This window comes from Nocardia anaemiae NBRC 100462, from assembly GCF_001612725.1.
GTDB lineage: Bacteria > Actinomycetota > Actinomycetes > Mycobacteriales > Mycobacteriaceae > Nocardia > Nocardia anaemiae.
This window is the reverse complement of record NZ_BDAZ01000030.1, coordinates 1-57,671: the sequence shown is the minus strand read 5'-3', so window position 1 is coordinate 57,671 and position 57,671 is coordinate 1. Positions and strand designations below refer to the sequence as shown.

At 66.0% G+C, this 57,671-nt stretch carries 32 protein-coding genes and 1 pseudogene (1 of these 33 running past the window's edge); 14 read left to right on the top strand and 19 right to left on the bottom strand.

The window, feature by feature from the left end; all coding sequences use genetic code 11:
• Together NA5_RS19430 and NA5_RS19425 are read right to left on the bottom strand one after the other, a co-directional pair.
• On the bottom strand, positions 1-2,812 hold the 5' portion of the coding sequence (locus NA5_RS19430; protein WP_084484256.1) for a helix-turn-helix transcriptional regulator. 119 nt of this gene lie to the left of the window's left edge; only the first 2,812 of its 2,931 coding nucleotides appear in the window; it begins with the start codon at positions 2,810-2,812; the stop codon falls past the left edge of the window.
• Between the two features lie 254 nt (positions 2,813-3,066).
• The gene (locus NA5_RS19425) at positions 3,067-4,083 is read right to left on the bottom strand and encodes a LacI family DNA-binding transcriptional regulator (RefSeq protein ID WP_157110521.1); all 1,017 of its coding nucleotides are present in this window, start codon (positions 4,081-4,083) and stop codon (positions 3,067-3,069) included.
• A 179-nt stretch (positions 4,084-4,262) separates the two neighbouring features.
• On the opposite strand from NA5_RS19425, the gene NA5_RS19420 reads away from it, so the two are divergent.
• The 4 genes from NA5_RS19420 (at position 4,263) to NA5_RS19405 (ending at position 8,210) form a co-directional block, all read left to right on the top strand.
• Positions 4,263-5,288, top strand: a complete 1,026-nt coding sequence (locus NA5_RS19420; protein ID WP_062988053.1) for a sugar ABC transporter substrate-binding protein — start codon at positions 4,263-4,265, stop codon at positions 5,286-5,288.
• Positions 5,289-5,429: 141 nt separating this feature from the next.
• On the top strand, positions 5,430-6,428 hold the full coding sequence (locus NA5_RS19415; RefSeq protein ID WP_062988051.1) for an ABC transporter permease: 999 nt from the start codon (positions 5,430-5,432) through the stop codon (positions 6,426-6,428).
• Entirely contained in the window at positions 6,425-7,249 is an 825-nt protein-coding gene (locus NA5_RS19410) for an ATP-binding cassette domain-containing protein (protein ID WP_062988049.1), read from the top strand. The genes NA5_RS19415 and NA5_RS19410 overlap by 4 nt, the downstream gene beginning before the upstream one ends.
• Positions 7,236-8,210, top strand: coding sequence for a carbohydrate kinase family protein (locus NA5_RS19405; protein ID WP_218020125.1), 975 nt, complete (start codon positions 7,236-7,238; stop codon positions 8,208-8,210). Before NA5_RS19410 ends, NA5_RS19405 begins: the two co-directional genes overlap by 14 nt.
• Before the next feature lie 264 nt (positions 8,211-8,474).
• Here the strand turns inward: NA5_RS19405 and NA5_RS19395 are convergent, their stop codons facing one another.
• The 4 genes from NA5_RS19395 to NA5_RS19380 form a co-directional block, all read right to left on the bottom strand.
• Entirely contained in the window at positions 8,475-9,338 is an 864-nt protein-coding gene (locus tag NA5_RS19395; RefSeq protein ID WP_062988045.1) for an alpha/beta fold hydrolase, read from the bottom strand.
• A gap of 77 nt (positions 9,339-9,415) precedes the next feature.
• Positions 9,416-9,703: a hypothetical protein gene (locus NA5_RS19390; RefSeq protein ID WP_062988043.1), complete on the bottom strand. Its 288-nt coding sequence runs from the start codon at positions 9,701-9,703 to the stop codon at positions 9,416-9,418.
• A gap of 236 nt (positions 9,704-9,939) precedes the next feature.
• Positions 9,940-10,890: a TIGR03564 family F420-dependent LLM class oxidoreductase gene (locus NA5_RS19385; RefSeq protein WP_062988041.1), complete on the bottom strand. Its 951-nt coding sequence runs from the start codon at positions 10,888-10,890 to the stop codon at positions 9,940-9,942.
• Between the two features lie 378 nt (positions 10,891-11,268).
• Complete coding sequence (locus tag NA5_RS19380) at positions 11,269-12,027, bottom strand: IclR family transcriptional regulator (RefSeq protein WP_062988039.1); 759 nt, start codon at positions 12,025-12,027, stop codon at positions 11,269-11,271.
• A 283-nt stretch (positions 12,028-12,310) separates the two neighbouring features.
• Here NA5_RS19380 and NA5_RS19375 point away from each other — a divergent pair, with 283 nt between their 5' ends.
• The 8 genes and pseudogenes from NA5_RS19375 (at position 12,311) to NA5_RS19340 (ending at position 20,060) form a co-directional block, all read left to right on the top strand.
• The gene (locus NA5_RS19375; RefSeq protein ID WP_062988037.1) at positions 12,311-13,354 is read left to right on the top strand and encodes an NrtA/SsuA/CpmA family ABC transporter substrate-binding protein; all 1,044 of its coding nucleotides are present in this window, start codon (positions 12,311-12,313) and stop codon (positions 13,352-13,354) included.
• Between the two features lies 1 nt (position 13,355).
• Complete coding sequence (locus NA5_RS19370) at positions 13,356-14,201, top strand: ABC transporter permease (RefSeq protein WP_062988035.1); 846 nt, start codon at positions 13,356-13,358, stop codon at positions 14,199-14,201.
• Positions 14,198-14,953, top strand: a complete 756-nt coding sequence (locus NA5_RS19365; RefSeq protein WP_062988085.1) for an ABC transporter ATP-binding protein — start codon at positions 14,198-14,200, stop codon at positions 14,951-14,953. The genes NA5_RS19370 and NA5_RS19365 overlap by 4 nt, the downstream gene beginning before the upstream one ends.
• On the top strand, positions 14,954-16,003 hold the full coding sequence (locus NA5_RS19360) for an ABC transporter substrate-binding protein (RefSeq protein ID WP_062988033.1): 1,050 nt from the start codon (positions 14,954-14,956) through the stop codon (positions 16,001-16,003).
• Between the two features lie 73 nt (positions 16,004-16,076).
• Positions 16,077-17,207: an LLM class flavin-dependent oxidoreductase gene (locus NA5_RS19355; RefSeq protein ID WP_062988031.1), complete on the top strand. Its 1,131-nt coding sequence runs from the start codon at positions 16,077-16,079 to the stop codon at positions 17,205-17,207.
• A 116-nt stretch (positions 17,208-17,323) separates the two neighbouring features.
• Positions 17,324-18,359: pseudogene (locus tag NA5_RS19350) on the top strand (LLM class flavin-dependent oxidoreductase).
• A gap of 12 nt (positions 18,360-18,371) precedes the next feature.
• Positions 18,372-19,079 carry a class II aldolase/adducin family protein gene (locus NA5_RS19345; RefSeq protein WP_062988029.1) on the top strand — a complete coding sequence of 236 codons (708 nt, stop codon included), beginning with the start codon at positions 18,372-18,374 and terminating at the stop codon, positions 19,077-19,079.
• Positions 19,080-19,109: 30 nt separating this feature from the next.
• Positions 19,110-20,060, top strand: coding sequence for an ABC transporter substrate-binding protein (locus NA5_RS19340; protein WP_062988027.1), 951 nt, complete (start codon positions 19,110-19,112; stop codon positions 20,058-20,060).
• A 92-nt stretch (positions 20,061-20,152) separates the two neighbouring features.
• On the opposite strand, the gene pdxR (NA5_RS19335) is transcribed toward NA5_RS19340, so the two are convergent.
• Positions 20,153-21,568 (bottom strand): MocR-like pyridoxine biosynthesis transcription factor PdxR, encoded by a 1,416-nt coding sequence (gene pdxR / locus NA5_RS19335; RefSeq protein ID WP_062988026.1) that lies wholly within the window; start codon positions 21,566-21,568, stop codon positions 20,153-20,155.
• Between the two features lie 72 nt (positions 21,569-21,640).
• Between pdxR (NA5_RS19335) and NA5_RS19330 the strand changes: the two genes are divergently transcribed.
• Together NA5_RS19330 and NA5_RS19325 are read left to right on the top strand one after the other, a co-directional pair.
• Entirely contained in the window at positions 21,641-22,930 is a 1,290-nt protein-coding gene (locus tag NA5_RS19330; RefSeq protein WP_062988024.1) for an FAD-binding oxidoreductase, read from the top strand.
• 184 nt (positions 22,931-23,114) lie between these two features.
• Positions 23,115-23,945 (top strand): alpha/beta fold hydrolase, encoded by an 831-nt coding sequence (locus tag NA5_RS19325; RefSeq protein ID WP_062988022.1) that lies wholly within the window; start codon positions 23,115-23,117, stop codon positions 23,943-23,945.
• 241 nt (positions 23,946-24,186) lie between these two features.
• Here NA5_RS19325 and pdxR (NA5_RS19320) read toward each other — a convergent pair whose 3' ends face one another.
• The 12 genes from pdxR (NA5_RS19320) to ribA all read right to left on the bottom strand — a co-directional run bounded on the left by pdxR (NA5_RS19320) (position 24,187) and on the right by ribA (position 52,002).
• Entirely contained in the window at positions 24,187-25,617 is a 1,431-nt protein-coding gene (gene pdxR, locus NA5_RS19320) for a MocR-like pyridoxine biosynthesis transcription factor PdxR (RefSeq protein ID WP_062988083.1), read from the bottom strand.
• Positions 25,618-25,840: 223 nt separating this feature from the next.
• On the bottom strand, positions 25,841-27,109 hold the full coding sequence (locus tag NA5_RS19315) for a salicylate synthase (RefSeq protein WP_062988081.1): 1,269 nt from the start codon (positions 27,107-27,109) through the stop codon (positions 25,841-25,843).
• Positions 27,110-27,159: 50 nt separating this feature from the next.
• A complete protein-coding gene (locus NA5_RS19310; RefSeq protein WP_062988020.1) occupies positions 27,160-27,462 on the bottom strand; it encodes an acyl carrier protein in 303 nt (100 codons plus the stop codon).
• 2 nt (positions 27,463-27,464) lie between these two features.
• Positions 27,465-28,424, bottom strand: coding sequence for a beta-ketoacyl synthase N-terminal-like domain-containing protein (locus NA5_RS19305; protein WP_062988018.1), 960 nt, complete (start codon positions 28,422-28,424; stop codon positions 27,465-27,467).
• The gene (locus NA5_RS19300; protein WP_062988016.1) at positions 28,421-29,569 is read right to left on the bottom strand and encodes a beta-ketoacyl-[acyl-carrier-protein] synthase family protein; all 1,149 of its coding nucleotides are present in this window, start codon (positions 29,567-29,569) and stop codon (positions 28,421-28,423) included. Before NA5_RS19300 ends, NA5_RS19305 begins: the two co-directional genes overlap by 4 nt.
• The gene (locus tag NA5_RS19295) at positions 29,569-31,083 is read right to left on the bottom strand and encodes an AMP-binding protein (RefSeq protein ID WP_062988014.1); all 1,515 of its coding nucleotides are present in this window, start codon (positions 31,081-31,083) and stop codon (positions 29,569-29,571) included. The genes NA5_RS19300 and NA5_RS19295 overlap by 1 nt, the downstream gene beginning before the upstream one ends.
• Complete coding sequence (locus NA5_RS41845) at positions 31,080-31,349, bottom strand: acyl carrier protein (RefSeq protein WP_062988012.1); 270 nt, start codon at positions 31,347-31,349, stop codon at positions 31,080-31,082. The genes NA5_RS19295 and NA5_RS41845 overlap by 4 nt, the downstream gene beginning before the upstream one ends.
• Positions 31,350-31,762: 413 nt before the next feature.
• A complete protein-coding gene (locus NA5_RS19285) occupies positions 31,763-32,206 on the bottom strand; it encodes a hypothetical protein (protein ID WP_245672301.1) in 444 nt (147 codons plus the stop codon).
• Positions 32,203-33,381: an aminotransferase-like domain-containing protein gene (locus tag NA5_RS19280; RefSeq protein WP_062988008.1), complete on the bottom strand. Its 1,179-nt coding sequence runs from the start codon at positions 33,379-33,381 to the stop codon at positions 32,203-32,205. Before NA5_RS19280 ends, NA5_RS19285 begins: the two co-directional genes overlap by 4 nt.
• A complete protein-coding gene (locus NA5_RS19275) occupies positions 33,378-33,839 on the bottom strand; it encodes a cupin domain-containing protein (RefSeq protein ID WP_169811330.1) in 462 nt (153 codons plus the stop codon). Before NA5_RS19275 ends, NA5_RS19280 begins: the two co-directional genes overlap by 4 nt.
• A 173-nt stretch (positions 33,840-34,012) precedes the next feature.
• Positions 34,013-34,210, bottom strand: a complete 198-nt coding sequence (locus tag NA5_RS19270) for a hypothetical protein (RefSeq protein ID WP_062988004.1) — start codon at positions 34,208-34,210, stop codon at positions 34,013-34,015.
• Positions 34,211-34,413: 203 nt separating this feature from the next.
• Positions 34,414-52,002 carry a GTP cyclohydrolase II RibA gene (ribA, locus tag NA5_RS42320; RefSeq protein ID WP_157110513.1) on the bottom strand — a complete coding sequence of 5,863 codons (17,589 nt, stop codon included), beginning with the start codon at positions 52,000-52,002 and terminating at the stop codon, positions 34,414-34,416.
• Positions 52,003-57,671 lie beyond the last annotated feature (5,669 nt).

The window sequence follows — 57,671 nt, the reverse complement described above, 5'->3', positions numbered from 1 at the left end:
CTTCGGAGATCTGGCGGTTGGTTCTGCCCAGGACAATGCGGTTGACGATCTCGGTCTGCCGCTCGGTGAGATCGCCGAATCCAACGTTGGTCGCACGGGATCGGCTGCGGCGGCCGGATACGTGTCGCTCACCCACTCGGCGCAGCGCCAGGCGCGCTTGTTCGGCCAGACGTGCGGCGTTCTGGCTCTCGAAGATCACTAGCGCGCTGTCGAATTCACCTCTGGCGGCCGATTTCATACCCAGTTCGGCGAGGGCATGACCGAGCAACAGACGCGCCCGTGCGACTTCGAGCGAGCATCCGCCACGTTGGTACTCTGCGACCGCTTGCTCCGCATGGTCAGCGGCAGCACGAATCTCGCCTCGTGCGAGCAATACCCGGGCGCGGGTACTGCGGGTGTGGCCGATTCGCATAGGTAGAAACGGCGACGCATCGGCGATGGACTCGATCTGACGAGTCGCGTGCTCCGCGGCGTCGATCCGTCCGAGTGCCAGTTCGGCCTCGACGAGATACGGATGGAATTGCGGGATCAATGACGGGTAGATCTCGAATTGGCCCCCGGCGCCCAGGATCAGCCGACGGCCACGTCGATACCGACCCGCCTGGATCAGGACCATGCCGTATATCAGCGGTGGGTAGTAGGAGTATCGGCCCCTGGGCAGTTGTTCGGTGATACGGACCGCGCCCGCACCGGCAGTGAACGCTTGATCAGTGTGGCCGAGCAGGGACAAGATCCAGCAGCGTGTCGATTCGGCCATCGCCACCATCGGCGGGTTATCCAGCATCAGCGCTACCTCAACGGCCTCGTCGGCCACCGCGAGCCCGCGCTCGAGCTGCCCCTGCATCAGCAGAGCCAATCCCTGCAAATGCAGGAAGTCGACCAGACGTCTGCCATGTCCGGTTCTGCGGCAGAGCCGGATTCCTCGAGTCGTGTACTCGACGGTCATCGTGAACCGCTCCAGGGAAATCGCGGCGATCACCACATCGGCAAGTCCATCGATCAACGCGAGCGGTATTTCGGCGTCGGTGAGGGTGTCGAGGGTGCGCACGGCTTCGTCGAGGTCGGAGCCCGCTTCCCGCAGCGTGTCGCCGAGCTGCGTCGTCTTCAGGAACGCGCTTGCCGCGGTACCCAGGAAGTCCAGGTGCCGGTCGCCTCGCTCGCGCGCTGATCGCCGCACCTTCGCCGAGACGGCCACGGCCTCGGCCCAGTCCCGCAGCAGCAGATCGGTTTTGGCGAGTTGCAGTTCGAGCGCGGCCGCCGCCACACTGTCGGGTGGGACGAGGGCGAGCGCTGTCGCCAACAGATGTCGACCCTCGACTGCGTTGCCGAGCCCCTGTTCGATCACCGCGAGCATGGCCATCATGCGGGCGCGTTCACCGGGTTCGACGGGCGCGGTCAGTTCCAGAGTCCGACTCAGCACGTCTCGGCTCTCCCGAAGCCGACCGCAGGCATTCAAGACCTCGGCCAGCGATATCGACAGGGCGAGTCGGCGATCGACGGATTCCTCGTTCGGCAGCAGACGCAAGGCGGCCCGGAACCACCGGGCCGCGGCGACGGGAGCGCGCTGCGAGGCAGCTTTCCCAGCGTCGACGAGTACCGCGATGGCCTCTTCGTCTCCTGCCTCGCCGCAGTGTTCGAGGTGGTGCGCTCGGATCGACAGGGTGGTGCTGCGGTTCGCGAGCGCCTTCGCTGCCCGCTTGTGCGCATTTCTGCGCCAGCCATATCCGCTTCGTTCGTATACCGCACGTCGAATCAAGGGGTGGCGGAAGGCGAGCCGTCCAGGGGTTTCCGTTTCATAGATCAACCCACTCGCGACCAGTTCGTCCGTTGTCTGGAACATTTCGGTTTCGACCAGTTCGGCGATATCGCTCGCCAGCTCCAGATCGAATGGCTCGCCTGCTACCGCAGCGGCCTGCAGCAGGTTGCGTGCATGTGGGGACAGTGCCTGTATTTCCTGTTCCAGGACATCATGAACGATCGTGGGAATACTGTACGAATCGCCGATGCCGGTCCGATGCCCGCCGAGAAGGCCGTCGAGGCGAATTCGCGCACGCGAAACTTCCTGTAAATAGAATGGATTGCCACCACATTCGCGATAAAAGTCGGATAGATCGGCCGTTTCGATACTGTCCGACAGCAGTTCGGCGGCTTCGGCAATCGACAACGGCCCGAGTTCGAGTGATGACATGGTGTTGTCGTACACGGCTCGAGCCAGCGCGGTCGCGTGTGCGGTGGGAAGTTGCCGGGAGCGGTGTGCCAGCACCAAGGCACATCGCGGCACGGGGTTTCGCAGCAGGTGTGCGATCACCTCGAGCGAGGCGTGGTCGACCCAGTGGATGTCGTCGAGCACCAACAACAGTGGGCGCTGAGCCGCCAGCCATTGCAGCGCCATCCGTACACTGCGGTGACAGCGGTGCCGGTCTATTTGGGTGGATCGTGTCGGTGACCCGCTCCATCGGTGCAGGGCTGGGAGAATTCGACCCAGTTCCGACAGGCATTCCTCGCCGAGCGCCTTCAGGCTCGTTCGGGACAGTGAGCCGAGCGGTTCGTCGAATGCATCGATCACGACGGCGTAGGGGAATTCTCGCTCCAGTTCGGTGCCTCGGCCCTCCAGCACCTGGAAACCCTGGGCGATTGCTTCTCGGCGGATCTCTTGGAGGAGGCGGGTTTTGCCGATACCCGGCTCTCCGGTCACGGCGATCGCGGAGGTTCGGCTTTTCCGCGCGGCAGTGAGGACTCGGGTCAGCTTGCGCATCTCCTCGACCCGACCGACCAGTGGCCGGGCCACTCCACCCGCCGAGACCCCTGACATGTCACCTCCAGGCCCTGACAGTCGGGTTTCGCGGGGTATTTGCGAAATCTCCGGGCTGCATCCTAGCCAGCGTCAGTATCGGTGTCATGTCGATTGCCGGGCCCGATCGCGCTGCCATCCCCGTTGGAAAGTGCCGCCTCGGGACTCCTGCACGATTGGGTGACAGGTTGTCACCTATCCGTGCAGCAGTCCCGGAATCGCATATTTGTCGGTTATAAACACCTGCTGTGCAATGAATATGGAGCGTGTCCTGGCTATTGACGGTGAGGCGACCGAAGGTCTGCAGAGATCTCGCCGGAACCGCGGACCAGCAGGCGAGTGGGTATCACCTCGTGGCGGGGGAGGCCCTCGTCACCATCCAGGCGGGCGAAAAGGATTTCGGCGGCGACGCGGCCGATCGTCGCCGGGTCCTGGGTGATGGCGGTGAGCGCTGGCTGCAGCAGTTCGGCCAGCGGCAGGTCATCGAAACCGACTACGGCAATCCGGTTTTGCAAGCCACGCTTCCGGATCGCTTGCAGCACACCGACGGTCACCAGGTTCTGGGCGCCGAACAGGGCGGTAGGGCGGTCCGGGCGGTCGAGCAGCGCCCCGGCGGCGGCCTCGGCGGCCGCCGAGGAGTGCAAGTCGGCGCAGATCAGATCCGGATCGAGGGGGATGCCGGTGTGGGCGAGGCCCTCGATGTAGCCGGCGTAACGCTCGGCAGCGGTCCAGATCGTATGCAGGTCACCGAGATAGGCGATACGGCGGTGGCCCGCGGCGGCCAGGTGTTCGACGGCAAGGCGGGAGCCGGTGCGGTTGTCGACGGTGACACTGTCGATTTCGGTGGTGGCCGGCATGCGGTCCACGAATACGACCGGGGTACCGCGGCGTTGCTCGTGCAGCAGAGGGCCGTGATCGGTGCCTACCGGCATGACGATCAGTCCGTCCACCCGTCTGGACAGCAGGGCGTCCAGCACCTCGCGCTGACGGGCTGGGTTCTCGTCGCTGCTCACCGCGAAGACGAGGGTGCCCCGGCTGTGCGCGAAATCCTCGACCGCCCGGTGCAGCGCCGAGGCGTACGGGTTCGCGACATCCATCAGTACCAGACCGATCGCGGCGGTCTTCTGGCCGTGCCCGCGCAACGTGCTGGCCGCCAGGTTGTGCCGATAGTCGAGCATGGTTGCCGCATCGGTGACCCGCGCGGCCAGCTCCGGGGAAACGCCGCCCTCGCCGCGGACCACACGCGACACCGTTTTGATACTCACCCTCGCCAGCGCCGCCACATCGCGCATAGTGGCGCCCCGGCGCGGTGCCCGGGATTCTGACAACGCTGACATCGCAACCCTTTCCGTTCGCTTATGTTCGATCCGAGGACCGCCAAATATCCTAGAAGAAGCTTCTGGACGTGGCGTGGATCACGTTATATGGTCTTTGACAACGTTGTCTACGTAGTACCTGCAGGAGAACACCGATGTCCTCTCGTGTCGTCCGCATCGCCGCCGTCTGTTTCGCGGTCACCTCCCTGGCCTTCTCCGCCGTCGCGTGCGGCAAGGGGTCGAGCAACAACAACGGCCAGGTCGTCGTCGGGCTCATCACCAAGACCGACACCAACCCCTTCTTCGTGAAGATGAAGGAGGGTGCCCAGAAACAGGCCGATGCCGCTGGCGTCAAATTGCTCACGGCCGCAGGCAAGTTCGATGGTGACAACGCCAGCCAGGTGACGGCGATCGAGAACATGGTCAATGCGGGAGCCAAGGGCATCCTGCTCACCGCCAGCGATACCAAGGCGATCGTCCCCGCGGTCGAGAAGGCTCGTGCCAAGGGAGTCGAAGTGATCGCCCTCGACACCCCGACCGATCCGCAGAGTGCGGTCGACGCGCTGTTCGCCACCAATAACTTCACCGCCGGTCAGTTGATCGGCAACTATGCCAAGGCTGTCCAGGGTGACAAGCCGGTGAAGATCGCGATGATCGACCTCAACCCCGGCGTCACCGTCGGCGTATTGCGGCACAACGGATTCCTGTCCGGTTACGGCGCCGCGCAGGCCACTGCGGACATGACGCAGTACGTCACCGCACCGAACGTGGTATGTGCGCAGCCCGCTCAGGGTGACCAGGCGAAGTCGCAGACGGCGATGGAAACCTGCCTGCAGAAGGATCCGGACATCAACCTGGTCTACACCATCAACGAGCCGTCCGCGCTGGGTGCCTACACCGCGCTGAAGACCGCCGGCAAGGAGAACCAGGCGCTGATCGTCTCCGTCGACGGTGGGTGCACCGGCGTGCAGGCGGTCCGCGACGGCAAGATCGCCGCGACCTCGCAGCAGTACCCGCTGAAGATGGCCAGTGCGGGCGTGCAGGCGATCGTCGATTACGCCAAGAACGGCAACAAGACCAGCGGGTACACCGACACCGGCGTCACGCTGATCACCGCCAAGCCACAGCCCGGCGTCGACTCCAAGGACGTGCAGTACGGCCTGGACAACTGCTGGGGCTGAGAACCGCCGGGCCCCAGCGGGGGAAGAGCACACCGGGACGGCGAATCACGCTGCGACGTATGCCGGGACGGTGACCGCCCTCGTCGTCGCGGTGTGCGCTCGGCCCGGTCCACCTGATTTCGTCGATGAGCGAGGATTCGCATGACCGCAACCGCAACATCTCCCGCGCCACCGGAGCCGAAACAGTCGGCGCTGAACCGGATTCTATCGGTGCCGAACATCGGACCGGTGATCGCGATCCTGATCGCGGTGGTGTATTTCACCGCCCAGTCCGACCGGTTCCTGGCGGGTGACAACTTCTCGCTGATCGTGCAGCAGGTGATGGTGGTCGGCACGCTGGCGATCGGCCAGACGCTGATCATCCTCACCGCCGGTATCGATCTGTCCAATGGTGCGGTGATGGCGCTGGGCAACATCGCGATCACCAAGCTGGCCGTCGACACGGGTTTGCCTGTGCCGCTGGCGATTCTGCTCGGGCTTGTGCTGACTGCCGCGTTCGGATTGCTCAACGGCACACTGGTGAGCTTGATCAAATTGCCACCGTTCATCGTCACTCTCGGCACGTACGGCATCGCGTTCGCGCTCACCCACATCTACTCGCAGGAGCAGACGATTTCGGGTCTGCCGGACGCACTCACGTTCTTCGACAAGACATTTCCGCTGGGCGATACCGACATCACCTACGGGTCGGTGGCCATGCTGGTGTTGTTCGCGATCACCTGGTACGTGCTGCGGCTGACCGCGGCAGGGCGGCACGTCTACGCCGTCGGTAACAACCCGGAGGCGGCGCGGCTCAGCGGCATCGACACCCGCCGTGTGCTTCTCGCCGTCTACACAGTCGCGGGCCTGTTCTATGGCTTGGCGGCGCTGCTGCTGGTAGCCCGTACCGGCGTCGGCGACCCCAATGCCGGCCAGACCGACAATCTGGACTCGATCACCGCCGTGGTGCTCGGCGGCACCAGCCTGTTCGGCGGCCGTGGCAGCGTGATCGGCACCCTGCTCGGCGCGCTCATTGTCGGCATCATCCGTAACGGCCTGCAGTTGACGGGGGTGCCGTCGATCTATCAGACGCTGATCACCGGCATCCTTGTGATCGCTGCGGTGGCCGTGGATCAGTTCAACCGCAGGAGGCAGAAATGAGTGAGACAGCCACCGCAGACGACGGAGCTCAGGCCGCGATACAGCCGGTTCTGCAGGCAAAGGGCCTGGTAAAACGCTACGGTCAGGTTATCGCGCTCGACGGTGCGGATTTCGATCTGCTGCCGAACGAGATCCTCGCGGTCATCGGCGACAACGGCGCTGGGAAATCCTCGCTGATCAAGGCACTGTCCGGGGCACTGATCCCGGACGAGGGTGAGATCCTGCTCGATGGCAGACGGGTGCGCTTCCGGCGCCCGACCGACGCCCGCCGGGCCGGTATCGAGACCGTCTATCAGGATCTGGCGGTGGCACCAGCCCTGGATATCGCAGACAACCTGTTCCTGGGCCGGGAACTGCGCCGCCGTGGCATCCTCGGCTCGGTGCTCCGGATGATCGACAAGGATCACATGGTGCGAGAATCGCAGCAGCACATGTCGAATCTGAAGATCGGGATCCGATCTATGAAGCAAGCGGTGGAGACACTGTCCGGCGGTCAGCGCCAGGGGGTCGCGGTCGCGCGCAGCGCGGCCTTCGCGCGGCATGTGGTGATTATGGACGAGCCCACGGCGGCGCTGGGTGTCAAGGAGACGGGTATGGTGCTCGATCTGATCCGCGAGGTCCGCGACCGCGGTTTGGCGGTCATCGTGATCAGCCACAATATGCCGAACGTGTTCGAGATCGCCGACCGGGTGCACATCCAGCGGCTCGGCCGCCGGGTCGCGGTGATTCGCCCGCACGAGTTCTCCATGTCCGATGCGGTGGCGATCATGACCGGTGCGATGGCCGGTGCGGAGGTCGACAACAACCGTGTCCACCACTGAGGCCATGGCCGGGCATGGCCTGATCGCGGTCGCGGGGGAGGCACTGGTGGATCTGGTGCCCGCCGACGCCCCCGATCGCTTCCAGGCGGTGCCCGGCGGCAGCCCCGCGAATGTGGCCGTCGGCTTGGCCCGGCTCGGCGTGCCGGTGCGGATGCTGGCCCGCTTGGGTGGCGACCCGCTGGGCCATCGCATCCGAAAACACCTGCGGGACAACGCGGTCGCCCTCGACTATATTGTGAATGCCACCGAGCCGACCTCACTGGCGATTGTCGATGTCGACCCAGATGGCATGGCGCACTATGACTTTCGCGTCGATGGTACGGCCGACTGGCAGTGGACCGACTCCGAACTGTCCACCGCTCTCGACGGCAACGTGCTGGCCTTGCACACCGGCTCACTGGCGCTGACCGTGCCCCCTGGCGCCGACGCCTTGACCCGCCTGGTGGACCGTGCCCGGTCGACCGCCACCATCAGCTACGACCCGAATTTCCGCCCGCAGTTGATGATTCGAGACAACACCCTGGACCGAGTACACGCCATGCTCGCCCGCGCCGACATTGTGAAGGCCAGCGGCGAGGATCTGTCCTGGCTGTACCCTGGCCGTCGCCCCGAGGAGGTGGTCGCCGACTGGTCCGCCCGCGGCCCTGCTCTCGTGATCGTGACACTTGGCCCCGACGGCGCACTCGCCGCCACCGCCGCAGACGCCACCCCCATCCATCGCCCCGGCCACCCTGTCGAGGTGATCGACACGGTCGGCGCCGGAGACGCTTTCACGGCAGGCATCCTCGCCGGTCTGCGCACTCGCCATCTGCTCGGCGCCGCATATCGAGAAGCCTTGCGTGCCATCCCGAAACACGACCTCACCGCCATTCTCGACGAGGCCACCCTGGTCGCAGCGCTGACCTGCGGCCGCCGCGGAGCGGATCCGCCGGCGGCCGCCGAGCTGGTCAAAGGTCGGTGACGGATCGGGTGCTTCGGTGGCGGGCGACGGCCATAAGTCGAACTGGCCGAACCGAGGTCCCTCCGCGGATGTGATCGTCACCATCGACCCTGACTACCACCATCCCCTCAGCGGTCGAGTATGCGATCCAGATGTGGTGAGCCTCGAGCCCATTGAGGGCAACGATCTCCTCGACTCCGAGATCGACATGGATGACAGGATCGGGGTGGGGGACGAGAACCGACTCGTCGTTCCGTCGGCTCACGATGCTTGCCAGTCGGGCGGTTATAGGGCCAGCATGGCGGCGGCGACCTGGTCGGCCGCGGCGGGGCGCAGAGCGGTACCCATGTTGTCGAGGACGAGCAGTCGCGCCCCAGGGATTTCGGCGGCGAGGACCTCGCCGTTGCCGACCGGGAAGAACGGGTCGGCGCGACCGTGCACCACGAGGGTGGGCACGTCGAGCTCACCGAGCCGCTCCCGCCAGCGCGGGGCGCAGTCGATCCGGGAGAAGACCATCCCGAGCTGGTTCGCCTGGTGTACCGCGGGATTGCTCGACGGCGTCCGGTCCCAGATCCGGGCCGCGCTCGCCCGTGCCTGCTGCGGATCGTTGCCCAACGGCTCGGCCGCCGAGGCGGCGAACGCCGCGACGGCGTCCCGGTCGGTCCAGTCCGGCAGCGGGTGGGAGAACAGCGCGCCCATGACCGCGGGGTCGTGATCGGGCAGGTCCTCGTCGACCGGGCCCGGCGCCACCGGCCGAGTGCCGACGAGGGTCAGTGCGCAGAACACCTCCGGGTAGTCCAGCGCGGCGACCTGAGCGACCATCCCACCGACGCCGACTCCACCGAGATGGGCGGTCCCGGCACCGAGCACCTCGACCAGCGCGGCCGCGTCGGCGGAGAGATCTCGCAGGTCGTAGGCCGGATTCTCCGGGTCGAGGGTCGTCGACGCGCCGGAGTCTCGCAGGTCGTAGCGGACCACGCGCCGCCCGCCCGACGCGAGCCGCTCGCACAGCCCATCGGGCCAGGACAACATCGTTGTGCCGCCGACCAATAGGACCAGCGGATCGTCCTCGCGGCCGAAGCTCTCGATGCCGAGATCCACACCGTTGGCCCGCACCGAGGTCACGCCCAATCGAAACGGTCTCGTCATGCCTGGACTCCTGTCTGTCGGTATACCCAGAGGTATCGACGACAGATTCACCCGAAAGTAATCGGTGTAGCCGAGATCTAGCCGAACAATGTGACCGACGCAGACGCCGATAACGTCTTGGCGGGGTAGCTGATGCGTTTGGTTTGATACAGCTGTTCTGCTTGTTGTTGCCACCATTGCCCGCGCTGTGGCTGGCCGCACTCGGTCAACACGCCGCCCAGCATCGACATCGCGTCCGCGTCCGCTTCATATGCGCCGATCTCCAGCCACATGAGGGCCTCATCGACGCGATCGCGCGGCAGCAGTAACGCTGTCATTCCGGTGACGGCGTTGTAGTGCCCGGCGTTGATCGCTTTCGGAACCACTCCTCGGACTCCGAGCGTTTCGACAATAGTTGCCCGAGGCAGTCCATGGCATGGACCTGCCCGGCTTCGGCGGCCACCCGCACGAAGTGCTCCGACTTGGCGAGATCGCCGCGGTGCATGGCAACGACGCCATATCCGTAGTGCAAGCCGAACTGATTCGTCGAGCCTTGGGTGGCCAGGCTCTGACGATCGAGGATGTCGGCAGAGCCGGGGCTGAGCTCGCCGATCGCGCGACGCTACACCGCTGGCAGGGCTGCGTCCGCCGGGGAACCGGCCCGGTCGGCCGTGAGTGCGCCGGCCAGCGCCCAGGTGCGGTGCTGATCGTGCGGACCGGCCAAATCCGTGGTGGTCAGCACGACTTCGGTGGCGCCCGCGTCGTAGTAGCGCTGGATTCCGGCGGCGATGGTGTCCTCGTCGCCGATGAGCGCCAGTTCCGCCGCCCGCGAGGCACCTTCGAGTTCGATGACCCTGCGATAGGAAGGCACCTGCTCATAGAACGCGAGCTGTTGCACTGCCGTGGCACGGGTGCCCTCGACATCGGAGGTGACGACTGCCGGGACGAAGGCGATGATGCGCGGTGCGGTTTCCGATGTCTGCGTGATCACCGGCACGATGTGCTCGCTCAGGGTCTTCGGGCCCGCCAGATACGGCAGGATGCCGTCGGCGAGTTCGCCGGTGACGCGTAGTGCTTGCGGCCCCATCGCGGCCACCAGCACCGGTACGCGTGGTTGTGCCCCGGGCACCGCGGTCGGTAGCGGCGGTGTGACCGTCAGCAGTTCACCGTGGAAGTCGGCGGTGCCGGTGTCGAGCAATTCTCGTAGCGCGGTGAGGAACTCGCGTAAGCGGGTAATGGGCCGATCGAAGGAGGTGCCGAACGCACCGGCGGCCAGCGTCGAGCCGACGGCCAGACCCAGGTGATAGCGTCCGTGCGTCGCGGCTTGCGCGGTCTGTGCCTGTGAGGACACCAGCAGCGGGTGGCGGCCGACCACGGGGATGGCCGAGGTGCCGACCTGTAGGCCCGGCACCTCCCGGCCCACGATGGCGGCCAGGGCGGGGGAGTCGTAGTCCATCCGCTGTCCGAACCACACTGACCCGATACCCAGCTCGGCGACCGAGCGGGCCTGCGCCACGATCTGGTCGACGTAGTTGCCCGAATTCGAGGCAGCGAGCGCAATTCCGAGAGTCATGCCGGGGGCAACCTGGACGCGTGCGCGCCTGTTCCCGAACGGCGAGATGAAATCAGCTTGATCACAAGGGTTTTCGTCGCCACACGAGTCTGCGGGCCGATCGTCTGGGGAGGGTCGCGTCGATGCGGTGGTGGCGACCGGGCACGCTGTCATGAGGAGAACCTGTGCGCCACGAGTCCAGCAGGTGGACCCACCATCGCGGGTGATCGACTCCATCCGGGAACGGTCGCGGTGCCATAGGCGAGCGCCCTCGCGGCCTCGTCGCCTAACACGGCGGCCGGGTACCCGATCGCCGTGTCATGCGGCTCCGCGCAGCCTGGCCGCCGTCCACGTCGACCGTGATGGTTTCGAGGTGTTCCCCGAGCCCGCGCCCGGGTGTCATTCGCCGGTCTGATCGGCGGCGAAGCGGGCGGCGATCTCGGCGGCGGTCACCTTGGTCAGCTCGACGAGGAACGGGAGGCGCTCGGGGATCATTAGGGTGGTGGGGCCGCGCAGGCCGAGGGCGAAGCGGGCGTCGCCGGTGGGGGTGAGGATGGGCACGCCGATGGTGCGGAAGTCGGGATCGAGTTCTTCGTCGTTGTAGGCGTAGCCGCGGGATCGGGTGCGGGTGAGTTCTTCTCGCAGTTCGGTGGGGGTGGAGACCGAGCGGGCGGTGCCTTCGTCGTAGGGCAGGGTGGCCAGGAAGTCGTCGGGGGTGTCGGACCAGGCGAGCAAGGCTTTGCCCAGGGCGCTGGCGTGCAAGGGAAGTCGAACGCCCATGAGGCGGTGGCCGTCGCTGTCGCGCCAGCGGCTGGTGCCGAGCAGCACGGCGTGGATGCTGTGGCGGATGGCGACAGAGGCGCTGGCGCCGGTGGTGGCGGCGAGCTGTTCGAGGCTGGGTTCGGCGAGGTAGATGCGGTGCTGGCGGTAGGCGATCTGACCGTATTCGGCCAGGGCGCCGCCCATGCGGTAGCGGCTCGAGGTTTCGTTCTTGTCCAGGAATCCGGCCTGCACGAGGGCGCTCAATAGCCGGTGCGTGGTGCTGACCGCCAGGCCCTGCTGGCGGGCGATCTCGGATACGCCGCGTTCCTCGCCGCCGCGGAAGCAGTCCAGCACAGACAGGGCACGGGCGACGGTCTGCACTCCGGAAGCTTCCACGCCGGGACGGTAACACGGCGCGGCCGTGCCGCTGGCCGACAGCGCTTTTCCGCTATGTGGAAACCCTGGCGTGATCGGATTCTGCTCACGGTGAGCGAAAAGCGGCACGTCAGTTGAGCTTTCACCCGGTCGGCCGAAAATAGGTGTCCAATAACGCTTCCGCTGTGTACCTGTCAATCCTTCCGATCCCCGGAAAGCATTACCTCGCGACGCCGCAGCTGCACCCCTACTGTCGCTGCTCATGGATCGGCTTCGATCCCCGATTCGGAAGAGGTGTTCCACGATGTTCCGCACGCGCAGGCCGAACCGTTGGCGTCTGGCGCTCGCGCTCGCCCCTGTCGTTGCTCTGGTGGCGGCATGTGGCTCGGGAACCGCCACCGAGGCAGGCCCCCGGGCGGAGCTGGTGCTGAAGGTGGCCGACCCCGGCAATTCCGGTCCGCTGGCGGTGGCCAAGCGCGACGGCACCTTCGACAAGGCGCTCGCTCCGCTGGGCGCGAAGGTCGAATGGGTCACCACCACACCGGGATTCAGCTCCATGCTGAAACTGTTCAACACCAAGGAACTCGACGTCTCCGGTGCCGCGTTCAGCCCAGTGGTCGGCGCGCTGTCCAAGGATGTGGCCGTGCGCATCGTCGCGGTGCAGGACCCGGCGGGCAAGGATCAGAGCGGCATCATCGCGGGCAAGGATTCCGGCATCCACTCCGTCGCGGATCTGGTCGGCAAACGGGTCGCGGTCAATCCGGCCGCCAAAGGCGAATACATCCTGCTCAAGGCGCTGGCACAGGCCGGTATCCCGGCCGACAAGGTGACGCGAGTCCCGTTGCAGCAGAAGGACGCAGCCTCGGCGTTCGCGACCGGCAAGGTCGATGCGTGGGCGTCGTTCCTGGTGCCGTATCAGGAGGCCAAGGCCAACGGCGGCGTGGAGATCGCCACCGAACAAAGCATCGGCTCCAAGGACAACTCGGTGGTGGTGTTCCGCACCGAGATCATCGACAAGCGGCCCGAAGTCGCGGCCAAGTATCTCGAAGTGCTGCAGAGCCTGGCTGCTCAGCAGCACGACAATCCCGCCGGGTTCGAGAACGTCTTCGAGCAGACCGGTCCGCGCGCGCTCACTGGTGCGCGCCTGTCCGACGCTTTGCGGGTCGGGGCGGAGGCGACCGTGCCGCGGCTGCCGGTCGATTCCGATGCCGCCGATTTGGCCGATGTGGTGAATCTGTTCGCCGACAACGGTGTGATCACCCGCAAGATCACCGCCTCCGACATCTTCTACGACCTGAAGGCCAAGCTCACTCCTGAGCAACTGGCCGCGCTGAAGACGGGCCGCTGACATGGCTGTGCTCACTGCCCCCACCGCCGAGGAAGACCTCGGCACGCTCGCTGCGCCCCGCAGCCGGGTCGAGAAGTCCAGGCCCGCATGGCTGTCGGTACCGCTGCGTTTCCTGCTGCCCGCGTTGATCGTCGCCGCCTGGTGGATCGGCTCGGCCACCGGTGCGCTCTCGCCGCAGGTGCTGGCCGGACCGCCCAAGGTGTGGTCGGCGTTCACCGAACTGCTGGGCAGTGGCCAGCTGCTCGACTTCGCGGTGGCCTCCTTCACCCGCGCCGCGTTCGGTGTCGGGCTGGGCGTCGGTGTCGGGTTGCTGCTCGGCCTGATCGCCGGATTGTCCAGCCTCGGTGAGGAATTGGTGGACTCCACCATGCAGATCGTGCGCGCGGTGCCGTTCCTGGCGTTGGTGCCCTTGTTCATCGCCTGGTTCGGCATCGATGAGCTGTACAAGGTGGCACTCATCGCGGTGGCCACCGTCGCGCCCATGTATGCGTATACCTATCTGGGAGTGCGCAATGTGGACCGCAAAGTGGTCGAGGCTGCGCGTGGATTCGGTTTGAGCGGGGCGCGGCTGGTGCTCGAGGTGATCCTGCCCTCGGCGCTGCCGGGGATTCTCATGGCGCTGCGGGTGTGCTTGTCCATCAGTATCACCGGCCTCATCGCCGCCGAGCAGGTCGGTACCGCCGAAGGGGTGGGCTATCTGGTCACGTTGGCGCAGGAGTACAACCGCACCGATTACATGGTGCTGTGCGTGGTGCTGTATGCGGTGCTGGGCTTGATCTTCGACGCCGTGGTGCGGTTGGCCGAACGGTATGCGATGCCTTGGCGGCGGCAGGTGGCAATCCGATGACCGCCGTGGAACAGTCGCCGCGTGCCACCGCGCCGGTCGCCGTGCGGATCACCGGACTGCGCAAGGCCTTCGGTGACAAGATCGTCCTCGACGGGGTGGACCTGACCATTCGCCGTGGCGAGTTCGTGGTTCTGCTCGGCCCAAGCGGCACCGGCAAGACCACCCTGCTGCGACTGCTCACCGGCCTGGAAACCCCGGACGCAGGGCAGGTGCTGGTGCCCGCGGTGCGCACCACCGTCTATCAGGAGCCGAGGCTGATCCCGTCCAAGCGGGTGCTGGCCAATGTGACTGTCGGGCAACGCCGTTCGAAGCAGACCCGGGAGGCGGGCCTGCGCGCGCTGGCCGAGGTGCATCTGGGCGGCAAGGCCCGGCAGTGGCCTGCGACCCTGTCCGGTGGTGAAGCCCAGCGTGCGGCGTTGGCGCGGGCGCTGGTGCGCGAACCCGAACTGCTGTTGCTGGACGAGCCGTTCGCCGCGCTTGATGCGCTGACCCGGTTGCAGATGCAGGACCTGGTGGGGGAGTTGGTGACCCGTCACCACCCGGCGGTGCTCATGGTGACCCATGACGTGGACGAGGCGGTGCGCCTGGCCGACCGGGTGCTCATTCTCGATCGCGGCCGCTTCGCGGTGGACACCGAGATCGACCTGGCCCAACCGCGCGACGGCAACGACCCTGCCGCGCTGCGCTATCGCGCGGCCTTCCTCGCCGAACTCGGCGTCGGCACCGCGCCCTCGAAGAACTCAGGAGCATAGATGACCCCCACAGCACAGCCCGATCCTGCAGGCACCCTCTGGTACACCCGCTGCCCGGTGCCGACCGCCAGCGGGCTGGCTCACAGTCTGGGCTGGCTGGGCGAGACCGCCCGTACCCACGGCCTGGACTTCGCGGTCCTGCAGGACGCTGGCCCGGAGCTGGCCGCCCGCCACTTCGACCACACTCTCGCGGGCTTGGTGCGTGAAGGCGGCAACGTGCCCGCGCTGGCCGCGCGCGCTCAGCGCGCACCGACCCGGCTGATCGGGCTGACCTGGATCGACGAAGCGCAGGCCATTCTGGTCGGCCCGCAGTCGCCGGTGAGTTCACCGGCCGAACTGGCGGGGCTGCGGATCGGCATCCCGGCTTGGGCGCAGGATCAGGCGCGCAGCTTCCCGCGAGCGATGGCGCTGCACGGGTTCACCAGCGCCCTGCGCCTGGGCGGGCTCACCCTCGCCGATGTGCAGGTCGTGGAACTCGGTGTGGAGCGGGATCCGCAGGTGCGCACCGAGGTTCAGCAGCGTGCCCGGTCCATTACCTGGGGCGCCGACGAGTTGCTGACCGGTGCGGTGGACGCCATCTACGTCAAAGGTGCCCGCGCTCGAGAAGTCGCAGTGCGGCACGGGCTGCGGGTAGCGGTGGACCTGGATGCCACCGACACCAAACGTCTGCGCGTCAACAACGGCACCCCGCGCCCGATCACGGTGCATCAGGATCTGCTCGACACCAACCCGGACGCGGTGATCGGGTTCCTGGCTCAGAGCCTGCGGGCGGCGGACTGGGCGACCGACAATCTCGACGGTGTGCGGGAGGTGCTGCAACGCGAAACCCTGTCCGGGCCTGAGGGAGTCGTGGCCGCCTACGGCACCGAGTTCCATCGTGGTCTGCATCCGTCGCTGGATCTCGAACGCCTGGACCTGCTCGGGGTGCAGAAGCAGTTCCTCTACACCCACGGTTTCCTTGCCACCGATTTCGACCTCGACTCCTGGGTCGCCCACGAGCCGCTGGCGCGGGCACGTGAGCTGGTTGCCGCCGGGAAGGTCGCCGCATGACCGAGTCAGGGCCCGGAGGAGGCAGCTCGCGTAACCACGGAGGGCCCCTCGGGCATGCAAGAAGGGACACAGCATGACCGAATATCTGTGGCGGCTGCCAAGCCGTGGTGACGGCCGCCGGGCTCGCCCGCAGTTGCGTCACCGCGGTGGATTCGGTGACCCGGCCCCGACACCGGCTGGCGGACGCTTCGGTGCGCGCCCGGACGACCGGGAGCCGACCGATGTACGCCCCGGGCACCACGGACCTTTCGATGATCTGCACCAAGTGATCGACGCCGCCGAGCTGGCGGGCCTCGACGGTGTGCTCGCGCCGTACGACCCGCTGGGCGAGGAATCCTGGATCGTGGCCGGTGGTGCGTTGCGCGCCACCCGCCACGCGCGTGTCATCGTCGAATTCCAGCCTGCTTTCGGCACTCCGGTGTACGCGGCGAAGGTCTCGGCCACCCTGCAACGGCTGTCCGCGGGACGGCTGGGCTGGCGGCTGGCCGTCGACACCGACACCGAGGAAGCACGTACCCGCGGCGACCGGGTCGGCGGGGACGACCGGTACGCGCGGGCAGCGGAGTTCCTGACCGTGGTGCGCGGAGTGTGGAATGCCGACCCGGTGCCCGGTGCCGGATTCCAAGGCACCGGATTCGATTTCGCGGGCGAATACTACGACGTGATCGACGGCGGCTTCCGTGGCATCCTGTCCGGGTTGCCGTTCCCGACGGTGTACCTGTCGGGCACTTCGCAACCGGCACTGGATCTTTCGGCCCGCCACGGTGATGTGCACCTGTTCACCGAATCCACCGACGGTCCGGCCGCGGCGCTGGCGCGGCTGCGAGAGCGCACCGCCGAGACCGGTCGCCGGGTGCGCGCGGGGTTGGAGCTGCCGGTGATCGCCCGGGAAACCGAGGACGAGGCGTGGGCGCGCGCCGAACGCCAATGGCGCGAAGTACGTCCCGACGGTCCCGGCGCGCGATCGTTGCGTCTCGACGGTGCCCGCTGGGGCGGGTTCGCCGAGCTCGGCTACCCGCAGCCGGTCGGCCTGGTCGGCAGCTATGAGCATGTCGCCCAGCAGTTGCAGGCCTACGAGGCCGCCGGTTTCGACAGCATCGTGTTGTCCGGGCACCCGAACATCGAGGAAGTGCACCGCGCCAGTGAGCATTTGCTGTTCCTGGCCGACCCTGCCGGGCGCACCCTGCAGGAGACCACGGCATGAGCATCGACATCTATTGGCGCATCGGCATGGAAGGCGACCATGCCTCCCTGCGTACCCCGCGCCGCTACAACCGCGGCCACGCCAACGGCTACGGCCCGGGCAATATCGCCCCGGCCGTGCGCGGGGGCGCACTCGATGGCTACAGCTACATCGACCACGTCGCCGCCGTCGCCAGAGCCAGTGAATCGGCCGGGTTCCTTGGCGGTCTGTTGCCCTCGTTCCCGGTGACCGAGGACCCGTGGGCCTTTGCCGCCGCGCTGGCCCGCGAGACCACCACCTATCGGTTCATGGTTGCCTTCCAGCCAGGGTTCCTGCATCCGGTGCAGGCCGCGCGCATGTCAGCCAGCCTGCAACGCGCCACCGGCGGACGGCTGGTCTACAACATCATCAGCGGCGGCGGTGGCCCGGCCCAATTGTGGTGGGGGGGACAAGGTATCCCACGACGACCGCTACGCACGCACCAGCGAATTCCTCGATGTGCTGCGCGGGGTGTGGGACGGACAGCCGTTCACCTACGACGGCCGGTTCTTCGGCACCGATGCCGCCGCCTTGCCGCCGGGCCTGGCGGGGCAACCGTTCCCGGAGGTCTACTTCTCCGGGTCCTCGAGTGCTGCAGTGCAGGCCGCGGGCCGTCACGCCGACTACTACCTGTCCTGGCTCGAGCCCTACGCCGATCTGCGCGCCAAGTTCGACGGGGTCCGCACACACGCCGAAACGATCGGGCGCACACCGAAATTCGCGGTCCGCATCGACATCGTGGCCCGCCACACCGAGGAAGCGGCCTGGGCCGAGATCCGCAAAGGCTGGGCCTTCGTCGATCGCGACGCCGCCAACCGCGCCGCTCGAGGTGATTCGGTCGGCGCGGCCCGCATCAAAGGCTGGGTGCCCGAAACCATCACCGACTACCGCGATCTGGAAGTGCAGCCCAATGTCTGGTGCGGGTTCAGCCTGATTCGCGGCGGGCCCGCCTTCGGTCTGGTCGGCAGCTACGAACAGGTCGCCCAGCGCCTCGACGAGTTGATCGATCTCGGTGTGGACGCCTTCATTCTGGCCGGTAACCCGCATCTGGAAGAGGCCTACCGGATCGGTGAGGAAGTACTGCCGCTGCTGAGTCGCACCCGTCCGACCACTCCCGTGCTCACCCATACCTGAACAGGAGAAGCCATGACCACCACCGAGATTCGGCTCGACGAGACCGTGCAGGCCTTCGTCGTCGCCGCGACCCGCGACGCGGAGAAGGCCTTCCGAGTGCTGCGTGAGACCGGCACCGTCACCGGCAACGGCACCGTCAATTTCGTCGAACGCGTACCGGGCACCGACATCGCTGTCGCCCTCAACGAACCGGGCCCGTGGGCAGAGGACCGCACTGTCGTGCCGGTCGTCGTCGGCTTCGACGGAGAGGTGCTCTCGGGCACCGGATCCGCCGGGTTCGTCACCGGCTACGCCAAGGTGTTCCGCGCGCACCCCGAGATCACCTCCGTGGTGCACGTGCACAGCCCGTGGCTGGGCGGCTGGGCCCAGACCCACCGCGTATTTCCGATCCGCTACGCCGCGGTGCAGCGGCTGACCCTGTCGCGGCAGATCCCGCCGCATATCGACCGCAGCATCGGCGCCGGGGATTTCATCCTCGACCAACTCACGCGCGACCCCGACCTGATCGCCATCTTCGAAGCCAACGGCGGCGCCAACGTCATCGGCCGCGCCGGACTGCTCGAGCTGGCCAAGCTGGTGGTGCTGCTCGAGGAGGGCGCCCAGTATCAGGCCATCGCCGAAACACTCGGCGGCTCAGTAGATTTCGACAAATCCAACCTGGCCGTCCAATGGGGCCGCACCGGCCTCGCCGACGAAGCCCGCCGCCGCGGCCTGATCTGACCACGTCCCAGCACCCCCAGGAGACTTTCCATGTCCGTTCGTGTCGGCTACTTCCCGCACAACAACTCCCTGTTCGTCCTGCGCCACCGCGGCATCCTCGAGCGCACCCTGCCCGATGTGGAATGGGTAGACCTGCGCGCCCTGCCGCAGCCGGAACGCGTGGATGTGAAAACCGCACTGCCGTCGCTGCATTCGGACCTCTTGTTCACCGATCCCGGCTACGACTTCATCGGCACCGGCTTCACCCCGCCGGTCACCGCCTTGGCCCACGGCCGCGACATCGTCTACGTCGGCATCTCCGGTCCGCGCATCGAGAACGGGCGCCTGGTCACCAAGGCCGACAGCGGCATCGAATCGGTCGCCGACTTGACGGGCAAGCGCGTCGGCATCGCCCACGGCTCCTGGCAGACCACCCTGCTGCTGTTCGCGTTGGAGAAGGCCGGACTGGGCTGGGCCGACATCGAACCGGTCGACACCGATGTGCACGACGGTGGCGCCGCGCTGATAACCGGCGACCTCGATGCCTGGGTGGGCGCTTACCCGGGGTTGACCGCCGTGGAGGCCGTGACCGAACTGCGGACGCTGGTCGACACCGAGTCACTGTTCAGCCATCCTTCGCTGTGGTTCACTCGCCGCGACTTCGCCGAGAACAATCGCGAAGCCCTCGAGACGATCATTGCCGCGCTGCAGGAATCCGATGCGTGGATCGTGCAGAACCCGCGCGCGGCCGCCCAGTACTTCGTCGACGACATCGTCGCCCGGGGTGGCCGCGCCGATCTGGACGCATGGGAGGCGGCGCTGCGCGGGCGGCCGTTCGGCATCGGCCCGGTGACCGAGGAATTCCTCGACGAACAGCAGCACGCCGCGGACTTGCTAGCCGCGAACAGGCTAGTGCCCCGGACGATTCGCGTGCGCGAAGCGGTAGACGCATCGATCGGCGAGTTCGTCGCCGCGAGCCGCGAACCGGCGACCGCCAACTGACAAACGCTGTCCGGCCGCTCAACTGAGCGCGCAGCCCATACCGCAAGGTCGAGGTCGCAGCCCGACCACGTCGACCGATTTCGCGCAGTGGCCTACTGACGGCGCAGCGAGCCGATGGCATCGGCGAGTAGGTCGATGCCCTCGGCGACGGCCGGTTGGGTCAGGCTGCCGTACCCGAAGACCAGACCTTCCGGTCCCGCCTTCTCCACCCAGTAGGGCGCCAGGCCATAGACCCCGAGGCCGCGTTCCAGCGCTGCATTCGTCACAGCGGCTTCGGTGAGATCGGGCGGCAGCCAAGTCATCACATGCAGGCCCGCGGAGACTCCGATCGGCACGAGATCGGGCACCTGTTGGGCCAGTCGGCCGACGAGGGTGTCCCGCAACTGCCGGTACCGCGGCCGCATCCGGCGCAGGTGCCGATCGAACTCGCCCCGCGCGACGAAGTCCGCGAAGGTCAGCTGGTCGAACACCGGCGAGCCGCGATCGTCGATCACCTTGGCCGCCGACATCGGCTCGACCAGACGGCTCGGCAGGATCAGCCAGCCGAGCCGCAGTCCGGGCGCCAGCGTCTTGCTCGCCGTACCTGCGTAGATCACGGACTCCGGCGCCAGGCCCTGGATGGCGCCGATCGGCTCGCGGTCATAGCGGTACTCCGCGTCGTAGTCGTCCTCGATGACCAAGCCATCGTGCTCGGTGGCCCACGCGACCAACCCGGCCCGCGTCTGCGCCGAAGCCACCGCACCGGTCGGAAACTGGTGGGCCGCGGTCACCACGACGACGTCGGCTCCCGACCGCTCGAGCGCCTCCACATCCAGCCCGGTCTCGCGCACCGGCACACCGACCGTCTCCAACCCCGCCTTCGTCGCGACGGCACGAAGCTCATTGTCGGAGGGGTCCTCGACCGCCAGCCTGCGATACCCGGCAGCCACCAGCACCTGCAGGAGCAGCCGCGAACCCTGGGCGAATCCGCTGCAGATCAGCATGTTCTCCGGCCGCGCCGACGTACCGCGGACCCGGTTCAGGTAGTCGGCCAGAGACTCGCGCAGTTCGGCGGTGCCGCGCCCGTCCAGGTAGGCCAAGCTACTGTTCGGCGTCTCGTTGAGCACCTTGCGGATCGACCGCAACCAAGCAGCGCGAGGGAACTGGGAAACGTCCGGCTTGCTGTATTTGAAATCGATTCGGGGCGGTCGCTCGGTCGCCGCCGCGCTCTTCTGCTCCATCTGGATCCCCGCCGCCGCCTGCGCTACCTGCGTGTAACCGCCGGTCCGGCTGACCAGATATCCCTCGGCCACCAACTGCTGGTAAGCCTCGACAACCACGCCCCTGGACAGTCCTAGATCCGTCGCGAGGGCGCGAGTCGCAGGCATCACCGCGTCAGCCCGGAGCAGCCCCTGCCGGATCCGGTCCCGGATGCCACTTTCCAACTGCTGGTGCAGCGGCACGGACGAGTCGCGCCGGAGCTCGACGAACAGCTCACCCGCGCCCGAATTGGTCCTGGAACGACGCATAGAACTGGACCTTATCCAAGTACCGCTTCGCTGTCAGGGTGGTGAGCACACCACTTCCAACAGGAGTACGCGATGACCACCACCACTCTCACCCTCGAACTGCTGCACCCGGGACAGGCCGGGTACGACGAGGCGCGAACGGTCTGGAACGCGATGATCGACCGCCACCCGGCCGTGATCGCCCGCTGTCACAGCACCGCGGACGTCGCGGCGGCGGTCCGCTTCGCCCAGGACAGGAACCTGGAGATCGCTGTCCGCTGCGGCGGCCACAACATCGCCGGACTCGCCGTACCCGAGGGCGGCCTGATGATCGACCTGACACCGATGAACGCGGTCCGCGTCGACCCCGAGCGGCGGCTCGCCTGGATCCAGGGCGGCGCCCTGCTCGGCGAACTGGATCGCGCCACCCAGGAATACGGCCTGGCCACCACGGCAGGCAATGTGTCGCACACCGGCGTCGGCGGCCTCACTCTCGGCGGCGGGATGGGCTGGCTCGCCCGGCAGTTCGGACTCGCCTGCGACAACGTGGTTTCCTACGAACTCGTGACCGCCGAGGGCGACATCGTGACAGCGAGCGCGACCGAGAACCCCGAGCTGTTCTGGGGACTGCGCGGTGGTGGCGGCAACTTCGGCATCGTCACCTCGTTCGAGTTCCGCTTGCACCACATCGGCACCCGCACTCTCGTCGCCGAATTCACCTACGCCTGGGAAGAGGCCTTCGCCGTACTGCGAGGTTGGCGCGACCTGAACGCAACCGCACCCCGCCAGGCCACCTTCACCGCAAGCATCCGCGGCCAGGAACTGACCATCGGCTTCGTCTGGGTCGGCGACCCGGACGAGGGCGCCGACCTGATCGCGGCCTTCCGCGAACTCGGCACGATAGTTGCCGAGCACATCGAGGAGCTGTCCTACCTGACCCTGCAGAGCCGCGAAGACAGCGCGCAAGGACATCGGTTCCGCCGCTACTGGAAAGGCCACTACTTCAAGTCCCTGCCCGACGAGGCGATCCGCGCCCTGCTCCGCAACCCCGGCGTCGGCGCCAGCCTGCAGGCCTACGGCGGCGCGATCGCCGAGGTTCCCGACGACGACGCCGCCTTCAGCCACCGCGACACCGAGTTCGAGTTCGTCACCGCCACCCGCTGGGAGGACCCCGCCGACGACACCGAACGGATCGCCACGATCCGCGCGTACGCCGCCACCCTCGACCCATACGCTGGCGGCGCCTACGTCAACACCCTCAACGGCGACAGCGTCAGCCGCGCCTTCCCGCCAGCAAAGCTGGCCCGGCTGACCGCGCTTAAAAACGACTACGACCCCACCAACGTCTTCCACCTCAACCAGAACATCCGGCCGACCGCCTAGCGTTTGTTGTCCAAATGCTACGGGCCACCACCGCTGGCCACATCCACAGAGCCAGCCACCACGCCCGACCCAAGCGAAACCTCGCCCCCCAATCCAAGATCCGAATCCGGATTACCGACCGAACGTTGGCTGACGAGGCCGTGGCATCGTCGTCCCGAACGTGAGTTTAGACAGGAGCGGCAAAATGAAGCCTTCACGCAGCGGTCATCTCCCGATCAACGGTCTGAGTCTCTATCACGAGGTATATGGAGAGCTCGGCACACCGAAAACGACTCCATTGCTACTCATCCCCGGCTCGCACATGGCCACCGACTCGATGCAACCATGGGTGTCGGCTTTCGCGGGCACACGCACCGTGATCGTCTTCGATCAGCAGGGGCACGGCCGCACACCCGACACGTCGCGCGAGCTGTCCTACCCGCAGTTCGCTGACGATGCCGCAGCTTTGCTGCGCGCGTTGAAGATCGAGCGCGCGGACGTGATGGGCTACTCACAAGGCGGCGGAGTCGCGCTGCAACTCGCGATCCGGCACCCCGCACTGGTCAACAAACTGGTCACGCTGTCGGCCACCTACCGCAGGGACGGCTGGCCCGCGTCGGTGCTCGCCGACGTCGAGGATTCAGGAAGCACCACACAGTGGGCTGGCACGTCCGTCGAAAAGGCGTTCATGGCGCACACCCCGGACGCCGCCGCGTTCGAGGCCTACCTCGAAAAGATGAGGATCTTCGGCAACAACGAACAAAACATCAGCGACGCGGAGATGCGTTCGATCTCTGCGAACACGATGGTCATCGCGGGCGATACGGATGACGTGAAGCCGGAACATACGCTGGCGATGTTCAAGCTGCGCGGCGGCGATGCGGACGCGGCAATGTCGCGGGTAGGGGCTCCGGCCGCGCGCCTGGTGATTCTGCCGACGACGCATGTTGGCATCTTTTGGGAGTCAGCGGTATTGGCGCCAATGGTGAGCGCGTTTCTCGATGATGTGACGCCGCCGGTGCCGGACTTTTTCTGAGCACGCACGCCGGATCGCCACCGCAGGGCGGACTAACGGACAGACGGAAACCGCTGTGTCACAGGCGCATTCCGGACATGTGGCAGCCGGTACCGACAGTGTGAGAGCGCCAAGAGTTCCAGACGGACCCCGGTAAGCCGCATATCGCGCTGCCGCGAGACGATGCGGTCAACCCATCCGGTGCGCTTTCGCGGCGGCGTCGATGGCGAACTGGTCGGGCTCGATGCCATCGAGGCTTTACTCACGGCGTCCTGTCGATCACCGAGGCGAGCAGGTCGAGGGCTTTGTCGATATCGTCAGGTGAGATGGCGCCGTATCCCAGGATGAGGCCGTCTGCGCCGTCGGTCATCCGGTATCGGGACAGTGGCAGCAGCCCGAGGCCGTCGGCACGGGCGCGTCGGGCGATATCGCGCGCGTCGAGACCGGGCGCCGTCCACGCCGACAGGTGGAGTCCGACGGCGGACGGAATAACGGTCATCGACTTCGCGAAATTCGTTGTCAGCCGGTCGACGATCATATCGTGCCTGGCCTGGTACTCCCGGCGCATCCGGCGGATATGTTTGGCCAGCAACCCCTCTTCGATGAAGCCGACCAGAGCGGCCTGGTTCGGCCCTGGCGAATGCCAGTCGGTGACGAACTTCGCGGCCCGCAACGCCGACCGGAGCGCGGGCGGTGCGGCGACGAAGCCGAGCCGCAGCACCGGAAGCATGACCTTGGAAAAGGTTCCGACGTAGACAACCCGGCCAGCGGAATCGAGACTGTGCAGCGGCTGCAATGGCCGACCGCTATAGCGGAATTCGGTGTCGTAGTCGTCCTCGATCACCACGGCGTCGCGGCCGCGCGCCCAATCCAGCAGCGCGAGTCGGCGATTCAGCGACATCGCGATGCCCAACGGGAACTGGTGGGACGGCGTCACGTAGACGATCCTGGCGTGGTCGGGCAGTGCGTCGACGCGCAGTCCCTCCCGGTCGACCTCGACGCCGACGACTTCGGCTCCGAGGGTGCGGAACAGTTCGCGCACCGGTGAATAGCCGGGATCTTCGATCGCCACGCAGTCGCCGGGGCGCAGCAGCACCCGTCCGACGAGATCGAGCGCCTGCTGGATCCCCTGGGTGATGATGATGTTGTCGGCGGTCACCTTAACCGCGCGGGAGACGCCGATGTGACGCGCGATGGCGGTGCGCAGCGCGGGCAATCCGACCGGGTCGATGGGCATTCCGGTACCCATCGACGACGCCCGCAGCACCTGCGAGGTCAACCGCCGCCACGCCTCGTAGGGGAACAGCCGGACGTCAGGAATACCGGGGCGCATATCGTATTGCGGTGCGTCGGCGAAGAATTCGGCGGGCGGCACGGTGATATTCGCCCACGAGGGCAGTGGCCGGACCACCTGCTCTCCCTCGTACGGCGCCGGATCGACCAGCGCTGCGGGGGGTACCGCGCTGACGAATATCCCTGCCCCGATCCGGCTTTCGGCGATGCCATCGGCAACCAGCCGATCGTAGGCTCCGGTCACGGTATTGCGCGATACCGCCAGACGTCGCGCCAGTTCGCGCGACGGTGGCAGCGGCTGCCCCGGCACCAGCCGCCCGTCGAGGATCGCGGCCGCGAGCTGGCGGTAGATCTGACCGCCCAGATCGCCGCGACCCGATAACGTGACGTGAACGTCCACGATCAGTCTCGGCGGCGGGACGGCCGCACGAGATGGTACGCGGGTGCCGCGTTCATATATGAATTCGGTCGAGCATACGCGCAGCTTACTGAACAGCTCGAGGCACGCAACTTTTCCGATGCGGCCTCGTTTCACCCACCGAACTCGGGTGATCCCCGCACATTCGGACCTACGGATACGCGGATCCCGGTATCCGGTTACCTAACCGGATGGGATACGGCGTTCAGGTGGCGCGCACCAGATAGGGGGCGACACTGCCGAGTTTCTCGCAGGTTTCCTCGAATTCGCGTTCGGGACTGGATTGGCCGATTATGCCCGCGCCAGCACGCAGCCACGCCACGCCGCCGCTCTGGTACACCGCGCGCAATACCAGCGTCGCCTCCAGCGAACCGTTCGCCGAAACCGTGACCACCGCACCGGAGTACAGCCCGCGGGGTTCATCGTGACGGAATATGGCGTCGACAGCGGCCCGCTTCGGTATGCCCGAGGCGGTGACCGACGGGAAAAGCGCTTCCAGCGCATCCCAGCTGGTCCGATCGCCGCCGAGCCGTCCGCGTACCGTCGAAGCCAGATGCTGGACGCTGCCCCGCTCCCGGACCGCCATGAAATCGGCGACGGCCGACGAACCCGGTTCGGCGATAGAGACCATCTCCGCGAAGGATGTCCGCACCGAAACGGCATGCTCCATAATCTCTTTCGGATCCGATTCGAGGCTATCGCGGGCGGCGAGATCGGCGACCGCACCCCGGCCGAATGCTCTGGTGCCCGCCAGCGGCTCGGTGGTGACCACCCCCTCGTCGTCGACGGAGACCACGAGTTCCGGGCTGAATCCCGCCGCCGCCAGATCGCCGAGCCGCAGCAGGAATGAGCGGGCCGGGGTGTTGTGCATCCGGCCGAGGCGATAGCTGGCGGGTAGATCCACCCGGAACGGCAATTCGACCCGGCGCGACAGGATCACCTTCTGGTAGCGGCCTGTGGCGATCTCGGCGACGGCTGCCGCGACCCGCTCCCGGTAGCCACTCGGATCGGCGCTGATATCGGTGGGGTGCCCCATCGGGGGCGGTCCGGCGGGTGCGCCGAGCAGTTCCTCGATCGCGACGAGTTCGGCGGTACTCGCCCCGTTCACGGTCACCTCCGCATCGGTGACGGTCACCTCCATGCGGGGAATCATCAAGTGCGCCAACTTTGTTCCACCGGACAGATACTGTTGCGCGTCGAGCGTGTACGCGCAGGACTCGAATCCGATCCAGCCGTACGCGGTACCCGATGCCCCCGCGCCACAGCCGACCCGCAACGATTCCAGCGCACGTGCGAGCGCCGCTACCGGTCGGCCCGTCCAGCCCCGCGTGGTCTGATGGCCCGCCGTGGTGACCCGCAGCTGGTCGGTATCGAGTTCGATAGCGCCCAAGGGGGCGGCGGCGAAGACCCACTGACCCGGCCGCTCGTAGATGACGTGATCACCGAACAGGCCCGATCCGGCCAGTCGCGCCATCGCGGTCACCGGATCGACAGCGGCCTCGACGCGCAGGAATTCCGGGGTTGTCACGCGGTTCTCCGTTCCGAGGTATTCGATTCGACCGCAATGGATTTCGCATCGAGTAGCCGCTCGACGAGATCTAGGATATGCGCGAGCGAGGTGAACGATACGTTCCCGACCTCGGGGATCTCGATGCCGTACGCCTTTTCCAGGCGTGCGGCGAGCTCGAGTTCGAGCAGTGAGTCGACATTCAATTCATCCGCGAAATCGGCCTGATCGGTCACCTCGGTAACCGGAAGCTCGAGGACGGCGGCGACAAGTACTCGCAACTCCTCGATATCCGCCGTCGGCCGTGCATTACTCGTCATCGTCATTCCTGATCGGGTGTGGGATTACCGGAAATACGCGGGCCGAGTAGTTGCAGCGTCGCGGCGTCGCCGTGTGGCCCGCTGGCGCATGTCGCGTAGACCGGTCCGGTATCGGCGGTACCGAGATAGTCGATCGCCGCCACGCATTGCAGGACACCGAGGGCGCCCGAACTGTCCCCGAGCGGCCCGGTCAGGTCGGCGGTCGGGATCGGCGCGGTGATATCCGGCGGCAGTGCGGTCGGCGTCAGCCAGAGCGCCCGCGGTCGCGCCGCGACATCGATCATGGCGGCCACCTGGCTGAGAGCCATTGTCCGAGAACGACTCCCGACTACAGCGCGCACCGTGGCCCGCCGATATTCGGCATGGGCGTTCGATTCCATGACGACGGCCGCTGCCCCGTCGAATACCGCACCGTCCTGATCCGCGCCGAGTAGTCGCCGCACCTGCGGGGTATCTGGTTCGACGCCGACCACGACCGCGATATCGGCGCGACCCGCGGTGATGAGGTCATCGGCCCAGTACAGCGCGTCGATTCCGCTGGTGCCGCCATTGCAGAGCGTCAGATTGGGCCCGCGCAATCGGTGCCGGATCGCGATCCAAGCGGCGATGGCATTGGCCGAAACGTGGGGCAGCCCCAAGGGACTCAGACCCGCGGTGGTTTCCTCGGCGATGCGGTCGGTGAATTCGCAGGCGCTGTCGATATTTCCGTAGTTAGAGCTGACCACGGTGGCGGTCGTGGCGTTCGCGGCGACCGAATCCAAATCCGCGTCGGCGAGCGCGCGCTCGACCGCGCGCAGGGCCAGTCGCGATGCCCGATCCTTGTGCCGCATCTCGCGTCCGCTCAGGTCGATCGGCGCTTCGGCGCGTCCACGTTCCGAAGGATCGCGCAGGAGATCGGCCGCGGTCGCTAGCCCGTTGATGGCGAGACCGACCCCGGTCACGACCGATGGCTGCCGCTTCACATCCGGCCCTTCTCGATAACGGCGACCGCGTTGATACCACCGAATCCGAAGGCGTCGATCTGGGCTATCGCGAGGTCGGCGCGGACGGTTTCCCCGGCCAGCCGCAGCGGCGCGGCCTCGGCGATCGGATCGGTGAGGCCGAGTATCGGGGGCACCTGCCCGCGCCGCATCGCGATAATCGCCATGATGAGGCTGAGCAGCCCGGAACCGCCGAGGGTATGACCGGTCATCGACTTGATCGCGGTCATCGTGGGCGGCGAATCGAGGGCGCCGAATACATCGGCCAGCACCGACGCCTCGACCGCGTCGTTGAGTTGGGTGCCGCTGCCGTGCAACATCACCAGGTCGATATCCGCCACGCCGACACCCGCGCGTTTATGGGCGTCGGCGATGACTGCGCGAATACTTGCCGGATCGGGCGCGGTGGCATGGCGCGCGTCGCAGTTCATACCGACGCCGCGCAGCCGCGCGTATCCGCTGTCCCCGGTTCCGGCCCGGCGCAGGACCACCGCCACCGCGCCTTCGCCCATGATCATGCCCGCGCGGCCGGAATCGAACGGGCGCACAGCACTCGGCACCCCGCTCTGCACCCGGTCGATCGTGCCGAACGCGCTTTCGGTGATCGAATCCGTACCGGCGACTATTACCGTATCGGCCCGGCCCAATTCGATCAGATCCGTCGCCATACCCAGTGCGTAAAGCGATGCGGCGCAGGCACTCGCGACGGTGTGCACCGCGCCGATTCGTGGGTCCTCGCGCAGTGCCGCCGCGAAGTCGAGCCGCCGGGGATCGAGCTGCGGGGCGGACGGCGAGTTCGCCTTCTTCCACCAGAGCTCGACCGAACGCTGTTCTCGCAGTGTGGTTCCCACCAATACCGGGTACCGATCGGCGGTGGGCGGGAGCTCGGCGTCCGCCAGCGCCTGCTCGACCACCGCGCGCAACCAGCGCGTCGCGCGGAAGGGGCGATCGATATCCGCGGGACCGCGATCATCTATTTCGTAGGCGTGGCGGGTCCGGTATCTCGTCGCGTCGAATGCGCGCAGTCTGCCCACGCCGCTGCGCCCGGCGCACAACGCGTCGAAGATCCGGTCGGGACTGTCCCCGATGGATGCGACCGCCGCCATCCCGCTGATCTCCCACGACATCAGCGTGCGCCGATCGCCTGGAGCTGGTTGCGCGCGAGTTTGCCCGTCGAGGTGGTCGGCAGCGCGTCGACGATTTCGACGCGCCCGGGTCGCTTGAATGAGGCGAGGTCGGCGCGCAGCGCTGCGACGACGGCCCGGCGCACCACGGCGGTCTCGAACCTACCGTCCGGCACGACGAACGCGACGGCATGGGCGAGTCCGTGCCGGTCCTCCGTCGCGACGACGGCGCAATCACGTACTCCGCTCACGGCGCGGATCACCGTCTCGATATCGGCAGGCGCGACTTTGTAGCCGCCGAGATTCATGAAATCATCGGCCCGTCCGAGATATCGGATGGGTCCCGCACCCGAGCGTCGGACGATGTCACCGGTGTAGGCGCCACCCGCGTCGAATGTCGCGCGGGTCGCCTCCGGCCGATCGAGATAACCGGTCGCCACGGAGGGGCAGGCGATATGCAGGCGGCCCTCCACCTCCTCACCGGTCAGTATCGCGCCGTCGTCGCCGCGAATCGTCGCGTGCACACCCGGTACCGGTGTGCCGATGGTGCCCGGCGCCGGCTCGGACGGCGATGTCGATACGGCGATATACAGGACTTCCGTCGTCCCGAGACCGTTGACGAGGGGAACTCCGAGCCGCCGCATGATCCGTTCGCTCAGGTCGGCGGGCAGACCCTCACCCGCCGCAACCGCCACCCGCAGCCTGCTATCCGCGGTGCGGTCGAACAATTCGATGAGCGCGGCGTACAGGCGCGGCACCGAGAACAGGATCGTCGGGTTGTGGCGGCGCAGCGCGTGGGCGACCACAGGGGCATCCACACCGCCGCGCAGCAGCACCGTGGTCGCACCGGCGTGCAGCGGCAGCAGCAACGAATTGCCGAAACCGTAGGCGAAGGAGAGTTTCGCGGTCGACAACACCGTATCGGCCTCGGTGAGCGCGAGAATTGTGCCGAATCCGGCGGGTCCCGAGATCAGGGCGGCCGCCCGGTGCGGCACACCCTTGGGGACCCCGGTGCTACCGGAGGTGTATTGCAGGAGCGCGACCTGATCCGGCGACCACGGCGCGGGCTGAGCGTGGTCCGACGATTCTGGCGACCGCCGCTGCCGCAGTATCAGCTCGCGGATGGTATCGCCGTCGAGCTGTGCCGTATGCGGTAATACGGCTGCCAGACCGTCCCTTCTCGACGCGGGTACGTCGAGGTAGACGAACTCGACCCCGCAGTCGGCGGCGATGAACGCGATCTCCTTATCCGCCGACGCCGGATTCACCGGTACCGCGGCACATCCGTGCCACCACAGTCCGAGGATCGCCACCACGGTCGCGACCGAATCGTCGGCGAGCACCATCGCCCGAGTGCGCGGCACCACCTCGGCGTCGGCGAGGAGCCCGGCGAATAGGCCTGCGGCCCTGAATAATTCGGCATAGGTAACCTGGCCTATCTCGGAATCGAGGTAGGCCGCACGGTCTTTGCGCGGCGAGTCGATATGCTTTCCGACGAAGAAGTCGATGAGGTTCACTTGCGAACACCGCCGTCGACGACCGCGAGTACGTCACCCAGCGAATCCACGGTTTCGACCGATCCGTCGACCAGCGCGACGCCGAATTCACGTTCTATACGCGCCAATATCTCGGCCTTCTCGAGTGATGTGGCGCAAAGATCATCATAGAAATGCGCTCTGAAATCGATTCCGTCTTCGTCGACCTCGAGAACGTCGGCGGCTATCGCACGTAACCGCAGGGTATTTCGGTCGCTTTCGTCGTGGCGGTGCTCGGGTACAGCCATGGGATGTCCTCACGGATAACGTTGTCCAGAGTCGAGGAGGTGGGCACCGCCATGTGCTCCGGGACGGATATGCGCGGCCCATCACCGGATGGACGCCAATTCCTGGTGCCTGCCCACCTTTTCGTCCTCGTTCGGTTGAACCGTATAAGCCGCCGACCCCGCGGAAAAGGGCCAATATCAACGAATTCGAGTGGGCCGGTCGGCGCGACTCGAATGCGGATACGTTGGTCGGTCTCTGGTCATCGACACAGGTCGGCCCGGTGGGCAGCTGCGTGAGAGAACGGTGCACCCCTTATCCGTCGACGCGGCGCAAGGGCGCACCGGTCGTCCGATGACCGACGCGGAGTCGTCACTCGACCTAGATCTACGTCCCCGGAAATATCGCCCGCCGATATTTGTCGGCTCGGGAGCGCTCAGTCCGCGCCGGGCTTCGAGAACGCCGTCGCGTTCGTTGGCGCCGGAGCGCCCGCCTCGGCGGGCAGTGGCAACGACAGATAGTCGAACCTGCGACCGGTGAGCTCCGCCGTGAGCGGGCCCCGTCGGGGTGTGCCGTCGAGATCGTAGAACATCGCACTCGCCGAGCCGCTGAATTCGTCGCCGCGCACGGTCAATTCGAAACGCACAATCCCCCGGTATACCGACTCCGGATTCGCGCGGTCGACGGTGAACTCGAGGAATGCGCCCGATACCGTCGCGCCATCCGCCCGCCAGTTACCCATACCGTTGCTATCGCTGGTGACGCGGTTGCCGTGATCCGGATTCGACTGCGCCATAGTGCCGTCCGGGTGGAACGTCATGACGTGATATGCGAACGGTGCGCCGTCGGCTCGCACTTCCCAGACGCCGACGATACTCATCGCGCCCCGCACAAATCGGCCAGAAGTTGTATGCCACGGCCGATCTCGGCGGTCGGCACATTCGCGAAACTCAGCCGGATCCCGTTGCGCGGCGGATCGTCGGCGGCATAGAACATCGCGCCGGGCAGGAACGCCACACCGGCATCCAGCGCCGGTCCGATCAGCGCACCCGCGTCGAAATCACCGGGGCCCTCGACCCATACGAACATCCCGCCCTCCGGTTCGGTCCAGGAGAATCCGGGTGGCAGATACGCACCGAGCGCCGCGGTGAGCGTGGCCAGCTTGGCCGCATAACTCTCGACCGCATGGGCCACATGGGCGGCACCTTTCACATCGCGCAGGAATGCGGTCGCGATGGCCTGGTTGAAGGTCGAGGTCTGCATATCGATGCCCTGCTTCAGCGCGAGTACATGGTCGAGCAGTTCCTCGGGCAGCACCGCGATACCGATCCGCAGCGCCGGTGCGAGGGTTTTCGACAGTGACGTTATGTAGACGGTGTTATCCGGCGCGACGGACCAGAACGCGGGTAGCGGCGTGCCCCGGTACCGGAGATCTACGTAGACATCGTCCTCCACCACCGTCGCGCCGTGCCGCTTGACGACCTCGGCCACCTGCGTGCGGCGCACCGCCGACATGGTCCGACCGGTCGGGTTCTGGAAGGTCGGCAAGAGATAGACGAATGCCACGCGCTGCCCACTCAGCGCGACATCCAATGCGGCGGGCAGGATTCCGTCACCATCGGATTCCACCCCGATGACCTGCGCCCCGTGACTACGGAACACCTTCACCGCGGGACCGTAGGTCGGTATTTCCACCAGCACCGTGGCGCCAGGATCGAGCAGCGCCATACAGACATTGTGCAGCGCACCCGATCCGCCCGTCGCGATATGTAGCCGATCGGCCGGGCACCCGATCCCCCGTGCCGCCAGCAGCAGCCGCGCCTGTTCGATCAGTGGCGGGAACCCCCGGGTCATCCCGTACTGCAATACCGAATTCCCGTACTCCGCATAGACATCCGCGGCCAACGACGCCACCAGCTCGCCGGGCAGCAGTGCCGGATCCGGCGCGCCGACAGCGAAGGAGATCACCTCGGGACGGCGGGCCAGCGTCGCGAAGATATCGTCGATCGGCCCACTGCGCACCGCGGCGGCGCCACGGCTGACCCGGGTGGTCACGGTCTCGCGCTTACCATCGCGGGGTCACATCGTAGCCGCGCGACCACGTCGGCCACCCCACCGTCGAATTCCGGTGTCAGCACTACATCTTCGTTGAACATCGGATCGGTACGCATCTCGACCGCCACCAGCTCCTCGGTCTCACTGAGGTTGACGGCCACGTGCACCACGCCCTCCGGGATATAGATGAATTCGCCCGGTCCGTGCAGATATGGCGTCAATTCAGGCCCGATCAGCGTCGCCGCCGTGCCCTGCAAGCAGATGACGATGATCTCGGTGTGCGCATGGTAATGCGCCCGCGAGGCTTTTCCCGGCGCCATATTCACCATTCCGGCCGAAATACCATGGCTCCCTGAGGTTTCCCGTGTGACACACGGGACCAAGTGCTGTCCCTGCCGCCCGATCTTCTCCGCCATATCGGCTGCGGCTATTACCCGGACGGCCTTCGAAATGTTCACTATCGGCATCCCATACTAATCGGTCTGGATGACTGGAAGATAAGTCATTCTCACCGGTGGGGCGAGTGCGAAAACCGTGTCAACCCGAAGTTCCCCGAGCCGTCGCCGCTCGAGTCCTGTCACCGTCCGACCGGTTTCGCGGGGCTCGACCGCTCGCGCCGCACTGGATCATCTCAGGAAGCGCGCCAGGTGCCGTCGGGCGGGTAGACCCGGATCTGGTGGCGCAGTGGATGGCCGAGGTGCAAGCCCCACCGTGCCGAAGCCGTCGCCCGTTCGCGGCCGATCGGCACCTCAACCTGCAGATGACCTACCACCCCGCAAACGTGGCGGAACGCCAGGGTTGCGCGACGGCCGTCGGCGGTACTGAACATCAGGCTGATGGGGCGATCACGGTCGTTCGTGTTGCGATCGGGCCGTGACGGCGGCGACCGACACCAAGCCGAAACTGCGCTAAACCGCTTCCGCGGCACTATCGACTGTTGGGATCCGCAGTTGCTGTTTGCGGGCAGTTACGCCGATGTCGTTGGGCGCGCGTCGACTACACCGCCGGGGATTTCCTGAATTTCGAAGCGACTCAACGGAAATCGTTAGGGTCGAATAGGTGCCCGAATTTGTCCATCTTGGTCTCCAGATAGCTGTCGCGGTCTTGTCCGCGAAACTTCTGCGGGACCCGGTCGGCAATCCGGATGCCGTGTTTGCGCAGACCGGCGATCTTTGCCGGGTTGTTCGTCATCAACCGGACCTCCCCGACGCCGATATAGCGGAGCATGAACGCGCCGTGGCTGTAGCGCCGGAGGTCGTATGGCAGGTGGAGGTGGTCGAACGCCTGCACGGTGTCGAGCCCCTTGTCCTCCTCCCGGTAGGCCGTCGCTTTGTTGAGCAACCCGACACCGCGTCCCTCGTGACCACCGCTCCAGCCCCCACCTTCGTCGAAGTAGACGAGAACCCCGGCGCCTTCGGCGCGCATCTGGTCGAGCGCACTTATCATCTGGCGGTAGCAATCACATCTGGTGGAGCGCAGGGTGTCGCCGTAGAGGCACCGCGAATGCGCCCGGACCAGGGGCGGCCTGGCATGCAACTGCTCGTAGGTGCCCACGACCGCCGCGACGACCGCCCCCTCGCCCAGCATCGGTGACTGATAGACGTGGAGCTGCAGCGTGCCCCAGTCCTCGGTGGGCAGCGTATGGATGATCACAGGGTCGCCGGGGATCGGCCCTTCGTCCCGGCGGCCACCATAAAAGCTGAGTTGGGGAGCCGCACGGCGTCTTTCGGCCAATTCCGCCATCAGCGGACCGCCGAGCGGGCCGCGCAGTGTCGGGTATCCCGGCCGGTGCAGTTGGACGTGATCCGGCCGATAGACCAGGTACGGATTGTGCGGGCCGAAGCGGGCCAGCGCGACGGCGGCCTCCTCAGCGAAGCGGACATCGCGCACATCGACACCCGCTAATGCGTGCGAGTCCGCACCGACTATCCCGACAACAAGGTTGGCGACGGTCCGCAGGCGCTCCTGGATATCACTGTCGGCTTGTGCGCCCGTCCGATGCAGCGAATCGAGAATAGCCGCCTCGGCACCTGCCCCGACATCGAGAGCAGCCACCACTGCCGAATAGTGCTCAGACGGTACGGACTGCGCGAAATCCGTTACTGCCCGGCTCAATTCGTCATATGCATCAGTGGCGATACGCTCCGCCAACGAGTCCGCCGGGCCGTGCAGCGCCCTGTCCACGAAAGTGATCGCAGACAACGCATCCCGATGATGGGCTTGCAGGTGCATCAGCGTCGGTAGGCCGAGCCGGTATTCGATCCGCTCGGACGGCGTATCGTCGTGCCGCCACTGTGGCGAATCCCGGTACGCATTGGACGTACCCGGTCCGGTGCGCATCTCGAACAACGCATCGACCATCTCTAGTCGACCGGTCGGCGTCAGGTGCAGCGCGTTTACGATCGCTTCGAAATGCTCCTCCGGCACAGCGCGTGCTATTACGCGCAGGCGGTCGTCGATCACCCGGTTCAGATCCGCCGCATCGATATCCACCTGTTCACGAAATCCCGGCCACGGCGGATTCAGCGCTTCATCCAACCGCCGCGCCTTCTCGGCAGACCCTGGGTATCGATCCAGTACATGACGTGTATCGACATCGAGACGATCCACCAGCGATAGGGTCGCGGGCTCGGAGCGGAGCCAATCGAGATCGACCAGAGGCCAGCTCTCGGCCGGACGAGCTGAGCCGCCACCGGGCTCGTCCGGCACAGCAGGCATGTGTGGGTGTGCGGTGCCGTCCGCGCCACTGATGGCTGCCTGTGTGCCGGACTCTTGCGGCAGCGGAACCGACTCTGTTCGCCGTGGTGTGACCGCCGCCGTCTCGGTTTGCTGCCTGGTTTCAGATCCGGGTTCGGCGGTTTCGGAGGTGTCGGAGCGGTTGCCCGCGTGGGGGGAAACGGCCTGCTCCTCGACGGTCCTGGCTCGTCGCGACCAAGGTGTCTCGGGCCTCCCGTCCCGATTCGATTCGGTGTCGGGGGCCGACGGCCGCGGCGACAGGCTCGGCGCCGAGTCCGTACGCCGCCTGATCCAGCCCGACAAGATTTCCGAAAACAATGCGGGATTGATCTCAGAGGGCGGACGCCACGCCTGCGCCGCCTGTTCGTACGCATACGCATACGCCAGCAACCGCGCGTCCGTATGTGGCTTGCCGACCAGCGTCGCCCCCAGCGGCTGACCGGTGCGCGGATGGTAACCGATCGGGATTGTCACCGCCGGATACTTTGCCCGGGCGTGCACCTTGTGTGCGGTGTCCTGGAAGAACAGCAAAACATCCGCGCCGCTCGCATCGAATGCCCGCTCGAGTCGCTGCTGCGCATCCCTGGTGGCATGGTCGAGGTGAGCGTGATACTTCGCCAGTACCGCTGGATCGTCCAGATCGATGGCGTTGGCGGCAATCAACCTGCTCTGTCCGTACGGAATCGCGCCCTCGATGATGTGATCGTCATTGAAACGGATCAAGTCTGCCAACGTCTTGATCGGCGCGTCCGCGGGCAGCCGGTCCAAGTACTGATTCATATCCCGCGCGAATTCAAAGTTGGCGATCGCGCTGGGTAGGTCGGCCTCGTGCACTTCGACCGGTGTCAGCGTCGCGCCCTGCTCCCTGAATACATCCTGCGCGCCTTCGAAAAAGTAGGGCGCTCCAATCGTCCCGATCCGAACGTTGCGCAGGGCATCGACCGACAATTCCGCAGTGAAATCGATGTCGGCGACAGGCGCTGCCGCCGGATCCTGCGGGTCAGCTGCGGTCAACACGGTGAGCAGGATCGCGGCGTCGAATACCGTGCGCGCTATCGGCCCCGCGATGTCCAGGGATAATGCAGTCGGCATGATCCCGGTCCTGCTCACCCCACCGGTGGGTTTGATCGTAACCACAGAGTTGGCCGCCGCCGGAGCGACGAGCGAGCCCGCCGTCTCCGTCCCGATGGCCGCCGCAGCCAACGCGGCCGCGACGGAAACCGCCGATCCAGTACTGGACCCGCCCGGGTCAAGACCCGCGCCGTACGCGTTCAGCACGGTTCCGCCGAGGCCACTGTGGCCGCTCGGCATTTCGTCGGCGACGAAATTCGCGAGTTCGGTCAAGTTGGTTTTGCCCAGAATTATCGCTCCCGCCTCGCGCAGCCGCCGCACCACGAAAGCGTCACCGCTGGGGTAGGAGTCTTGGAACGCCACCGCCCCACCGGTCGTGGGCAGCCCGGCGACATCGATATTGTCCTTGATCAGAATGGGAATCCCGTGCAGCGGTCCACGGATGTGCCCCCGTCGGCGTTCGGCATCCAACCGCTCGGCGTCCGCGATCGCCTCGGGGTTCAATACCCGAATCGCATTCAGGCGCGGGCCTGCCTTGTCCAGCATCTGGATTCGCCGCTGATACGCCTCGACGAGTTCCACCGAGGTCATCACCCCATCGGTCAGCGCGCGCTGAAGCGTGCTGATGTCTGCCCGTTCCAGATCGACGGTGGTTTCGGTCGAGTACGACCCCCCGGCACCGATCTGCAGGTCGGGTGGGTACGCATCGGTTCCGGCTCCCGGCAATCGCATTGCGTTGCCTGCCTGGTCGAAACCCATTATCCAGATTCGGACCGGAACCTCCGATACCGTCGAGCCGTCCCATGGCTCGTACCGTCCCCTGCCCGGATCTTGCAGTTCGATCCAGCCGTCGTCCCGGCGCTCGTCGTAGTGGTACTCCAGGCGATAGGTGTAGGCGCCGACGCCGTCCGCATCTGCCGCGTGTACCTCATCGACCACCACGACCGAGAACCCGTCACGTTGCGGTACGGGCAGGCGCGCCACCCTGGTGAGCAGCGCTCGCTCGAGCAGCCGATGCGAATGGTCGGCGTCGACGGGGATCGGCTGCGGATCGCCGTGTAGCAACGACGCATACCTTTCGAACGCAAAGCCGCCGGGTCCGACCCGGCCCGGCACGACGATGCGCTCGTTGCCGGTCCGATCCCGATGCAGCGCCGCGGTCAACGGCGCGCTTTGACTCATCGCATGACCGTCACGAGGAATATCCGCGTGGTCGGACCGGACGATCAGATCATCGGCCTCCCCGGCGATGTCGAGCGCCGAATCCAGCCACTGATCCAGATTCGCGTCGAACCGATCGATATGCGTTGTCCGGTCGGCGATCTCGTCGGCGGCCTCGACCATCGTGATGAGGTAGCGGCAGTGTTCGGCACGCTCCCGCACCGCGCTGCCTCGCGGATGAGCATCCGCCAGTTGACGCGATACCGGTGTGAGTGCCGCAGACACCGAACGCATCTCCAGCGCTTCGGCCGATATCGAGTCCAGCTCGCGCAGCCGTTCCGGAGTATCCGATCCGAGCACCAGCACGAGCCAGCGCAGGTCCTGTTTCACCATGCGCCGCAACGCTTCCCGCATCTCGGGAAGCGTGTTCCAGCGGCTCGGATTCACATCGATACGCGTGGCGGCCTGCCACAGCCGATACTCGGCCGCGGCGCGCTGCCTTTCGGCATCATGTCGGCTGCGCACCAGCTGGTCGAGTTCCCTCGCATGCGTACGCAGCCGTTCATGTCGATAGCGCCACGGAGTCTCGGCATCAAAGGCATCGATCAGCCGACGCAGTCCGATGTAGCGCTCGGCAAGGTCTACCGCTCGAGCAGCCTCGCCACGCGCCCGTAACGCGGCCACCCGCCGACCCACTTCGTCGAGGGGCGCCTCCCCCCACCCGTCGCCGGGTAGCTCGAGTTCGCACTTTCGCGCCGCCGCGCGCAGGATCATCGGGTCCGGATCGAGTGCTCCCCGGCTCCACCGACGATCCAGCGGGTACTTGCGCAGTTGGTCCGACTCCAGACGCGTCCGCACCTCTTGCCCGAGTTTCCGACGATGGTCGGTTTCGTCTATCGCCGCGATTACCGTATCGATACGCGTGAGTTGCGTACGCGCGCGGGCGATTTCGTGCACGAGACCGATGGCGGTTTCGAGCCGGTCGGATCGCTTGGACTGCAGACTCATCAACCGCATCAGGTCTTGCCCGCCCGCACCGAGTTCGTCGAGCGCCGGAAGATCAATGTCGAACTCCCCGCCGAGTCCGTCCACCAGGGCGATGAAGCTATCTTCTCGAGCACGCGCGACATCGTCGCGCACAGCCGCCAAACCTGCGCGCAACGGCGCCAAGCCTTCGCTCGACTCCAGGGCATCGGACAGGTCGTACGTATGCGACGAAGATCTGGGCGGCGCTGCCGACACGCCCGACAGCGCTGCGGTGGCATGCTCGATCGCGGCATCCATATCAGCGTTCAGCCGATATATCGCGTCGTAGAGTTCGGCAACCATGGTCGCTCGCTGCATCAATCGACGCAGCTCCTCGGTACCGCCCGCGTCCCCGGAGCGCCGGGCAGCAGCCAGCAGGCGCCGCAGGCGAGCGACCAGTAGTCGCACCCCTGGACGTGAGTCCCAGGTCGGCAGACCGTATTGCCGTGCGGCCGAGAAGATCTGGCGGTACGACGGCCCGAGCGTCCGCAGCAAGCGCTCGTAGTCCTCCACCACCATGCCCAGCGTGTGGAGCGCATCTGCCTGCCCCTGCAGACGACGGACAGCCTCGATATGCCGAGCCACTGTGGCAAGCAGGGACTCGATCAGTCGAACCGGCGCATCGAGCGGCCGGAAGCCGGCGGCCGCGAGTGCCAGACCCTGCGCCCGGGCGATCAGCCGGAACGCTTCGTCGGCGCGCCGCGCCAGCTCGTCTTCCACCGCCTCGACCGCCCCGGCCCATGCGTGCAGGCGATGCACCTCGTCGATAAGTTTTGCAACCGCAGCGTATTCGGCGAAAACTCGTCCAGCAGCTGTGCGCTCGGGTGTCGGGTAACCCTGTTCCTGGCGCTGCGCCAGCACATGTCGAATCCAGTCGTCGTCCACCAGCTCGCCGTGCTCGATCTCGAGCATTTCGACCAGTTCACGGCGAACCTGCCGATACTCGATGAACCAGCTCTCCCAGGTGGACGATCCGGTGCGCAACAGCTCGTCGGCATCGATATTGTGCGGCCCGAGCAGTTCGACCAGTTCCTGCCGCAGCCGCGCGGCTCGGTCCCCGACCCGGCGCGCTACCGCCCGCCGGATATCCGACTCGGTGTTCCCGCTGTTCGACGCGGATGGCTCATGCGGTCTTCTGCCGATCTGACCGTCCGGCAGTGGGCTGGGCATGGAGTCGCTGGTGGCACCGGCGTATCGCCCGCGTTCGACGTCGGCGGGTAGTGGGATCACACCACTTCCGGCTCGACGGCGAGCGATCCGGGGGAGGGCGTCGCCGTGTCCGGCGGTGATTTGCGCGGTGTTGGCCAGTGCTTCGTTGGGCCGCCCGGTCGTCGGATCGTAGTGTAAATAGCCCTGATGCACGGCCTCTGCACCGGCGAAATCCGGTGAGTCGGGGAATTCGGCGCCGAGGCGTTGGGCGCCGAATGCCTCGGTCGCGGGGTCCATGCCGTGGCCGAGCCGCGGGTTGACGCGGCTCTGCGCGCCGGGCCGGTCCGCTCCGAACATCGTTACCGGATCGCGCCACGACGCGAAGATATAGACATTGTCCGCGCCGATGCCGAACTCCGCGGCATGGCGGACAGGGCCCGCCCCCGGGGACCCCGAGAGGGTGATCGAGCCGACCAGACCGGCCAGCCTGCCGCCGCGACCGGCATAACAAGTGGTGACCGAACCGTAGCTGTGCCCATAGAGCCGGTTGACAAGCCGGGTGGGGGCGGCCGTTCCGGCGCGACGACGGGTGGCGTGCAATGCCGCGATGTCACACAGCAACCGGTCCCCGCCGACCTGTGCGCGGCGGCGGAACGCGGCCTTCACATAGCCGGTGTACAGCGACCCGGCCGGCGCGTCGTACCCGATCCAGATGATGGATGCCAGCTCGAGCGACGGCTCGACGCGCAGCGTCTCCTCGTACAGGTTGCGCAGCGGCTTGGCCTGGTATGCCAGCGAGGCCGAGGTCGTATCCGTGCCGGGCACATGCCAATTCACCGTATGCGCGGTGTCCACATTGCCGAGCGAGACGACGGCCTTGCCTTTGCCATGGAACGCGGTGGAATCGTAGGACAGCAGGTGTACCGGCGGACTGCCGGGCATCTCGGTGGCTTGACGGTCCAGCTGTTGCAGGTGATTTCGGATATGGATCAGGTTGCTGAGCTGTTTCCTCTCGGCGGCGGTGAGGTCGGTCCGGATCCAGTTGAGCATTCCCACACCTACCGGCTTGCGGGCGGTGAACTCGTCCAGCTCCCGGCGGATCGACAGCCGGTTGGCGTGGTCGCGGATCACGGCCGGAAGGCCGTCGGCGTTGCCGATCTGGTGCGGGTAGACCTGGATGAGTGCCCGTTGCGCGCTGCTCAGCCCACCTGGTTCGGCGGGGTCGCTCAGCGAGTCCCACCACTGGCTGTTCTCGATCGCACGCCGTCGTGCGGACCCCGCCGTCAGGCGATACGCCCACCGCTGCAACCTATCCGCGGTGCCGAAGCCACCCGCGCGCAGCGCCTCAGCGGCGAGTCGCCGCTGTTCGTCGTCGAAACCATGATCCATGGGCAACGAGCGCCAGTGGTATGCCGGGGTCGGGTCCGGCTGCGCCGGGTCGTGCCGGTCCAGCCAATCCACGAGCGCGTCCAGATATTGGTCCGCCGTATACGTCTGGGCGACCGCAGAATTCGTACGCTGCACCGCGGCAAGAAGTTCGTTCTCCGCGGGGTGATGTTCGGTCTGGAATCTGCTTCTGTCCGAAGTGTTCTCCCCGTCGATCAACATTCCCGCACGAGTCGCTATTCGCGTTGCGACATCTCGGACGATATCAACCGCGTACGAACCGCGCACGGAGTCATCGATATCGAAGTTGGCCGGTGACGGTGCCGATCCGAACCGGTTGATCAGGAACTGGCGTTCGGCCGCGGCGAGTTCGTCGAGTGCGGTCCGCAGTTCGGTCGGACTCGCCTCTGCCAGCGCGGTGGCCAGCACCGCCTGCGACCGGTTGTGTTCGGCCACAAGCATACTCGCGGACCGACGCGCGGCGAGCAGCGCCATGTGGCGGATCACCTGAATGCGCGCGCCCGCCCGGACTGGGCGTAGCGCCGCCCGATGATCCGCACCGAGCCCTCGCATGATGCGTTCCAGCTGCTCGGGGCCCGCCTCGGCGATCAATTGCTGCGGCCCTGGCTGGTCAGCACCTATCAGGGCGGCGTACATGGCCGCTCGGAAACGGTCGGATTCCGATGTGGTGGACGGGTCGGCAGGACGGGCCGCTGTCACCAGCCGGGTCCGCTGAATTCTGAGCTTGCGGCGGACGCTGGCCAGCGTCGCCAGCACCGCACGCTCGGAAAGATTGCGCAGCATCGCAATTTCGATGTGCGTCATACCATTTCGTGCGTGTGCAAGAATTTCGGTCTCGGGGGGTGTGAGCGATAGTCCGTCAACCATCTCGCGCGACCAAGGCATCGTCTCACCGCGCGCTTCGATCCAACCGCCTTCCAGAAAGCCTGATGAATCGCGACTATCGCCGTCGTGTGGACGGCTGCCGATCATCGTCGCCCGATCACGACCGCTTATCCGCGGGCGGCTGCCGATGAAATCCTGTGCGACGCCCGGTCGGTCGGCGCGCGGAGGCGAGACCGTATCGAGTGGAGGTGAATCGTCCGTATCGGCGATCGGCAATGGCGGCAGGACAACCGGGCCGTTCGCTGGTAATACGTTTCCGGCAGGGCCATATTTGACTACGACCAGGCTGTTCGTATCCGGGGGAACCATCACATCGGCCGGACGCGCACCGTAGGAGTATTCATGGATACTGTCGTCGCGTGATTCGTAGAACTCGAGCACCCCTGCGGTTTTGCCGCGGGTCAACACAACCGTGTGCGCGGATCGCGAATCGCGGAAATCGACCGGCGGACCGTCGACTATGCCGCGCTGCCAGTGCACCACGAGAGCCGTCGTTCCCGGGGGGTCGTTGGACAGTTGCTGCTCCAACAACCCCCAGGTGGCCACCTCGTGAAAGGTGCCTCCCGCTGCCCGATGCGCCGGTAGCGGCAGCACTCCCCGCTCAGTAATCTGGGCGGGTCCCCATGTTCCCACGTGTGCGCCAGTCACCTCGTGTACCCGATCGAGACCGCGCCGGAAACACACCACAGCATCCCGCCGCCGACCCTTATCGAGTACCTCGGTCAACCATTCGACGAAATCGGACTGACTTCTCGAATACGCCTGGAGATCCACGTCGTGCGGTAAGAACAATGGCCTACCGAACAAGAATTCGTGGACAATGGCGGCAAAGATTCTGATCGTCGTGTCACTGCCACGATTGATCAGCGGCGCATGGAATAGCAGATAAACCGTGTTCGCGAAATTCCGGACGGTGTCTGGTGAAGGTTTGGAGGACCGTTCCAGCAGTACGCCGATTTCGGCGATCGCGGCGTCGAAGATCCGTCGCTGATCGGCTGGGTCCGCTGTTACGGTGACGAACTTCTCGGCACCATGATCGAACGGGTCCACTCGGCCCGGCGAACCTTGTTGCTTGGCGGTGCCGACAGCATCCGCCGCCGCGCCCATCAGCAGGGTATTGCTGTTGACCCGGGTTCCGTCGGGTAACTCCAGGACGTTCTGCAATGTCTCGTTATGCGGCGACTCCGCGGCGAAACGGGCTCTGATGCGTTCGCCGGTCGTGAAGAACGCGCGGAAAGCGGGAGTTTCCGAGCCTCCTTCCCATTGTCCACTTTCCGGGTCGAATCGGGCCCCATCGAGTTCGCGACCACGAACACCGAACATGTCGACATTCGGATCACCGACCACGAGTCGCCTGCGGAATTTGTCCGGTTTGATGACATTGGGATCGCGTCGCGCATTGTGGCGCGCCAAAGCCGGGTGCATATCGCGTGCACCCTGATCGTCGGCGCGCTCACGCGCCCAGACCGCGCGCTCATAACGTTGCTGCGAAACCCATGCATACAGTTCGAACAATGCCCTGCGGCGAGCCGCGGACGTCGCCGCCGCCAACCAGCGGCCGCGGAGCTTCCCGAATCCTCGATCGGCGGTATGCGCCTGCCACAGGGAATACATCCGAAGCGCCGCGATACGCGCCGGGTCGGTGCTCGACATCACCACATCGGGAGCCGGGAACTGCCCGCTGAGGAACGTGCCCGATCCATGACCGGCCGTCAGGCCGAGGTCGGACCGCGTGCCGGATCGGCTACCGGCAAGCCCTGAAGGCTGAGCACGCCCGCGCCGATCCGCCACGGCCGCAGATCCGGTCGACCAGGGCGTGGGCGTCGACACCGAGCCCGACCTCGGCCGACTGCCGATGCGGCCCTTGGGTTTCGGGTTGCCCTCGGCCGTCTCGGTGACGCTGCTCGGCACCGACTGCGGATCGGTTTCGGTTCGCCCGCTCCATGGTGTACGTCGCTGGTTCTGCTCCGGCGAGGCGTACGGGGGAAGCTGCTCCATATCGCTTTTCAAGATTCGAGCAGACTCGTGGGCGAGGGGGTTGGCGAGCCTTGCGGAGTCCGTTCCGGGATAATCGGAGCGAGGGGGCTGGAGCGAAGTCTCCGATGCGGGTGCATCGGGATCAGTTGCGGCGCTTGCCGGTTCGACGCGGTCGGGCTGTTGCGAGTGAAGGCCTCGGGCCGTCCTGGAGCGGACATCGCTGGACGGGTCACCCGATGGTCTGCTGCCGATCAAACCTTCAGGAAGGTCCGGGTGCGCGGTGAAGTGCGCTGATTCGACATGTGGCGGCTGGAGATTCGCGACGTACTCGTGGATCACCCATCGCGGGGTACCGACGACGTTGCCATTGATCTGCGCGTCGGCGAATCCGACGGCCAGGGCCTCGCTGTCGCGTGTGGTCTTGGCCAGGCGGTTGCGCCATCGCTCGTAACCTTCGATCAGTCCGCGCTCTTGAAGCTTCGCATGGGCGTCGCGCAGCACGACGGTGAGGTTCCGGCTGAGTTCTCCCCCGGTGGCTTGGTCGATCGCGTGGGCGAACTCGTGGCAGACATCATCTGCGTACGGTTGCCCACTGCTCGGATGCACCCCGTATCGGAGGTCCCGGTCGCTGGCAGCGACAGCCCAATCTCGATCAGCCGCGAACTGCATACTGAATGTCAATTCCGCCCGGACGGTGGAACGATCGACATACTTACCGTGCTTGTTCGGCTCGGGGGCGGTCGTGGCGCGCGCGCCGAACAGGAAGTCGATTCTCAGTTTGCGAATGTTGGTCATGAGCATCCGGAAACCGGGGGCGTATCGATACCTATCGAGCAGGTCATCCAGTTTTGCCAAGATTTCCCCGACAGTCTCCTTCGGGACATGGGGACTGTCGAACCCGGCCAACTCGAGATATGGGTGCCTGAGCAAGAAGTCTTCGATCAGCCGGGTCTTGGCCTGGGCGTCGTCGTCGAGCCTGGCCATGCGCAGCGGACTCTCGGCGTGCTGGGCAATCTCACGCAGCGAATCCATCGCCGCCCTCTGTGTATTGAGCACCGTCCTCGAGAGCGACTCGGGAAATGCCATCTGTTCCAACAGGTCCCCCGCATACATCACAACCTGTCCGATGTCGACGATGGCTTGCCGGGGGAGGTGGTGATCTTGCCATACCTTGCGACCGTCGACGTAGCGGACGAAGGCAGCGGCGAAGGGGCTCTTCTTGCCGGTGATGGCCGCTGAAATGCCCAGCAAGTCGGCCGCGCGGGGGTCGCGAGAGGCTCCTTCGTACTGGTAATCGCGGTAGAGGACATGGAATTCGGGCGGACTCAGGCGCACCTCGGCAATCGGTGCTCCCATGGCCCGGCAAATCAGTGCCTGCGCCCACTCCCGCATGGCATGTTCGGCATAGCGGTAGGTCTCTCGCAGGACTTGGACGCCGTCTTCGAAGGTCATCAGTTCGATCTCGACGCCCGGCCGTCCCCGCAAAGCCTCGATCTTCTCCACCTCGGGTGTCTCCCGGGCCATGTCGGCATCGCTTCGGCGGCCGGTGCCTGCTCCATCGATGAGACTCGATTGCTGGGTACCGCCGAGGCGGTCTGTGCGACCGCGGTCCGATGGGGCACCGAGGGCTTTGGCGATTTCGGCGCGCAGTTCTGCCGGGGATTCGGCCTGTAGGTGGGGTAGGGCCTTTGCCAGTACGTCGTGTTCGGGGAAGACGCCGGTTGCTGGTGCGATTCGCCAGGCGGCGCCGGGGGTTGGCCGCTCGGCGACCACCCGGAAACGGTTCGAGCCGACGTCTACGAACATCTCCTTGACGGAGACGCCTGGTGCGGGGGTCGGCCAGCGGGACCGCATCGGGTGCATTTCGAACTCGGGCGGTGGGTACTTGATCGGTTTCTGGCCGGTGGCCAGCCGATAGATGGTGCCGAGGGGAGTGTGCGGATGCAGTGGTTCGGCTTCGCCAGCCCAGAACGCTTCGGGACCGGCTTCGGCGGGGCGCACATGGCGTCGACCAGGCGTAGTGGATATGTAGCTGTATCCCGACAGTTTCTCCGGTCCAGTATCGAGCCAAGTGACGAAAGAGAGTTCGCGGCCGCTGTGGTTGAGGTAGGTGTCGAGTAGGTCGGCCATGATCAGGTGGGTGTAGGGCCTGACGTTGTCCAGCGCGTGACCGCCTTCATGCTGGATCAGGCGGTAGAACGGTCTGATCTGGGAACCGTCGCGATGGAGACCGGCAGAAACGAATTCTTTGCGCATTTCGTGGTATTGGTGCGCGTCGAGGACTCGGCGCAGATTGACCTTGATGATGCTGCCGGGTTCACCATCCCGATAGTTCGTCGGATCCGTATGTGCGCCAGCCTGTTTGTTCGGCAGTTCGCTCGGGTCGACCACACGGACTTCACGGATATTGATGTGTGGATACCTGGTGTAGAGGTCGTCGATGGCGCGCGCGATATCCCGCAGTGCCTCGGGATCGGCGCCCGGGTGATCGAATCCGACTATCCGTTCCAGCCGCGGCCATTTGGCCGTCAATTCGGCGGCAATCAGAACCGGATCGACGCCGTGCCAGGCGAGTAGCGGAGTTTCGCCGTTCGGCGGACGGCTGCCGATTGTCCCGGCGGGACCATCGGGTTCAGTGGTATTGCCTCGGCCGAGGTGCTCGGCGATGACTCGGTCCATGTCGGCCTGGTCGGTGCCGGGCGACCGATCTGCTTGCCGCTCGACTACTTCGAACACTCGATGTGCGGCAGCGGGCTCGGTGCCGAAGGTCAAATGCGCCGCGCGTCGCACATAGGCCGATACCGCTGGGTCGTCAACAAGTTTGCGCCAGCCCGACCATGAGCGCAGGTAGGCCGCGAGTGCCGTGCCCGCTTCGCGAGCGATCCGTTCGGTATCCACCAGTGCGTACACGTTCCGAGAATGCACTTCGCCGAATTGGCGATCGGTATCGCGAAATAGTTCTTTCCAGATCTCCGCCGCCATTTCAGCGTTACGGTCACAGTAGCCGATCGCTCGATCCACGAGTGCCTGTAGATCATCCACACCGACTTCTTCGAGGGCCTGCTCGAGAGATTTCTGGATGACGACGCCCACCTGCTGGATGAAGGCGGTGCGCCACTTGATACGTTTTTCGTCGCCCGTGTGCAAGGGCTTGAAAGGCGCCACCTCGATGCGATATCCGTGCGCTTGCAATACCGCGATGAAGGCGATGTCTTCATTGTAGGTGTGCGGTATCGGAACACGGCGTACACCTTGGTCATCCATCAAAAGAAACGCCCCAGTGATGGGGACGGCTCCCTCCAGAGCGTCCTCTCGCTCGGTACCGTCATATGTTGGCACGAATCGATAATTGGTCTGATGTCTGGCCGTGGAATCCGACGCCAGCGCATGCTTTGCATGCTCGGCGTCGTACACATCCGCCCGCCCGACATATTCTGCGCCCACTACGCGGTCATCGGAAATCGGCCTGGAGAGCAGGTCGGCGATCGCTTCGGAATCTACCTGATGCACTTTTCCTCGAAAAGTACCTTCGGACAATCTCATATCATCGTCGAGAAAGAGAACTCTACTCCCTGGAGCAGCGGTGGCCGCCGCAACGAAATGCGCCAGCCCTCTGATGCCCGCGTGGTTCCATTCGGCACGCCCCAATTCCTTGAAGGCATACCGCGCATACGCCTCAGCGGCCTCGTCCGGCCATGGGAGATTGCGTAGAAGTTCACGTCGACGAGACTCGTCAATATAAACCGTCCGAAACGGCGCACTTTTCAATGCCAGACGATTGTGCGCCCTGTTGATCCAATCCACAGAATCGTCATACACGAACACCGCGTTCACTGCGGGAATCACGGCCGCGATATCGGAGATAATTTCGTTCAAGCGTTGCGGGCCATCTTTGGTGCAGATATGAACGTTGATCGGTGGAGCGGTATGCTGTGTCGACCCAGGAACACCCAGAATAGGAATTCGTGTATCCGCGGTTACTGGCGGCTCGGCTATATCGTGGACTGCGGGTCCGGCCGATCGCGCCGAGGAATCGAGTACGGCGCTGCCCACCGGATTATTCGCCGGTTCGGTTCGGACGACGCGCCTGGCCGGATGGTCGGCGCTCGTGAACTCGACAGTGCGGCCGCCGGGTTCGCCGGTAACCGCGATGGTGAGTTCACCGGGCGCGAAGCCGGACGCCTCCTCGGCCAGCGATTCGGCGAACCGCGGTGCCTCCGGCAGCAGCGCGATCAGCACAGCCCGCAGGTCATCGCGCACAACGGTCGGAAAACTTATGCGCAGGACCGTCGGCGTTGTCGGTCCCGCCGTCTGCAAATCGAGCACCCAATTCCCGGCGCGGATACCGAGAGCGGTCGCTTCACCCCGCCGATCGGTGTGCACCTCGACATCCGAGGCTCGGCAGCGGTTGATCAATTCCCCCACGACCGGCGCGAATCGCGCGATATACGCCGGTCCTCCCAGTTCGCCCCTGATAAGGAAACGCGCACGGCGGGCGACGGCCCCAGCGGCGTGACCCACGGTGATCGGTACCATCACCGGGCCTGCGGGGCGATCGGTGATCTCGGTCCAGTCTCGGCCTGTATCGGTGATCGGTGACGAGAAATCGAGCAGCACACGATGGCGTGGATGCGGCTCCGTCACGGATAGCGGGCGCGACTCCTCGACTCGGAACTGGCAGTTCGCGCCCGCCAATGCGAGGTTCAACATCGCCGGACTCGGCGGCGTGCCGTGCGCGTTGTAATCCAGCTGAGCGCGCAATCGTAGCTGTCGATCCGCACCTTCATTCACGGTCAGCACAATCGCCGCGTCGGCGTCGGTGCCGGGCTCGGAGTCCCCGGCCGCAGAGGTGGAAGAAACGAGTTCGGCTATTCGTATGACCGCATCGATCACGTCCCGTGCGGTATCGGGCCCAACACCCTCCGGCAGTTGACGCATGAGGTTTTGGGTAATGGTGCTCAGGCTCCAGGGCTGCGTGCCCGGTCGAATTACCTGCTGCCCCCGGAAGCCCTCATACTTCGCCTGCATGTCGAAGGCATGCTCGCGCGCCTCCTCGAGGACATCTGTTAGCGAGTATTTCGCGTCGGTCTCCAGTTTGTGGGCAATTCGCTGCAACGCCGTGGCGTTATCGCGGCGAATATCACGATTGTCGCCGTACAAATTGTCGGGATAGGCTCGACTGAAATCCGGGTCGGTAAATCCAGCAATAATCCGCAGCCGAGCGGCGATCGCGCGTTTAACCACACTGCGGCGCACCGGGCCCTCCGGACGGCGGACCTCGCTCAGTCCCTCTTCCTGCAACAGATCTCGGGACGCCCGCGCGAACGCATCCTCCACCGCATGGGGTCCGGATAGGATGCCGAGCCCCCGACCGGCAACCCACTGTTCGATGTCGGATCCAGGTTGCAACTCGATCGACGTGCGTTGTTGCCGCAATGCCTGCACACCTCGAGCGAAAAGTTCCGCAGAAGGAGGGCCGATCAGGTGCGGACGCGCAGATTCCGACGCCGGACCTGTTGCACCCAGGCGACGGGTCAGGATGTCGGTGAACCATACGATGAAGTCAGACTGGTTGCGCGCCTTGGCCTGTGAATCGAGATCGTGTGGTAACCGCACCGGCCGACCGAATGCGAAGGTCATTGTGGTGGCCGCGAACATCCGGATGGTCGCATCGCTGCCCCCGATAATCAGCGGCGCTTGAAAGAGCAGATAAACCACGTTGGCGAAATGTCGCAAGGTGTCGGACGAGGGATTCGGCGAGCGAACCGCGACGAGCGTGGCGAGTTCGGTCATGGCGGCATCAAAAATCCGCTGCTGATCAGCGGCCGAAGCCGTTTCGATCGCAAACTTGTCACGATCGAAACGACGCACGAGGTTTCCGTCCACACGGGTCCCGTTTGGAAGTTCCACAGTATTTACCAGCACCGCGGGGTCTTCCGCCTCGTCCCTCATTCGCGCACGGAGAATGCGGCCGATGGCGGATGCCGTCCAAAACGCCTGCGTCCCCACACCGCCGTGCCACTGCCCGGTCCCGGAATCGCGGTCGATCCCAGCGCGCAACCACATCAAGTCGCCGTACATCTCGACATCATTTACACCGCGAGTGAACCTGGTTCGGAAGTATTCGGGATCCTTTTTCCCATCGATACCCACGATATTCGGGTCGCGCGCCACCGCCCAGACCTGACGCAGGTACCGCTGATTCGAGATCCAGAAGTACAGCTGCGTCAGCAGCTCTCGCTTAGCCTCAGGGACGTCTGCCGAATCCCATTGGCCGCTGAGCCCATTCAGTCCCTGATTGGCGACATGGGCCATCCAAAGCGAAAAACCCCACAGCGCCGCATTGATATCCGGATCATTGGTCGTCATCCGCCGTCCGGGCGGCGGGAAATGCGTACTGCGAAGCGGCCCCATTCCGGCCCACGCCGCGGGTATTCGGATCCGACCGCGCTCCAGAAAATCGGATGAATCACGCCCCTCGCCTTCGTGCGGGCGGCGCCCGATCCGATCGCCGGGTGCCTGGTCCGCGGTGCCTGGACGTGTCAGCTCGGTGATGACGGGCGGCCCAGTGGGAACAAACAACAGTTCCAGCGCCGCGAATTCGTCGAGCGGCGCGGACGAGCGCAGCACCCGATGAAATTCCATGACCACGCGGCCGGTGAAATAGTTGCCCGGCGGGAATGGACGGCCCGTGCCACCCAGAGCCCGATATCGCTGCCGCACCGGTTCTAGTTCGAACAATGCCACCGGGTCGAGAGTGGGGTCCGATTCGACCCGGGCCTTCCATTTCCGATAGCGAGCACTGCCCTGCCGAACTTGCTCGGCCCACTCCGCTGGTGAGCTGAATATGTCCTTGTTGAAGGAGGGGAGAGCGCTGGGTGGCTGCCCCGCGCACTCCAGCGACCAATACAGGGCGACCCGCGAGGCGCGGCCGTTGAAATCTGTCGAGAAAGGGTGGACCGATATCTGGCCCTGTTGCAGGTCCGCGGCCACCTGGTACGGGTCGTATCCCGGTTCGGCGATGGCCTCGTTGTACCGGGCGCACAACTGCGCCAGCTCGTCGCGCATCGCCGTCGCCGAGCCGTACCACGGATAGACGATGAACGCCGCCGTGGCCTGTCGCACAGACCTCGGGTTCGGCCGCTCGAAGCCAGCGAGCGGGTCGGACAGCAGATGGGCCAGCTCCTCGTCGGACAGCGGGGACGACACGAACCTGAGCGTGCGGGCGCCGGGGACTCCATCGATGCGCGGAACGGCCATGAACCCGTAAGGCAGGGCGCCATGTCCGTACGGTTCGGGAACGTAGGTGAGCCGAGGATTGTTCAGGACGGCGCTGATTTCGTCGGCCGTCAGCGGCACGCCCTGCGCGGCCCGCATGATGTTGGCGCCACCCGGCGAATCGCCGTCGCCCCGGAACCGCCCGGCGCACTCGGGTTTCACCCGAACCGCGAGCCGACGATGGATCTCCGCTAGAAACTCCACCGACGGTGCCTGCTCGGATCTCGAGCGTGCGAAGACGCGAGCATCCAGCCAGCCCGCCCACCCCTCGGGACCGTCGAAAATGTCCTGCGGGCGTTCCTGGGCCGAGACCAGGGCGACTTCGCGATAGGCGTCCTCCATGAACAGGGCCAGTTCCAGGGCGCGCTCCGCCTCGCTGGTGATTCCCAACGCGTGCTCCAGCACGCCGATCTGGTCTTGGATTTCCAGATCGAGGAATCCCCGCTCCCCGCCCGGGTCCGCCGCACCGGCATAGTGCTCGACGAGTGCCCGTCCCTTCGTGGGTTCGTGACCTTCGGGGCGGTCCGCTCTCGTGTCGGCGCGTAGTCGGGCGGTCGCAGCGCCGATATGCGGCGCGACATCCGGCACGGGAGAACCCGGCTCCTGTTCGGGTTCCGGTTCGGAGGCACGAGCGCCGTCGGGTGGGCGGTTGCCCATGCGGGCGAAATCGGCCGGATGGGCAGGGCTCGGCTCCCCTGCCGCTCATCGCTGGCTGGCCGAGCGGATCTTCGTCGTCGAATGGCCTCGGCTTGGCCAGTACCGATTCGCCGATCGCGTTGATATCCCGGATATGTTCCGGGGAGACGCTGACCCTCTCCGGTTCCTCAATGAGGTCGCCGTTCGGCTTGAAGTCGATGGTCCAGAACGCGCGCTTGGACTCGGGCAGGTTATCGATGAATTTCTGCTGTTCGCGCTGCCAGGTATCGAATTCGACGGCACTGTTCAGCAGGGTGCGTCGATCGGCCAGGTCGTGCGGGGTGAAGTCGAGGTTGCCGTTTTCATCTGCGGCGAGGTCCACCACGACCAATTTCGCGTCCTCGCCGGGTTTGCTGGCGTTGACCAGGAGGACGAGGTGGTTGTCGGCGTCGTCGCTGCCGTCTTTGTTGGTGTCCTTCCATTTGTAGACCAGGACCTGGATGCCGCCGGGACGCTGTTTCAGGGATTCGACGGCTTTGTCCAGTGAGTCGAATCCGTTTGGTACGCCACCGCGGAACGATTCTTGGACCGTGCTCCAGTCGTGGCCCCGCAGCGGTAGGCCGCCGGTTGGCATGGTGAAGACGTGCTTGTTTTCCGGGCACAGCACTCGCATGGCGGTCACGCCGTTGTTGACGCAGTTGTTGGGGCTGCGTAGGTGGATTTGCGTGATCAGATCGAGCAGGGCCGCGGTGGCCAGGTAGTAGGAGGCCGCGGCGAGAACGTTTTCGGCGACGGGATCGGTGGCGTCCGCTTCGCGGGCTGCGGTGTCGTTCGTGTTGACGTCGCCGGTGGGATTGTGGATGCCGGTGTCGGACAGGTGCTGGGCGACCGCTTCACCGACGATGTCTCGGGCTATCGCGGGGGTGATGTCCGAGGGTGGGAACCCGAGTGTGTTCGCGAGATCGTGCTGAGCTTCGGCCAGCGCGATGCCGACCTGCCGCAGCCCCTCGGCACCTGCGACCTCCTCGGGAGACCAGTCGAGTTGCTGGGCGAGTTCGTCGCGCCGGGGGGTGAGCTGCTCGAGTGCTTGTTCGTCGGTGAGCAGCGCGTACTGGATGGCGGCTGCGCGGGCGGTCGCATCGACCTGCTGCCGCAACGTAGCGACCACGGCGGGCGAAAGGTTTGCTTCGTGCAGCAGCCTCTGAAGTGGGTCGCCAGTACCGTCGGCGCTGGGGGTCTGGGTGCCGACGCTTCGGGTGCCGGGGGCGGCGTATTGGATTTCGGAGTTGGCGTGGTGGGTGTCGGGGTTGGAGGTGTCGGCGGGGACTTGATCGAGCACTGCGGCGGCGGTCAGGGCCGGGGCGGGAATTCCCAACAGTCTGGCGAGCCGCGTGGATCGGTCCACCAGTTGGTCGGGTGCGCCGATGTTCGCATTGCCAGGGTGCCAGGGTGTCAACGCGGCGATGAGGGCTTCGGGGGCGGTGATCGGTGCGTTGTGGAGGATGAAGTCGGCGGTGGCGTGGTACTGGGCGCGCTGTTGCAATCCGGGTACGAGTGAGCCGAGCTTGTCACTGGCCTCGACGACGTCGTTGTGCGTCTCGGCTGTCGGCTCGGCCCGGTGCTGGGCCACTGCTTGGTTGTATTGCACCACCGCTTCGCGGACCCCGCGCAGGTGCATGGCGTTGCGGATCAGCTCGTCCTGCGGCGACATCAATGCTTGTGCGGTGCCGGGTTTGCCGTTGCGCGCGGTGCGGTTCTTGGCCTGGTCGTAGATGTAGGACTGTTCGGGGACCTCCGTCATCCACACGTGCATGCCGCCCTTGGCGAGCACGGCGTCGGATACGGCGATGTCCACACCACGTTGGCCCTGCCGGTTGATCACCAGGATCTTGCCCTGCTCACCGGCGGCGTCGAAGACCTTCTGCAACTCGGCTTCCGAGTCGGCGCCCCACTTGGCGATCCGGTCGTTGTCGACCGCCTCGATCGCCTCCCGTGGCACTCCGGCCCGCAGCAGAGCGCGGACCTGTTTTTCGACCAGATCGTTGCGGTGGCAGAGGATCTCCTGGAAGCGGCCGTTGCCGCCGTCCCACATCTGGTGGGCGTATCCGGCCACCGCATTCAGCTTGGCCCGAGTGTTCTCGTGCAGGTCGGCCTGGCCCTCCACCAGCTGCGACGGGTTGTAGGGATCGATTTTGTGCGGTGCGTCGAGCCCGTACACCATCTTCAGCACGCCACCCAGATCGTCCAGCGTGCCCGAGGCGCCGGTGATGTGGTCGAAAAAGCGGTTGGTGCCGTATATCTCGGCCGCGGTGATGCTCTTCGACGAGTCCGCGTCGGCGCGCACCACAATCCCGTGCTGCTCGGCGTTCATCCCCTCGGCCTCGGCGGCCCGGATCTCCTTGGCCTCGACGGCCTGGGCCAGGCTCGCCTTGCCCGGCTCTGCGCTCCAGCGTGATTCGCTCGAGGTCTTCGGATTGCGTTGCAGGCCGTGCTCGGCCTGGTCGATGATGACGATCTTGCCCTGATCCATCACGTAATGGGTCTTGTTGCGGGTGGTGAACTCGGCGGAGGCGGCCATCTCCAGCCGCGACAACCCCATCTGCCGCAACCACCGCTCACCACCCGGCAGCGCCTCGACCTTCGCCCGTCCCGCCGGTGTCAGCGCCGCCTGGCCGTCGTACCAGTACTCGGTGTCGATGTCGAGGGTGCCGTCGGACCGTTCGACGTCGACTTCCTCGGCGATCTGTTTCAGGCCGAAATCCTCGTGCGACAGCTGCCCTTTCGCGAGCGCGTCGGCGAGGAAGTCATGCGCGTCGAAGACCTCACGGACTGTTGCCTCGGGCGCGGGGCCAGCGGCGATCTCGGATTGGATGAAGATCTTCTCACCGCGGTCTATGATCGCGTCCATTTCGTCGATCACCGCCCGGCGCGGCGGCATGTGACCGGCGTTGCACAGATGCCCGACGGTCTCGCCGGTGGCCACCACGATCGCGGGCCGGCCCGGTGTCACCGAACCGAACCCGGTCTCCTGATCGGCTCGCAACACGTCGATGCCGTAGCGGCTGAGCACCCGCCGGTACTCGGTGAACTCCCGATGCGCCAGTCCGTCCGCGGTCGTCACCAGCAGCGCCGAACCGTGCCGGACCGCCTGATTCAACGAGTACGACATGAACATCAGCGTCTTGCCCTGCCCCGGCAGCATCTGTACCGGTCGCCCGGCCATCTCGAACCTGCCCTCGAGCTGCGGCGCACGCAACACCATCCCACCGGGTACCTCGTCGATCGTGCCGCGCCGAATGATCTCCATCCCCGCTACCAGCGATTCGTGTTCGTCGGGGTGGAACAGCCCGGCCTGCAACACCTCATCCGGCATGTTCGACAGCTTCAGCGCCTCGGGGACGTGGTCACCCGAGCGCGCATGGAAATCGGCCAGCACGTCCTCGGCATGATCGCGAGAAGTCGTGGTCGACGAGCCCGTTTCGTCGCCGGGAGGCGGGGCCGGACCGGTATCCCGCCCCGCCTCGGCATCGGCCGGTGTCCTCTGGGCGGGCACACCGGTCTGGGCGCCGTGCTCCACCGCGGAGCCGTGCTCATCGCTCGCTGGCGCCCGCCGTCCGTCGGAGGTGGCCGCCGCCGAGTCGTCCGGAGCCGCGTGCTCACCGTTGTCCGCTGAAATCTTTTGTGGTCCAGAGGGTTCCGCACCGGACTCCACTCGTGGAGCGCCTCGGCTCGACTCGTTACCATCCGGATGCCGCTCGGCGCTGGCGGCATGCTTTACGGTGGCGGGCACGTCGGGGCCGTGCTGGGTTGCATCCACCGAAACCTTCGGCGGTGCGGCGGTTTCCGCACTGGACAATACCGGCGGCGGGCCGTGCTCCACGGTCCGGTCGCGCGCGTTGCCTGCCGACGGATGCTGCCCGGCGGTGTGCTGGGGGGTGTCGGTCGCACGCCGTGTCGGCGCCGATGCATCCGGGGCCGCCGCTTGCGATTCCGGCCTCGTGAGTGACAGGGCATCGGCCGATGTTCGTTGTCCGTCGTCTGCCGCGCGCGGGGTAACATCCACCGAAACCTTCGGCGGCGCAGCTGTCTTGGCACCGACCGGGACCGATGGTGCGGCCGCGCTCGCATGGGCATCGGATCCGGCGGGGACCGCTATCGGCGCAGCAGGCACCGTCATGCCCCCGCTGGATGCGGCATCGACCGGCGTCGAACCCGGCCGCGCGGGCCCCGCCGCCCCTGGCGCGGTGTTCGCCGTCGCGTTGGGTACCGGCGCCTGACTCTCGGTGGTCGCCGCGTTCGGAGCGGCCATCGATGCCTGTCGCGAGGCCTCCCACGCCTGCTTCGCCTCCGCCGAAATCTCCACCGGCGGTGCGGCCGCGGGCAGATCGGGCCTGGTGAACAGACCGCTGCCGTCGACCGCCGACTCGGTAGCGGGACGGGAACCAGCAGTGTGGCTGCCGGGTTGAGCATGCACGGTGCCCGCGAACGCGCCGTTGAGCATCGGCGCCAGAATATGGTCGAAATCCTCCGGCCAGCCGGTGATCATGGCCGCCGCGCCCAGACCCGCCGCCGCGCCAGCCATCCCGTGCACCAGACCGGCCAGCGTTCGGCTGGTCTGCATCATGGGAATCACCGCGGGCGCCACCCGCGCGGCCAGTGTGCCGCCCACCGCGCCACCGGCACCCGACGCCGCCGCCGCGAGTATCGACTTCACGTCGATACCGTTCGGGTTCTCGCCGTTGTCCCCGACCGGGGACGCATGCCGGTAACCGGCCTCGACCTGCAGTAGTTGCACGCCGCCATCCACGGCCGTCGGCAGCAGCGCCGCCCGGCCCACCGTGACCGCGAACCGGACCGGTCCCACCGCCGACAGCTTGGTCGCGGCGTCCACCGCGAGCCGTTCGTAGGCCTGCTTCAGGCCCGCCCGCATCACCTCGACCTCGGCGCGGCCCTCCGTCAGCGCC

Coding starts and splice junctions, on each gene's coding strand:
- NA5_RS19310 (WP_062988020.1), bottom strand. CDS start 27,462: ATGACGAGTAATGCACGGCCGACGGCGGATATCGAGGAGTTGCGAGTA.
- NA5_RS19270 (WP_062988004.1), bottom strand. CDS start 34,210: ATGTTCAGTACCGCCGACGGCCGTCGCGCAACCCTGGCGTTCCGCCAC.
- NA5_RS19410 (WP_062988049.1), top strand. CDS start 6,425: ATGAGTGAGACAGCCACCGCAGACGACGGAGCTCAGGCCGCGATACAG.
- NA5_RS19345 (WP_062988029.1), top strand. CDS start 18,372: ATGACCACCACCGAGATTCGGCTCGACGAGACCGTGCAGGCCTTCGTC.
- NA5_RS19315 (WP_062988081.1), bottom strand. CDS start 27,109: ATGGCGCGACTGGCCGGATCGGGCCTGTTCGGTGATCACGTCATCTAC.
- NA5_RS19360 (WP_062988033.1), top strand. CDS start 14,954: ATGACCCCCACAGCACAGCCCGATCCTGCAGGCACCCTCTGGTACACC.
- NA5_RS19340 (WP_062988027.1), top strand. CDS start 19,110: ATGTCCGTTCGTGTCGGCTACTTCCCGCACAACAACTCCCTGTTCGTC.
- NA5_RS41845 (WP_062988012.1), bottom strand. CDS start 31,349: ATGGCTGTACCCGAGCACCGCCACGACGAAAGCGACCGAAATACCCTG.
- NA5_RS19365 (WP_062988085.1), top strand. CDS start 14,198: ATGACCGCCGTGGAACAGTCGCCGCGTGCCACCGCGCCGGTCGCCGTG.
- NA5_RS19300 (WP_062988016.1), bottom strand. CDS start 29,569: ATGTCGTGGGAGATCAGCGGGATGGCGGCGGTCGCATCCATCGGGGAC.
- NA5_RS19285 (WP_245672301.1), bottom strand. CDS start 32,206: ATGAGTATCGTCGGCGTCTGGGAAGTGCGAGCCGACGGCGCACCGTTC.
- NA5_RS19370 (WP_062988035.1), top strand. CDS start 13,356: ATGGCTGTGCTCACTGCCCCCACCGCCGAGGAAGACCTCGGCACGCTC.
- NA5_RS19355 (WP_062988031.1), top strand. CDS start 16,077: ATGACCGAATATCTGTGGCGGCTGCCAAGCCGTGGTGACGGCCGCCGG.
- NA5_RS19325 (WP_062988022.1), top strand. CDS start 23,115: ATGAAGCCTTCACGCAGCGGTCATCTCCCGATCAACGGTCTGAGTCTC.
- NA5_RS19420 (WP_062988053.1), top strand. CDS start 4,263: ATGTCCTCTCGTGTCGTCCGCATCGCCGCCGTCTGTTTCGCGGTCACC.
- NA5_RS19330 (WP_062988024.1), top strand. CDS start 21,641: ATGACCACCACCACTCTCACCCTCGAACTGCTGCACCCGGGACAGGCC.
- NA5_RS19395 (WP_062988045.1), bottom strand. CDS start 9,338: ATGACGAGACCGTTTCGATTGGGCGTGACCTCGGTGCGGGCCAACGGT.
- NA5_RS19425 (WP_157110521.1), bottom strand. CDS start 4,083: ATGCGCGATGTGGCGGCGCTGGCGAGGGTGAGTATCAAAACGGTGTCG.
- NA5_RS19385 (WP_062988041.1), bottom strand. CDS start 10,890: ATGACTCTCGGAATTGCGCTCGCTGCCTCGAATTCGGGCAACTACGTC.
- NA5_RS19375 (WP_062988037.1), top strand. CDS start 12,311: ATGTTCCGCACGCGCAGGCCGAACCGTTGGCGTCTGGCGCTCGCGCTC.
- pdxR (WP_062988026.1), bottom strand. CDS start 21,568: ATGCGTCGTTCCAGGACCAATTCGGGCGCGGGTGAGCTGTTCGTCGAG.
- NA5_RS19415 (WP_062988051.1), top strand. CDS start 5,430: ATGACCGCAACCGCAACATCTCCCGCGCCACCGGAGCCGAAACAGTCG.